Origin of the sequence: Arthrobacter sp. zg.Y820, assembly GCF_030125555.1 — a bacterium.
In the GTDB taxonomy this organism is placed as follows: Bacteria; Actinomycetota; Actinomycetes; order Actinomycetales; family Micrococcaceae; genus Arthrobacter_B.
In genome coordinates, this window is record NZ_JASKLX010000006.1 from 343,886 (window position 1) to 401,556 (window position 57,671).

The 57,671-nt window shown below is 66.0% G+C and carries 47 protein-coding genes (2 of these 47 running past the window's edge); 27 read left to right on the forward strand and 20 right to left on the reverse strand.

Translation table 11 applies throughout. The annotated features are described in order from the left end of the window. Positions 1-891, reverse strand: the 5' portion of a protein-coding gene (gene gad / locus QNN99_RS06810; protein ID WP_442860492.1) for a glutamate decarboxylase. 510 nt of this gene lie to the left of the window's left edge; the window shows 891 of its 1,401 coding nt (coding positions 1-891); it begins with the start codon at positions 889-891; the stop codon falls past the left edge of the window. A gap of 366 nt (positions 892-1,257) precedes the next feature. Here gad and QNN99_RS06815 point away from each other — a divergent pair, with 366 nt between their 5' ends. From QNN99_RS06815 to QNN99_RS06830, 4 genes are all read left to right on the forward strand, one after another. Beyond that, positions 1,258-1,668, forward strand: a complete 411-nt coding sequence (locus tag QNN99_RS06815) for an Hsp20/alpha crystallin family protein (RefSeq protein ID WP_229965680.1) — start codon at positions 1,258-1,260, stop codon at positions 1,666-1,668. A 36-nt stretch (positions 1,669-1,704) separates the two neighbouring features. Further along, the gene (locus QNN99_RS06820; RefSeq protein ID WP_229965681.1) at positions 1,705-3,735 is read left to right on the forward strand and encodes an MFS transporter; all 2,031 of its coding nucleotides are present in this window, start codon (positions 1,705-1,707) and stop codon (positions 3,733-3,735) included. A gap of 307 nt (positions 3,736-4,042) precedes the next feature. Next, positions 4,043-5,266, forward strand: coding sequence for an inorganic phosphate transporter (locus QNN99_RS06825; protein ID WP_284015811.1), 1,224 nt, complete (start codon positions 4,043-4,045; stop codon positions 5,264-5,266). Further along, positions 5,263-5,505 (forward strand): hypothetical protein, encoded by a 243-nt coding sequence (locus QNN99_RS06830; RefSeq protein ID WP_231712535.1) that lies wholly within the window; start codon positions 5,263-5,265, stop codon positions 5,503-5,505. The genes QNN99_RS06825 and QNN99_RS06830 overlap by 4 nt, the downstream gene beginning before the upstream one ends. 156 nt (positions 5,506-5,661) lie before the next feature. On the opposite strand, the gene QNN99_RS06835 is transcribed toward QNN99_RS06830, so the two are convergent. Continuing rightward, positions 5,662-6,741, reverse strand: a complete 1,080-nt coding sequence (locus tag QNN99_RS06835) for an alkene reductase (protein ID WP_269439162.1) — start codon at positions 6,739-6,741, stop codon at positions 5,662-5,664. 211 nt (positions 6,742-6,952) lie between these two features. On the opposite strand from QNN99_RS06835, the gene QNN99_RS06840 reads away from it, so the two are divergent. Further along, the gene (locus tag QNN99_RS06840; RefSeq protein ID WP_229965683.1) at positions 6,953-7,498 is read left to right on the forward strand and encodes a dihydrofolate reductase family protein; all 546 of its coding nucleotides are present in this window, start codon (positions 6,953-6,955) and stop codon (positions 7,496-7,498) included. A gap of 93 nt (positions 7,499-7,591) precedes the next feature. On the opposite strand, the gene QNN99_RS06845 is transcribed toward QNN99_RS06840, so the two are convergent. Next, a complete protein-coding gene (locus tag QNN99_RS06845) occupies positions 7,592-8,080 on the reverse strand; it encodes a hotdog fold thioesterase (protein ID WP_229965684.1) in 489 nt (162 codons plus the stop codon). 166 nt (positions 8,081-8,246) lie between these two features. Between QNN99_RS06845 and polA the strand changes: the two genes are divergently transcribed. The 3 genes from polA (at position 8,247) to rpsA (ending at position 13,927) form a co-directional block, all read left to right on the forward strand. Next, a complete protein-coding gene (gene polA, locus QNN99_RS06850) occupies positions 8,247-10,880 on the forward strand; it encodes a DNA polymerase I (RefSeq protein WP_229965796.1) in 2,634 nt (877 codons plus the stop codon). Between the two features lie 33 nt (positions 10,881-10,913). Beyond that, a complete protein-coding gene (locus QNN99_RS06855) occupies positions 10,914-12,224 on the forward strand; it encodes a GNAT family N-acetyltransferase (protein ID WP_229965685.1) in 1,311 nt (436 codons plus the stop codon). A 230-nt stretch (positions 12,225-12,454) separates the two neighbouring features. Beyond that, on the forward strand, positions 12,455-13,927 hold the full coding sequence (rpsA, locus tag QNN99_RS06860; RefSeq protein WP_229965686.1) for a 30S ribosomal protein S1: 1,473 nt from the start codon (positions 12,455-12,457) through the stop codon (positions 13,925-13,927). 138 nt (positions 13,928-14,065) lie between these two features. On the opposite strand, the gene QNN99_RS06865 is transcribed toward rpsA, so the two are convergent. The 7 genes from QNN99_RS06865 to QNN99_RS06895 form a co-directional block, all read right to left on the reverse strand. After that, entirely contained in the window at positions 14,066-15,172 is a 1,107-nt protein-coding gene (locus QNN99_RS06865; RefSeq protein WP_229965687.1) for a Gfo/Idh/MocA family protein, read from the reverse strand. 12 nt (positions 15,173-15,184) lie between these two features. Then, a complete protein-coding gene (locus QNN99_RS06870; RefSeq protein ID WP_231712691.1) occupies positions 15,185-16,159 on the reverse strand; it encodes a LacI family DNA-binding transcriptional regulator in 975 nt (324 codons plus the stop codon). Between the two features lie 103 nt (positions 16,160-16,262). Next, a complete protein-coding gene (locus QNN99_RS06875; RefSeq protein ID WP_229965689.1) occupies positions 16,263-17,690 on the reverse strand; it encodes a GH1 family beta-glucosidase in 1,428 nt (475 codons plus the stop codon). Then, positions 17,690-18,607 carry a carbohydrate ABC transporter permease gene (locus QNN99_RS06880; RefSeq protein ID WP_229965690.1) on the reverse strand — a complete coding sequence of 306 codons (918 nt, stop codon included), beginning with the start codon at positions 18,605-18,607 and terminating at the stop codon, positions 17,690-17,692. The genes QNN99_RS06875 and QNN99_RS06880 overlap by 1 nt, the downstream gene beginning before the upstream one ends. Beyond that, positions 18,604-19,587, reverse strand: a complete 984-nt coding sequence (locus QNN99_RS06885) for a carbohydrate ABC transporter permease (protein ID WP_229965691.1) — start codon at positions 19,585-19,587, stop codon at positions 18,604-18,606. Before QNN99_RS06885 ends, QNN99_RS06880 begins: the two co-directional genes overlap by 4 nt. A 64-nt stretch (positions 19,588-19,651) precedes the next feature. Further along, positions 19,652-20,965, reverse strand: coding sequence for an ABC transporter substrate-binding protein (locus QNN99_RS06890; RefSeq protein ID WP_229965692.1), 1,314 nt, complete (start codon positions 20,963-20,965; stop codon positions 19,652-19,654). Positions 20,966-21,359: 394 nt separating this feature from the next. Continuing rightward, positions 21,360-21,971: a hypothetical protein gene (locus QNN99_RS06895; protein WP_229965693.1), complete on the reverse strand. Its 612-nt coding sequence runs from the start codon at positions 21,969-21,971 to the stop codon at positions 21,360-21,362. Positions 21,972-22,063: 92 nt separating this feature from the next. On the opposite strand from QNN99_RS06895, the gene QNN99_RS06900 reads away from it, so the two are divergent. Next, positions 22,064-23,299: an MFS transporter gene (locus QNN99_RS06900; RefSeq protein ID WP_229965694.1), complete on the forward strand. Its 1,236-nt coding sequence runs from the start codon at positions 22,064-22,066 to the stop codon at positions 23,297-23,299. A gap of 32 nt (positions 23,300-23,331) precedes the next feature. Here QNN99_RS06900 and QNN99_RS06905 read toward each other — a convergent pair whose 3' ends face one another. From QNN99_RS06905 to QNN99_RS06915, 3 genes are all read right to left on the reverse strand, one after another. Beyond that, positions 23,332-23,967 (reverse strand): hypothetical protein, encoded by a 636-nt coding sequence (locus tag QNN99_RS06905; protein ID WP_229965695.1) that lies wholly within the window; start codon positions 23,965-23,967, stop codon positions 23,332-23,334. Positions 23,968-25,035: 1,068 nt separating this feature from the next. Continuing rightward, positions 25,036-26,151, reverse strand: coding sequence for a class I SAM-dependent methyltransferase (locus QNN99_RS06910; RefSeq protein WP_229965797.1), 1,116 nt, complete (start codon positions 26,149-26,151; stop codon positions 25,036-25,038). A gap of 85 nt (positions 26,152-26,236) precedes the next feature. Beyond that, on the reverse strand, positions 26,237-26,914 hold the full coding sequence (locus QNN99_RS06915; protein WP_229965696.1) for an IMPACT family protein: 678 nt from the start codon (positions 26,912-26,914) through the stop codon (positions 26,237-26,239). Between the two features lie 67 nt (positions 26,915-26,981). Between QNN99_RS06915 and coaE the strand changes: the two genes are divergently transcribed. The 3 genes from coaE to QNN99_RS06930 all read left to right on the forward strand — a co-directional run bounded on the left by coaE (position 26,982) and on the right by QNN99_RS06930 (position 31,199). Continuing rightward, positions 26,982-27,602, forward strand: a complete 621-nt coding sequence (gene coaE, locus QNN99_RS06920; RefSeq protein WP_229965697.1) for a dephospho-CoA kinase — start codon at positions 26,982-26,984, stop codon at positions 27,600-27,602. An 82-nt stretch (positions 27,603-27,684) separates the two neighbouring features. Next, on the forward strand, positions 27,685-29,775 hold the full coding sequence (gene uvrB, locus QNN99_RS06925) for an excinuclease ABC subunit UvrB (RefSeq protein ID WP_229965698.1): 2,091 nt from the start codon (positions 27,685-27,687) through the stop codon (positions 29,773-29,775). A 227-nt stretch (positions 29,776-30,002) separates the two neighbouring features. Next, entirely contained in the window at positions 30,003-31,199 is a 1,197-nt protein-coding gene (locus tag QNN99_RS06930) for a TerC family protein (RefSeq protein ID WP_229965699.1), read from the forward strand. Positions 31,200-31,304: 105 nt separating this feature from the next. On the opposite strand, the gene QNN99_RS06935 is transcribed toward QNN99_RS06930, so the two are convergent. Continuing rightward, positions 31,305-32,081 (reverse strand): SDR family NAD(P)-dependent oxidoreductase, encoded by a 777-nt coding sequence (locus QNN99_RS06935; RefSeq protein ID WP_229965700.1) that lies wholly within the window; start codon positions 32,079-32,081, stop codon positions 31,305-31,307. A 189-nt stretch (positions 32,082-32,270) separates the two neighbouring features. Here QNN99_RS06935 and QNN99_RS06940 point away from each other — a divergent pair, with 189 nt between their 5' ends. Further along, positions 32,271-32,840 carry a TetR family transcriptional regulator gene (locus QNN99_RS06940; protein WP_229965701.1) on the forward strand — a complete coding sequence of 190 codons (570 nt, stop codon included), beginning with the start codon at positions 32,271-32,273 and terminating at the stop codon, positions 32,838-32,840. On the opposite strand, the gene QNN99_RS06945 is transcribed toward QNN99_RS06940, so the two are convergent. The 4 genes from QNN99_RS06945 to QNN99_RS06960 all read right to left on the reverse strand — a co-directional run bounded on the left by QNN99_RS06945 (position 32,829) and on the right by QNN99_RS06960 (position 38,146). Next, complete coding sequence (locus tag QNN99_RS06945) at positions 32,829-34,178, reverse strand: alpha/beta fold hydrolase (protein ID WP_229965702.1); 1,350 nt, start codon at positions 34,176-34,178, stop codon at positions 32,829-32,831. The genes QNN99_RS06940 and QNN99_RS06945 overlap by 12 nt on opposite strands. Next, entirely contained in the window at positions 34,175-34,675 is a 501-nt protein-coding gene (locus tag QNN99_RS06950) for a GNAT family N-acetyltransferase (protein WP_229965703.1), read from the reverse strand. The genes QNN99_RS06945 and QNN99_RS06950 overlap by 4 nt, the downstream gene beginning before the upstream one ends. Before the next feature lie 10 nt (positions 34,676-34,685). Beyond that, positions 34,686-37,226 carry a DEAD/DEAH box helicase gene (locus QNN99_RS06955; RefSeq protein WP_229965704.1) on the reverse strand — a complete coding sequence of 847 codons (2,541 nt, stop codon included), beginning with the start codon at positions 37,224-37,226 and terminating at the stop codon, positions 34,686-34,688. Between the two features lie 83 nt (positions 37,227-37,309). Further along, on the reverse strand, positions 37,310-38,146 hold the full coding sequence (locus QNN99_RS06960; protein ID WP_229965705.1) for an SDR family NAD(P)-dependent oxidoreductase: 837 nt from the start codon (positions 38,144-38,146) through the stop codon (positions 37,310-37,312). A gap of 132 nt (positions 38,147-38,278) precedes the next feature. On the opposite strand from QNN99_RS06960, the gene QNN99_RS06965 reads away from it, so the two are divergent. Beyond that, a complete protein-coding gene (locus tag QNN99_RS06965; protein WP_229965706.1) occupies positions 38,279-39,058 on the forward strand; it encodes a trans-aconitate 2-methyltransferase in 780 nt (259 codons plus the stop codon). On the opposite strand, the gene QNN99_RS06970 is transcribed toward QNN99_RS06965, so the two are convergent. Then, positions 39,055-40,437, reverse strand: a complete 1,383-nt coding sequence (locus QNN99_RS06970) for an APC family permease (RefSeq protein ID WP_229965707.1) — start codon at positions 40,435-40,437, stop codon at positions 39,055-39,057. The two genes, QNN99_RS06965 and QNN99_RS06970, sit on opposite strands and share 4 nt — an antisense overlap. A gap of 88 nt (positions 40,438-40,525) precedes the next feature. Continuing rightward, complete coding sequence (locus QNN99_RS06975; protein WP_229965708.1) at positions 40,526-41,164, reverse strand: MBL fold metallo-hydrolase; 639 nt, start codon at positions 41,162-41,164, stop codon at positions 40,526-40,528. A 431-nt stretch (positions 41,165-41,595) separates the two neighbouring features. Here QNN99_RS06975 and QNN99_RS06980 point away from each other — a divergent pair, with 431 nt between their 5' ends. The 13 genes from QNN99_RS06980 to QNN99_RS07040 all read left to right on the forward strand — a co-directional run. After that, on the forward strand, positions 41,596-43,329 hold the full coding sequence (locus tag QNN99_RS06980; RefSeq protein WP_229965709.1) for an ABC transporter ATP-binding protein: 1,734 nt from the start codon (positions 41,596-41,598) through the stop codon (positions 43,327-43,329). After that, on the forward strand, positions 43,326-45,299 hold the full coding sequence (locus QNN99_RS06985; protein ID WP_229965710.1) for an ABC transporter ATP-binding protein: 1,974 nt from the start codon (positions 43,326-43,328) through the stop codon (positions 45,297-45,299). Before QNN99_RS06980 ends, QNN99_RS06985 begins: the two co-directional genes overlap by 4 nt. A gap of 142 nt (positions 45,300-45,441) precedes the next feature. Beyond that, on the forward strand, positions 45,442-45,819 hold the full coding sequence (locus QNN99_RS06990; RefSeq protein ID WP_229965711.1) for a GntR family transcriptional regulator: 378 nt from the start codon (positions 45,442-45,444) through the stop codon (positions 45,817-45,819). Between the two features lie 75 nt (positions 45,820-45,894). Further along, entirely contained in the window at positions 45,895-48,792 is a 2,898-nt protein-coding gene (gene uvrA, locus QNN99_RS06995) for an excinuclease ABC subunit UvrA (protein ID WP_229965798.1), read from the forward strand. 87 nt (positions 48,793-48,879) lie between these two features. Continuing rightward, entirely contained in the window at positions 48,880-49,593 is a 714-nt protein-coding gene (locus QNN99_RS07000; protein WP_229965712.1) for an HAD hydrolase-like protein, read from the forward strand. Beyond that, complete coding sequence (locus tag QNN99_RS07005) at positions 49,580-50,248, forward strand: lysophospholipid acyltransferase family protein (RefSeq protein WP_229965713.1); 669 nt, start codon at positions 49,580-49,582, stop codon at positions 50,246-50,248. The genes QNN99_RS07000 and QNN99_RS07005 overlap by 14 nt, the downstream gene beginning before the upstream one ends. Before the next feature lie 80 nt (positions 50,249-50,328). Beyond that, positions 50,329-52,344 (forward strand): excinuclease ABC subunit UvrC, encoded by a 2,016-nt coding sequence (gene uvrC / locus QNN99_RS07010; protein ID WP_229965714.1) that lies wholly within the window; start codon positions 50,329-50,331, stop codon positions 52,342-52,344. A gap of 119 nt (positions 52,345-52,463) precedes the next feature. After that, complete coding sequence (gene rapZ, locus QNN99_RS07015; protein WP_229965715.1) at positions 52,464-53,363, forward strand: RNase adapter RapZ; 900 nt, start codon at positions 52,464-52,466, stop codon at positions 53,361-53,363. Next, a complete protein-coding gene (locus QNN99_RS07020; RefSeq protein ID WP_229965716.1) occupies positions 53,364-54,392 on the forward strand; it encodes a gluconeogenesis factor YvcK family protein in 1,029 nt (342 codons plus the stop codon). Between the two features lie 10 nt (positions 54,393-54,402). Next, on the forward strand, positions 54,403-55,383 hold the full coding sequence (whiA, locus tag QNN99_RS07025; protein ID WP_229965717.1) for a DNA-binding protein WhiA: 981 nt from the start codon (positions 54,403-54,405) through the stop codon (positions 55,381-55,383). 116 nt (positions 55,384-55,499) lie between these two features. Then, positions 55,500-56,126 carry a superoxide dismutase gene (locus QNN99_RS07030; protein ID WP_229965718.1) on the forward strand — a complete coding sequence of 209 codons (627 nt, stop codon included), beginning with the start codon at positions 55,500-55,502 and terminating at the stop codon, positions 56,124-56,126. Between the two features lie 244 nt (positions 56,127-56,370). Then, positions 56,371-57,375 (forward strand): type I glyceraldehyde-3-phosphate dehydrogenase, encoded by a 1,005-nt coding sequence (gene gap, locus QNN99_RS07035; protein ID WP_229965719.1) that lies wholly within the window; start codon positions 56,371-56,373, stop codon positions 57,373-57,375. Between the two features lie 66 nt (positions 57,376-57,441). Beyond that, positions 57,442-57,671 carry the 5' end (the start) of a phosphoglycerate kinase gene (locus tag QNN99_RS07040; protein ID WP_229965720.1) on the forward strand. Its footprint extends 997 nt past the window's final position, so 230 of the gene's 1,227 nt are visible here — the first part of the coding sequence; it begins with the start codon at positions 57,442-57,444; its stop codon lies beyond the right edge, outside the window.

The following is a 57,671-nucleotide window of genomic DNA, read 5'->3' on the forward strand; positions in this document are numbered from 1 at the left end:
CCATTGGCGCTCGCGCCACACCACCCACCCCAGTCCGGGATACACCAGCCCGTATTTGTGCCCGGACGTGCTGATCGAGTGCACCCGGTCTATCGAAAAGTCCCACTCCAGCTCCGGCTGGATGAACGGAGCGATCATCCCGCCCGAGGCGGCGTCAACATGGATGTTGATGTCCAATCCGGTGGAGGCCTGGATCTCGTCGAGCTTCGCGGCGATCTGTTTCACCGGCTCGTACATGCCGGTGTAGGTGACGCCCATGATGGCCACCACGCCGATCGTGTTTTCGTCCACGTAGTTCTCCAACTCGAACCCGTCCAAGCACTTGTGCTCTTCACTGATGGGAACGAGCCGCACTTCGACGTCGAAATAGTTGCAGAACTTCTCCCAGCAGACCTGGACCGCCGAGCTCATGACCAGATTGGGTTTGTCCGTCGGTTTGCCGTCAGCCTTGCGGGCGTTCTGCCAGAGCCGTTTCAGCGCCAGGCCGCCGAGCATGCAGGCCTCCGACGAGCCGACCGTCGACGTGCCGATCGTTCCCTCGGGATCCGGAGCGTGCCACAGGTCCGCGAGGATCTTCCAGCAGTTTTGCTCGATCTGGGCGGTCTGCGGGTACTCGTCCTTGTCGATCATGTTCTTGTCGTACGTCTCGGCGTACAGCCTGTTGGCGTGGTCGTCCATCCAGGTGGTGACGAAGGTTGCCAGGTTCAGGCGGGCATTTCCATCCAGCATTGTTTCGTCGTGGACAATTTGATACGCCGTTTCCGGGATCATCGATCCGGCGGCAAGCTTGGTCTTGGGTGCGTCGGTTTCCTCGCCCGGTCGGGCGAAAAGCGGATTCACACTCAGGGAATCGGTGTTGGAGAAGTTACTGTCTGGATGCTGCGGCATGATTTTGACCTTTCATCGGCGGTGTCAAAAACCGACACCGGGCCGTTGGAAACGGGGGTCAGGGAGTCCCTCATGTGGCTGCGCGCACCCAAAACTATACGGGCGGCAAAACTGCGTTACTAGGCTCCGGGCGCCATACCGGGCTCAGGGACAAAAACCATGCCGGTTCCGGCAGCGCGGGCCGCCGGAGCGCCCCCAACCGTTGAGGCCGGGACGGTCTCCGCGTACTGTGTGAACGATCAACTGAGCGTGACCGAGAAACACAGCGTGACCGAGAAACACAGCGTGACCCACAAATGTGAGCCCCAAAGCCCGGCACCGCAGTGCCGCTGAGCACCTGAGCCGGGCCAATCCGCGAGGAGATACCCCATGGCTGGACTTGCGCGGCGTGACCGGTTCGAACTGCCCGAACCCGTCCGCAAATTCTTTGAAGGTGATTGGGATGTGCCGGCGTTCCCGGTGGAGGAGTACCGGGACGCAGGGTTCATGGTGGTGAAGGCCGAGCTGCCCAACATTGACCCTGATAAGGACCTGGACGTGTCAGTGAGCGACGGCATCCTCCGCATCAAGGGTGAGCGGCGCGAGGGCACCGAACACAAGGACAAGAACGGCTACCGCAGCGAGTTCCGCTACGGCTCCTTTACCCGCGACATTCCGCTGCCGGCGGGATCCAGCCAGGACAACGTCACAGCTTCCTACAACGACGGCGTCCTTGAAGTCCGGGTACCGGTGCCCGAGGTGGGGTCCTCCTCCACGAAGGTGCCGATCTCCCGGCGCTGACGGCCGAAGACCGATGGTCGAGGATTGAGGGCACGGATGACTGAGGCCGGCCCCATGACTGAGGGCACCGGCTCCGGCGCTGTGCGCCGCCGCCAATATCCGGACTGGGTGGTCATAGCCACCCTGGCGAGCGGCGGCGTCGTCGTTTCCCTGGAGAAAACCGCCGTGGTTCCGCTGCTGCCGGAGTATCCGCGGATCTTCGGCGCCAGCAGCGACGATGTCTCCTGGATGGTGACGATCACCCTGCTGAGCGCTGCTGTGGCCACCCCGATCGTCTCGCGGCTGGCGGACATGTTCGGGAAGCGGCGGATGCTGCTGATCGCCATGGTGATGATGGTGGCGGGTTCGTTTGCCGCGTCGATTGGCGGAACCTTCTTCTGGGCCCTGGTGGGCCGCGGACTGCAGGGCTTTGCCGGAGCGGTGATCCCGGTGGGCATCAGCATCCTGCGCGACGCGCTGCCGCAGCGAAAAATTGCCGGGGCAGTCTCGCTGATGAGCGCCAGCTTCGGCATAGGCAGCGCACTGGGGCTGCCCATGGCCGGACTGATCTATGAACGCCTGGGCTGGCGGGCCACCTTCTGGGGCGTCGGCGTTATCGGTGCCGCGCTGATCGCCGCCATCGTTGTGGTCGTCCCGGAATCCCGGGTGCGCGCGCCCGGCCGCTTCGACTATGAGGGTGCCCTGGTGCTCTCCGGAGCAATGACGGCGCTGCTGCTGGCAATCAGCAAGGGCGGGGTCTGGGGTTGGGGGAGTTATCCCATCCTGGGACTTTTCGCTGCTGCCGCCGTGCTCCTGGCAGTCTGGTTTCCCCTGGAACTGCGCAAGGGGGACCCGCTGGTGGACCTGCGCACCTCGGCCCTGCCACCCGTGCTGCTGACCAACGTCGCCGCCGTCCTGGTCGGCTTCTCGATGTATGCCAACATGCTCGTCACCACCCAGCAGCTCCAGCTGTCCCGGGAGACCGGGTTCGGCTTCGGGCTGAGCGTACTGGTCGCCGGGCTGACGATGATCCCCGCGGGCCTGGCCATGGTGGCGGCAGCGCCGGTGTCCGCCCGCCTCACCAATACCTTCGGCGCGAAAGTAACGCTGGTGGCCGGCTGCGCCGTGATGGCCGCCGGGTACCTGTCCCGGGTGCTGCTGGTGCACTCGGTCACGGGCATCATTCTTGGCGCGGTCATAGTTTCAGTGGGAACGGCAATGGCGATGGCGGCCATGCCGACCATCATCATGAGCAATGTGCCGCTCACCGACACTGCCGCGGCGAACGGGGTAAACACCCTGCTCCGCTCCGTCGGTACCTCGACCTGCAGCGCCGCCGTTGCCTCCATCCTGGCGTCCCTCACCATCCAGGTGGGGGGAGCGGTCTTCCCCGGCCTGGATGCCTTCCGCACCATCTTTGTCCTGGCCGGCTTTGCGGCCCTGGCAGCCACCGGCGTTTCCTGCCTCATTCCCCGCTCCAGGCGCAGGGAAGCAACGCATCCGCGGCTGCATGCGGCGCCAGGCGAGCCCCGGCCCGCCCCTGCGGACAGGAAGGGCGAGATCATGATCACCGGAACCATGCTCGCCGACGACGGCCGCACGCCCGTCCCGGGGGGCCTGGTCACGGTTCTGGACAGGGGCGGAGTGCCGGTGGACTGGGACCGGGGCGACGACGGCGGACGCTACGCCGTCGTACTCCCCGGAGACGGCCGCTACGTGCTGGTGGCAACGCAGCAGCAATGGCGCCCGGTTTCGGAGGCCGTCACGTTTTCCGGTGCACCCGGCAGCCATGACATCCGCTTTCCCGGGCGGCTTATGCTGACGGGACAGGTGCGGCACGGCCGGCGAGCGGTTGCCGGCGCCCTGGTGATCCTGGTCCAGCCCGCCGGGGAAAACCACGGTGCGGCGCGGTCGGATCGCCAGGGCAGATATGAGCTTCCGCTGCCCCGCCCCGGGACCTACATCCTCACGGTCGTGGAGCCCGACGGCGTCACCACCCACACCCGCCGCGTCATCCTGCCCGCCCCCAACACCGTGATAGACGTGGAACTCGGCGGCAAGCCGCCCCCCACGGGCCTGCGCATCTGAGGATCTGCCCCTCCGGGGATCAACGCATCAGCGGATCGACCGAGACCAAGCGCACACTCCTGCCTTTGGTGCCTGAATGGTTCAGCACATAGGATCAATCTGGCGCGAAATGGGTGCGCTTTCCGGCGGTTGATCCCCGGATCCCTCATCCCGCTGGTTTGGCGCTCCCTTTGTACAACTGTTCAACATTTCCGATGAACCGGAAGCACACTTGCTGCGCTGCCGTCTGCCGGCTTGAAGCCGCGGAGGCAGCTGCCCTGTGCGGACGGAACTCCTTTTTCCTTTTGTCTTTTAGTTAGGGTACGTGGTGGATCTCACCCTCATGGTGGCGCTGGTGATCGCGCTCGCATTATTCTTCGACTTCACCAACGGCTTTCACGACACAGCCAACGCAATGGCAACCCCCATTGCCACAGGTGCGATCAAGCCGAAGACGGCTGTTGCTCTGGCAGCAGTCCTGAACCTGGTGGGCGCTTTCCTGTCCACCGAAGTCGCAAAGACCATTTCCGGCGGAATCATCCGGGAGGGCGAAGGCGGCATCCAGATCACGCCGGTGATGATCTTCGCCGGCCTGCTCGGTGCCGTTATCTGGAACCTGATTACCTGGCTTCTCGGGCTGCCCAGCAGCTCCTCGCACGCACTGTTCGGCGGCCTGATCGGAGCCGCCATTGTCGGCGCCGGTTTCGGTTCCGTGGACTACTCGGTGCTGATGTCCAAGGTCATCCTGCCGGCCTTCATTGCGCCGGCCATCGCGCTGACCGTGGCATTGCTGGCGACCAAGCTGGCGTATGCCATCACCCGGCGGCACGATGCGGACTCCGGCGACAAGCTGCCCCGCAAGCGCGGCGGGTTCCGTTACGCGCAGATCTTCTCATCCTCCCTGGTGGCGCTGGCTCACGGCACCAACGATGCGCAGAAGACCATGGGCGTCATCACCCTGGTGCTGATCTCCGGCGGCTTCCAGACCGTGGGCTCCGGGCCGGTGTTCTGGGTTGTTGCAGCCTGCGCCGTCGCGATCGCTGCCGGCACGTACGCCGGCGGCTGGCGCATCATCCGGACCATGGGCACCGGCCTGACGGACGTCAAGCCGGCCCAGGGATTCGCGGCCGAGACCAGTACGGCCGCAGCCATCCTGACCTCGACGCACCTCGGCATGGCCCTGTCGACAACGCAGGTTGCCTCGGGTTCGGTAATCGGTTCCGGTTTGGGCCGCAAGGGCGCTGAGGTCCGCTGGAGCACGGCACGCCGGATCGCCGGCGGCTGGTTCCTGACCCTTCCCGCTGCGGGCATCATGGGCGCCGCGGCGGCCCTGCTCGCCAGCACCGGGCCGGTCGGCGTGGCCATTGACGGAGTCCTCGGCCTGGCGGTCATGCTCTTCATCTACTACCGGTCCCGCCAGAACCGGGTCGGTCACGACAACGCCGTGAGCGACATCGACAATGCCGGCGGCGCCGTCCGCATCAACAAGCGCAAGGCCCGGTCCCAGGGCATTGCATCTGCCCGCACCAAGGTCAAGGAAACGTCAAAATGAGCATCAACTGGGTTGCTTACCTCATCGTCGCCGGCATTACGCTGCTGGCCACGCTCGTCGTCGTCGGGCTGTATTCCACCGGCGTCCGGCTCTACGCGGTTGCCTCCGACCGCAACCCGGGTCCGGAAGCCACCGACCGGCTGATGCTGGTCAAAGTCGGCGCCTACGCCTGCTTCACGGTGTGCGCAGCAGCGGTGCTGTTCGGCATCTACCTGATTGTGCCCGCGCTCCACGGTTGAATCTCGCTCCACAGTTGAATCTGCAGAGCTGAATCCAGTCCTGCCCATCCCGCAGGACATCCAAAAGCCCGGCGACAAGCGGCCAGTAACGGCCGCCGTCGTCGGGCTTTTGCGTGCCTGTCGCCGGCCCGGAATGCCGGCGGCAAGCGGCGCGTGCTACGAAGCTTCGGCGTACTCCGCGTAGTCCGTGTAGCCGGCGGCACCGTGCGAGTAGAAGGTGGAAGGATCCGGGGTGTTCAGCGGCAGGTCTTCCTCCCAGCGGCGCACCAGGTCCGGATTGGCAATTACGGGGCGGCCGACGACGACGCCGTCGCCCAGGTTGTCTTCCATGATCGAAAGGGCTTCCTCACGCGTGGTGATGACACCGAAGCCCGAGTTCAGCAGCACCGGGCCGCCGAACTGGCTGCGCAGCTCCTGCACAAGGATGTCTGACGGGTCCCGGTGCAGGATGCTGAGGAACGCCGGCTTCAGCGGTGCGATTCCGGCCAGGAGGGCGGTGTATGTCGCCAGAACGTCGGCCGGATTGGTTTCCAGTACGCCCTGGATGTTGTTCTCCGGGGAGATGCGGATGCCGGTCCGGTCAGCGCCGATGGCGTCGGCCACTGCGCGGTACGCCTCGATCACGAAGCGCGCCCGGTTCTCGGGTGAGCCGCCGTAACCATCGGTGCGCTGGTTGGAGTCCGGGGAGAGGAACTCGTGCAGCAGGTAACCGTTGGCACTGTGCAGTTCAACGCCGTCGAACCCTGCCGTGATCGCCGCACGGGACGCGGCGACGAATTCGGCGATGATGTCCGGCAGTTCAGCCGTGGTGAGCGCGTGCGGGACCGGGTAGGCCTGCTTGCCCTCGTAGGTGTGGGTCAGGCCGTCGATCGCAATGGCGCTGGGGGCCACGACCCTGCGGCCGCCGTTGATGCCCTGATGGGTCACCCGGCCGGCATGCATCACCTGGGCGACGATTCGGCCGCCGGCAGCGTGGACCGCGTCGGTGACGTTCTTCCAGCCGGCGATCTGCTCTTCAGTGACCAGCCCGGGCTGCCAAGTGAATCCCTGTCCTTCGTAGGACGTGTAGGTGCCCTCGCTGACGATCAGGCCCATCGAGGCGCGCTGGCTGTAGTGTTCCGCCATCAGCGCGGTCGGGACGCCGTGGCGGCCGCTCCGTGTCCGGGTCAGCGGTGCCATGATCAGGCGGTTGGGCAGTTCAAGGCAGCCAACAGTGAGCGGGGAAAAGAGGTTCAAGGAGGAAGTTCTTTCTGTAGAGCGCGTCCGGTGCGTTCCTGCCGGCACCGGACGCAGGCGTTCATGCATCCACTTGGCCCAACCGGGTGAACGTCCTGAGTATTCCGCAGGCGCTGGGAGGGCGGGGGCGCCGGGGCGGATCTTGGGCATTACCGGGTGCCGGGTGGGACTGCCGGTGTTTTTCCCGCACTGCCGGGCTAGCATGAGCGGCATGGTCAGGACTGTCTACTATGTTGCAGCGTCGATGGACGGTTATATTGCCGACGCGGACAACTCGCAGGAATGGCACCGTGACTTCTCCGGTGCCGAAGGCCAGGACACGCACTTTCGGGAATTCCTCGACCGTGTTGGGGCGCTGGTGATGGGTGCTGGCACCTATGGTTCCTTCCAAGCAGCCGGTCCTGAATCGTGGGCGTTCGGCCGCACTCCGACATGGGTCTTCACCCACCACGAATTTCCCGGTATTGCCGGTGCCGACATTACCTTTGTGCGCGGCGACGTCGCCGAATTCCACCCGGATATTGTTGACGACGCCGGTGACAGGGACATCTGGGTGGTCGGCGGAGGGAATCTTGCCGGCCAACTCATGGATCAGGGGCTGGTGGACGAAATGGTCCTCACCGTGATTCCTGTCGCCCTGGGCAGCGGGCGGCCGCTGATGCCGGTAACGAAAGCCACGGAACCGGCGGCTCTTGTGGCATCCCATGCCCTGGGGCAGGGCCTGATGCAGCTGCACTATGACTTCGGCCGGCGGTGACTTGGGATGCCGGGGGACTTGGGCTGGCGGTGACTTCACCCTCAGCTGTAGAACGCTGGAGCCTCAGCCGCAGTCAGCCGCCCCGGCAGGAAGTCAGCGGACGTCGCGGATCATGTTGGTCATCCGGGCCGTGCTCAGCCGGCGTCCCTGCTCATCGGTCATGACAATCTCATGCGTCACCAGGGTCTGCCCGCGGTGGATGGCCGTGGCAGTTCCCGTCACTGTGCCGGAGGCAATGGAACGATGGTGGGTCGCGCCGATCTCAATTCCGAGGGCCTGCCGGGACGGTCCGGCATGGATGGCGGCACCAAAGGAGCCCAGCGTTTCGGCCAGCACCAGATGGGCTCCGCCGTGAAGGATGCCGGCTACCTGCTCGTTGCCCTCCACCGGCATCGTCGCCACAATGCGTTCCGCGGACATTTCGGTGAAACGGATGCCCAGCTTCACCACCAAGCGGCCGACGCCGTGGGAGCTCAGCCAGCTGTGCATCTCCGGCGGGATCCCCGCAGCATTCAATTCGTCGGTGTAGTCCGCAGTGGTCTCGGACTGGGCGCCGTTGCCCGGCGTGAAATTGTCGCTCATGCCAACTAGGCTTACATCTGTGAGTGAATCTACCAAACTGGCCGATATTCAAGCAGAAATCCCTGCCGAAACCGTACTCGAGGGGGCCGTGGAGCCGGCGCCCGAAGGTCTCGGAACCGCTACGGCGGGAGGACACAACCGGCTGCTGGTCATCGACGGCCATTCAATGGCGTTCCGCGCCTTCTACGCCCTTCCGGCCGAAAACTTCTCCACGGACACCGGCCAGCACACCAACGCCGTGTACGGATTCACCTCCATGCTGATCAACCTCATCAAGGAGGAGAAGCCAACCCATCTAGCGGTTGCCTTCGACCTTGACACCCCCACTTTCCGGTCCGAGGAGTACACGGAGTACAAGGGAGGGCGCAACAAGACCCCCGAGGAATTCCACGGGCAGATCGACCTCATCATCAAGGTGATGGAAGCCATGCGCATCCCCACGCTCTCCCTGGACGGTTACGAGGCCGACGACATCCTGGCGACGCTGGCCGAGAAGGCCTCAGCCCGGAACTGGGACGTCATGATCGTCTCCGGAGACCGGGACGCCTTCCAGCTTGTTGATGACCGGGTCACCGTCTTCTACCCCAAGAAGGGTGTCTCCGACCTGCCGCGCATGGACGCAGCGGCGGTCGAAGCGAAATACCTCGTGCCGCCGGACAAGTATTCGGACCTGGCCGCCCTGGTCGGAGAAACAGCCGACAACCTTCCCGGCGTCCCGGGCGTCGGACCCAAGACCGCCGCCAAGTGGATCAAGCAGTACGGCGGCCTCGAGGGCATCCTGGAGAACCTGGACAGCATCAAGGGCAAGGTCGGCGACTCGCTGCGCGCCAACATCGAGGACGTCAAGCGCAACCGCCGCCTGAACCGCCTGCTGCGGGACCTGGACCTGCCGGTGGACCTGGACGCCATGTCAGCGCGCCGTCCGGACCGCGAAGCCATCGAGGAACTCTTCGACGCCCTGCAGTTCAACGCGCTCCGCAAACGGCTGTTCGATGTTTACGGCGAGGAGGAGACGGCCTCCACCGGCAACGAGCTGACGCCGCCGGAACATGTCGTCATCACCGAGGCGGCAGCGCTGAAGGACTGGATCGCCTCCACCAACCAGGCCAAGACCGCCGTGCAGCTGGTCACCGAGGGCGCAGCGGCGGGGCGCGACGTCGTCGGGCTGGCCCTGGTGACCAACACCGTTGCCGCGTATGTGCCGCTGACCGAGATCGACGCCGAAACGGAGCAGGTGCTCGCCGGGTGGCTGGCGGACCTGGATGCCCCGAAGGTGGTGCATGACTTCAAGGAGGCGTACAAGGCGCTCGCCGCACGCGGCCTGCACCTGGCCGGCGAGGTGGACGACACCGCTGTGTCGGGCTACCTGATCCAGCCGGACCGGCGCAGCTACGACCTCCCGGACCTGAGCCAGCACCACCTGCGGATGTCGCTGGCACCCGCAGCCGCAGCCAGCAACCAGCTGCAGCTCCAGCTCGAGGAAGAAGACGTTGCCTCGCCCGCGGTGCTGGAGGCCTTCGCCGCCCTGCAGCTCAGCGACCACTTTGCCGGGCAGCTGGTCGAGCGAGGCGCCAACCAGCTCCTGGGCGGCCTCGAGCTGCCGCTGTCCGAGGTCCTGGCCGAAATGGAACTGGCCGGCATCGCGGTGGACACCAACAAGCTGGACCGGCTGCTTGACGACTTCAGCACCACCATCGCCAATGCCAGCAGCGAAGCCTTCAGCATCATCGGCAAGGAAATCAACCTCGGCTCGCCCAAGCAGCTGCAGGTGGTCCTCTTTGACGAACTGGGCCTGCCCAAGACCAAGAAAATCAAGACCGGCTACTCCACCGACGCAGACGCGCTCGCAGACCTGATCGTCAAGACCGGGGGACATCCCTTCCTCGCCCACCTGATGGCCTACCGTGACGCCACCAAGCTGCGGCAGACCGTGGAGGGCCTGCGCAAAGCAGTGTCCGACGACGGCCGCGTGCACACCACCTACGTCCAGACGGCCGCGGCCACCGGCCGGTTGTCCTCCACGAACCCCAACCTGCAGAACATCCCGATCCGTTCCGAAGAGGGCCGGCGCATCCGGGAAGTGTTCACCGTGGGCGAGGGCTACGAAACCCTGCTGACGGCCGACTACTCCCAGGTGGAAATGCGCATCATGGCGCACCTCTCCGGCGACGAAGGCCTCATCTCCGCGTTCCGGGCGGGCGAGGACCTGCACCGGTTCGTCGGCGCGCACATCTTCGGTGTTCCGCCAGAGGACGTCACCAGTGCCATGCGGTCCAAGGTCAAGGCCATGTCCTACGGCCTGGTCTATGGCCTGAGCTCCTTCGGCCTGTCCAAGCAGCTGGCCATTCCGGTGGACGAGGCCCGCACCCTGATGCGCGACTACTTCGACCGGTTCGGTGCGGTGCGCGACTACCTGCGCGGCGTCGTCGAGCAGGCCCGCAAGGACGGTTTCACCTCCACCATCGAAGGCCGCCGCCGCTACCTGCCGGACCTCTCCAGCGACAACCGGCAGCTGCGCGAAATGGCCGAGCGCGCGGCCCTGAACGCTCCGATCCAGGGTTCCGCCGCCGACATCATCAAAAAGGCGATGCTGGGCGTGGACGCCGAGCTGAAGGCGCAGGGCCTGAAATCCCGCATGCTGCTGCAGGTCCATGATGAACTGGTGCTCGAAGTCGCCTCCGGGGAACAGGACGCGGTGGAAAAGCTGGTGCGCGAACAGATGGCCTCCGCCGCTGACCTGTCGGTTCCCCTGGACGTCTCGGTCGGCATCGGCGTCAGCTGGCACGAGGCCGGCCACTAAGCGAGTATTCAGCCGCGCGAAACAGGGGGAAACATGCAGCAGGAAGCCGGCCTGCGGTCCGCATCGTTCGCGCCGGGATACGACGGCGCCGATCCCGCCGTCGATGCCCGGACCGCCAACTGGCTCGACGCCGTCAAGCTCGGGTTCCACGAGCAGCGCGCCGATCCGGCGCGCCTGCCGGCGCTGGTGGACGCCTATCAGCGGGACGGCCGCACGCTCACGGCTGTCTATGACGACCTGGCGCCCGAAGCCGCCTGGGATCCGGCCGTTCCGGTGGCCACCTACGCCACCATGGTCAACACCCTGAACGTGGGCGGCGGGCGGCTGGTTCCGGCCCACCTGGTCACCGCGGTGACGGTGCGCCCCACGCACCGGCGCCGCGGCATCCTGCGCCGGATGATCACCGCCGACCTCACCGGTGCCCGGAAAGCCGGGTTGGCGCTGGCGGCGCTGACGGCGTCGGAGGCAACCATCTACGGCCGCTTCGGTTTTGGCGCTGCCACCTCCACGGCGGAAACCAAGGTCGACACCCGGGGCGGCCTGGAGTTCACGGCACCGCCCAGCGGCAGCGTCGCAGTGGCGGACAGTGCCAAGCTGAAGGTCCTGGCACCGGAAATCTACCGGGCCCATCTTGCAGGCACCCTTGGGGCCCTGGGCCGCCAGCACGGCTACTGGATGCGGGCCTCCGGCACCTGGAGCGAGGAAGGCTCCGAACCGGACAAGGCCCTGCGCGGGGTCATCCGTTACAACACCGACGGCGTTCCCGACGGCTACGCCGCGTACAAGTCCCAGGGCTGGGGGACCGAACCGCACACGGTGAAGGTCACCGACCTGATTGCCGCGACGGACGAGGCATACCGCGAACTGTGGCGCTACCTCGGCTCCCTCGATCTGGTGGACCGCCTGACCTTCAACCATGCGCCGGTGGCCGATCCGCTGCCCTGGATGCTCGCTGACCGCCGCCGGTACCGGGTCGCCGGCGTTGATGACGTCCTGTGGCTGCGGATCCTAAACACCCAGGCTGCCCTGGAAGCGCGCCATTACTCGGGCAGCGGTGCCATCGTCCTCGCCGTAAAGGATTCGCTGGGCCTGGCCGGCGGCAGCTGGCATCTGCAGGCCGACGGCGGAACGGGGACCGCCGCTGCACTGGACGGAGGGCCGGCGCCGTCGGGCACTGCGGCCGTGGAAATCGACGTCGACGCCCTGGGATCCCTGTATCTGGGCGGTGTAAGCGCGCGGACACTGGCGGCTGCGGGGGGAATACGCGGCAGCCGGGACGCGTTGGAGATCCTTGACGCCCTGTTCTCTGCGGGTGCCGCACCCTACTGCAGTACCCATTTCTGACCGGGCTCCGGATTACTTCCCTCAAAGTGTCCCGGGTGCTTTGACCTGAGTTGCGCCCAGCCGCTAGACTGATCTGGCGCGTAATTGCGCGATGAGTAAGCAATTGATTATCCCATTTGTCCATCTCCGGACACACAAGCACTGTCTGAGGCAGGCCGCTACGGCTGCACTGAGTTCGGTGGGAGCGCTTCCGGAATACAAAACAACTTCCACATCGGAGTCCCAACTACATGACCATCACCACCACCGAGAAGTCCGGTACCCCGCAGGTCGCTATCAACGACATCGGTACTGCCGAGGACTTCCTCGCCGCCATTGACGCAACGATCAAGTACTTCAACGACGGCGATCTCGTCGAAGGTACCGTCGTCAAGGTTGACCGCGACGAGGTCCTGCTCGACATCGGTTACAAGACCGAGGGTGTCATCCCTTCCCGTGAGCTTTCCATCAAGCACGACGTTGATCCCGGAGACGTAGTTTCCGTCGGCGATCTGGTCGAAGCTTTGGTTCTCACCAAGGAAGACAAAGAAGGCCGCCTGATTCTCTCCAAGAAGCGCGCACAGTACGAGCGCGCCTGGGGCGACATCGAGAAGGTCAAGGAAGAAGACGGCGTCGTTACCGGTACCGTCATCGAGGTTGTCAAGGGTGGTCTCATCCTGGACATCGGCCTGCGCGGCTTCCTGCCGGCCTCCCTCGTCGAGATGCGTCGTGTCCGCGACCTGGCTCCGTACATCGGCCAGCAGATCGAAGCCAAGATCATCGAACTGGACAAGAACCGCAACAACGTTGTTCTGTCCCGCCGTGCCTGGCTCGAGCAGACGCAGTCCGAGGTTCGCTCCACGTTCCTCAACAAGCTGGAAAAGGGCCAGGTTCGCCCGGGCGTTGTTTCCTCCATCGTCAACTTCGGTGCATTCGTGGACCTTGGCGGCGTAGACGGTCTCGTCCACGTTTCCGAGCTCTCCTGGAAGCACATCGACCACCCCTCCGAGGTCGTTGAAGTTGGCCAGGAAGTCACCGTTGAGGTTCTGGAAGTTGACCTCGACCGCGAGCGTGTCTCCCTGTCGCTGAAGGCTACGCAGGAAGATCCGTGGCAGACCTTCGCCCGCACCCACGCCCTGGGCCAGGTTGTGCCGGGTAAGGTCACCAAGCTGGTTCCGTTCGGTGCGTTCGTTCGCGTCGAAGACGGCATCGAAGGCCTGGTCCACATCTCCGAGCTGGCAGTCCGCCACGTAGAGCTGGCCGAGCAGGTTGTCTCCGTTGGTGACGAACTGTTCGTCAAGGTCATCGACATCGACCTCGAGCGTCGCCGCATCTCCCTGTCGCTCAAGCAGGCCAACGAGGGCGTCGACCCCGAGGGCACCGAGTTCGACCCGGCTCTGTACGGCATGGCCGCAGAGTACGACGAAGCCGGCAACTACAAGTACCCGGAGGGCTTCGACCCCGAGTCCAACGAATGGCTCGAAGGCTACGAGACCCAGCGCGCCGCTTGGGAGCAGCAGTACGCTGACGCCCAGGCTCGTTGGGAGTCCCACAAGAAGCAGGTTGCACAGCACGCTTCTGAGGACATCGCAGCTGCTTCGGACACGTCCGAGTCCGCCTCCACGAGCTACTCCTCCGAGCCGGCCGTTGCTGAGACGGGTGCCGGCACGCTGGCTTCCGACGAAGCACTTGCCGCTCTGCGCGAGAAGCTCACGGGCAACTAATTTCCCCTGGTTGAACTAACCGGTTGAAATAGCTCAACAAAGCGGGCCCCCACTTCGGTGGGGGCCCGCTTTGTCGCATCCGCATCCTTCATACTTCGGCAGGAGACATCAGGGGCCCTTGCGTCCCCAACGCTGCCTTCAGGCGCGGGAATCGTTGGCGTAGCGCAGGCCCAGCTGGGTGCGCACGCCGTCAAGCAGTTCCAGGGTCCGCAGGGTGTCGGCCAGCGGCATGGTCGGGCTCTCCGTGAGGCCCTGCTGGATGCAGCGCGTCACCTCCCGCAGCTGATACGCGTAACCGGCACCAACGTGGTCGAAGGTCTCGACGCGCGCGCCGTCCGGGCCGTGCACGTGCAGCTCCTGCGGGTTGGGAATGTCGCCGCCGCCGGTGCGGAGCCAGCCGGCACTGCAGCTGATCGTGGCGCTTCCCGGCCCCGAAGCGGCAAGCGAGGACGTCAGCTGGGCGTGGCGTCCGTCGTCGTACCGCAGGGTCAGGGCGTTCTGGATGTCCACGCCGCTCCGGTTGAGGACGCCCGAGGCGGTGACGCCGTCGGGGAATCCCAGGGCTCCCATCGCCCAGGTCAGGGTGTAGACGGACAGGTCCAGCAGGGCTCCGCCGCCGGCGGCCGGATCCCACAGCCGGCTGGCAGGATCCTCCGGCGCGGGAAAGCCGAGATCCGCCTGCACCCATGCTGGAGTGCCGAGTTCGCCGGAAGCGAGGACGTCCCAGGCCCGGTTGGCGCTGGGCAGGAACCGGGTCCACAGCGCTTCCATCAGGAACAGGTTGCGTTCCCGGGCCAGCGTGACGAGCTCCGCCGCCTCCGCGGCGTTCACCGTGAACGGCTTCTCGCACAGGACGTGCTTGCCGTGCTCCAGGGCGCTCTTGGTGACCTCGTAGTGCTGGGCGTGCGGCGTGGCCACGTAGACGATGTCGACCGCCGGGTCGGCGAACATGGCCTCGAACCCGCTCGCGCCGTCCGTGCCGTCGGAATTCGTGCTGTCCGAATACGAGGCGGCGAATCCGAAGCGCTCGGCGAAGTCCGCCGCCTTCACGGCACTGCGTGAGCTGACCGCGTGCAGGACGGAGTCCTCGAGCAGGGCGATATCGGCAGTGACCGTGGCGGCAATGCCGCCGGTGGCCACCACCGCCCAGTGCAGGGGGCGGCCGGTCGCGGCCAGGGGAGGGGGTGCACCGGCGGCGGCGCCGGGCGGACGGACAAAGTGCCGGGGCGCGGTGGAAAGAGACATGCGGGGAGCTCCTTAGGCGGATTCTCGGACAACCAGGGACGTGGGCAGCCGGTGAACGCGTTCCGCCGGGCGGCCTTCGATCAGCTCAACCAGCAGCTCGGCCATTTTCTCGCCCAGGGCGGCGATCGGATGATGGATGGTGGTCAGCGCCGGGCTGAGGCTGGTGGCGTAGAAGTCGTCATCAAAGCCGACGACGGCGATGTCCTCCGGAATGCGCAGCCCGCGTTCCTTGATGGCCGAGTAGGCACCGGCGGCCATCTGGTCATTGGCGGCAAAGAGACCGTCCAGGGGTTTGCCGCGGTCCAGCAGCCGGCGCATGGCCGCGGCACCGGACGTCACGGTGAAGTCGCCGGTTTCCACCAGCGCATCATCGAGGCCGGCCTGCTGCAGGGCCGTGCGCCAGCCGGCGAGCCGGTCCACGCCCGGCGGCATGTCCTGCGGGCCGGCGATGGTGGCGATGTTTCGCCGGCCGGCCCGGATCAGGTGCGTTGTGGCGTCAAACGCTCCTTCCTCGTTGTCGACCTCCACAAAATAGCTGTCCGCCAGGCCCATCAGGGGGCGCCCGGCAAAGACCAGGGGCAGGGACGCGTTCAGATCCGACCAGGAGTGGTCGCCGCTGTGGTGGGACACCACGAGCACGCCGTCCACGTTGCCGCCCAGCAGGTAGCGGCGGGTCTTTTCCGGGTTCGCTTCCGACGAGGTGACCATGTTCAGCATGTACTCGGTGGTGTTCAGGTACCTGGCGACGCCTTCCACCACGGTGGCAAAAAACGGATCCGCGAAGACCTTGGAGGTGGATTCCGGAACCAGCAGCGTTACTGTGTTGGTCCGCCGGCTGGCCAGGGTCCGGGCCGCCCGGTTCGGCACGTAGTTCAGGGTCCGGACGGCCTTTTCCACGGAACTGGCCAGATGCGGGTCCACTGACGCCGCGCCGTTGACCACGCGGGAGACAGTGGCCCGGGACACGCCGGCCAGGGCCGCCACCATCTCAAGCGTGGGGGCGGGCCTGGCGGAGCCGGATTCGGTGCTCACTGTGTTCTTCCTGCGTGGTTGGACCGGGACTGCGGCTGGCTTTCCACTGTACCGTCACTCACACAGCGGGCGCCGCTGCACGGCTGGCTGCGATCAGCCGGCTGTACGCATGGCCGCTGTCCTTGACGGTCCGTTTCTGGGTGTCGTAGTCGACGCGGACAATCCCGAAACGCTTGCTGTAGCCCCAGGACCATTCGAAGTTGTCCAGCAGTGACCAGACGAAGTAGCCGCGGACATCAGCCCCGGCGTCGATGGCACGGCCGACGGCGTCGATGTGGTCGAGGATGAACTGCGTGCGCTCGGGATCGGGAACGCTCCCATCGGCGGCGACGACGTCGTTGTACGCGGCGCCGTTTTCGGTGATGTACAGCGGCGGCAGCGCCGGATACTCCTCGCCCAGGCGGACCAGCAGCTTGCGCAGGCCGTCGGGATTGACCTCCCAGTCCATGGCGGTGCGGGGGAGGCCCCGGCTCGGGAAAGCGATCTGGTCGGCGCCGATCCAGGGTGAGGCCGACGGGCGCCCCGACCCGCCGGAGTGGCCGTCCGCCCCGGAGGTGTCAGGATGGCCGCTGATCAGGTCGTCGTGGTAGTGGTTCACGCCCAGGAAGTCGATCGGCGCCGCGATGATTTCCAAGTCTCCGGGACGGATGACCTCGCCCAGCCCAAACGGTTCCAGGTCCGCCAGCGTGTCCTGCGGATAGGCGCCCCGGAGGATGGGGTCGAGGAAGATGCGGTTCTGCAGGGAATCGAAGAGGCGGGCAGCTTCCAGGTCCGCGGGATCGGCGGAATCCCGCGGAATGGAGTTGCTCAGGTTCAGGGTGATGCCGAGCTGCTGGGCTCCCCGGCTGCGCAGCTCGGTGACAGCCAGGCCGTGGGCCAGATGCTGGTGGTGAACGGCGGCAATGGCAGCCCGGGGTTCCTGCCGGCCGGGTGCGTGCACGCCGGAGCCGTATCCGAGCAGCGACGAGCAGAACGGTTCGTTGAACGTGGTCCAGTGCTGCACCCGGTCGCCCAGGGCGGAATAGACATCGTTGGCGTAGTCAACGAACCGGTGCGCGGTGTCGCGGTTGGCCCAGCCGCCGGCCTCTTCCAGGGCCTGCGGCAGGTCCCAGTGGTAGAGCGTCAGCCAGGGCAGGATGCCGGCTTCAAGGAGCTCATCCACCAGCCGCGAGTAGAAGTCCAGCCCCTTGGCGTTGGCGCTGCGGCCGCCGGGCCGGACCCGGGCCCAGCTCGTGGAGAAGCGGTAGGAGTCCAGCCCCAGCTCCTTCATCAGGGCCACGTCCGCCGGCATCCGGTGGTAGTGGTCCACTGCCGTTGCGGGGGTGTCGCCGTTGAGGATGTTGCCGGGAGTGCGCGCAAAGGCATCCCAGACCGATTCCTCCTTGCCGTCCTCCGCCGCCGCACCTTCGACCTGGGCGGCTGCGGTCGCCGATCCCCAGATAAAGCCGGCCGGCCAGTTGGTCTCCACCGAAGAATTGATAGTCATTAGCCCTTCACTGCTCCCTGCATAATTCCGGAAATAAGTTGTTTGCCTGCCACTACAAAGAGAATCAGCAGGGGAATGGTCGCCATGACGGCGCCGGTGAGGACCACCGAGTAGTCCACGTAGCGGTCCGACTGCAGCTGGCTCAGCGCCGTCTGCAGCGTGGGATTGCCCGTGCCGAGGACCAGCAGCGGCCACATAAAGTCGGTCCACGCCATCATGAACGTGAAGAGGCTCAGAATGGCCATCGCCGGCTTGGCGGCCGGGAGCGCCACATGCCAAAAGGTCCTGATCATGTTGGCGCCGTCCATGCGCGCCGATTCGATCAGTTCGTCGGGGATCACGTCCACCAGGTACTGGCGCATGAAGAAGACGCCGAAGGCCGTGACCAGGCTGGGCACGATCACCGCTCCGATTTCACCGGTCCAGCCAAGCTTCTGCATCACCATGAACAGCGGAATGATGCCGAGCTGGGTGGGGATGGCCATGGTGGCGATCACCGCGACCATCAGGACGCCGCGGCCCCTGAACGGAAGTTTGGCGAAGGCGTACCCGGCGAGCGTGGAAAAGACGACGACGGAAACGGTGATGGTGCCGGAAATGAGGAAGCTGTTGCCCAGTGCCTTCCAGAACGGCACGGTGTCGAACACCTCACCGACGTTGATCCAGAAGTTTCCGCCCGGCAACAGCGGGGGCCAGTTCGTGCCGAGGGCTTCGTTGGAACGGGAACCGACGACGGCGGACCACCACAGCGGGTAGGCCGAGCCGGCCAGGAAGGCCAGCAGGATGCCGTAGGCGAGGAAGCCGGGTCGGCGGTTGTTGCCGAAAAACCTGCCGGTCCGGCGGCCGCCGGCGGGCTTTCCGGAGCCTGACGTGATGCCCGTTCCGGGGACGGCTCGGGCTTTTTGCAGGACGCTCATCGCGTGCTCCTAACCCGGCGGGGCTTGGCATCCGCCGTGGCGATTTTTTTGGAGATCAGGAAGTTGACGACGCCAACCAGCACAATGATCAGGAACAGGATCCACGCGATGGCCGATGCTTTTCCGAAGTTCTGCCGCTGGAATGCCATCTCCCAGAGGTAGAGCACAGTGGTCTGGAACTGGCGCTGGCTGCCGCCCGCGGTTACCGAGTCGAAGAGCCGGGGCTCAGCGAAGATCTGCAGTCCGCCGATCGTGGAGGTGATGACCACGAAGATCATTGTCGGCCGGATGCTGGGCAGGGTGATGCTGAAGAACCGCCGGAACGGGCCGGCGCCGTCGATGGCGGCGGACTCGTAGATGTCGCGGGGAACCGCCTGCATGGCGGCCAGCAGGATCAGGGCGTTGTAGCCGGTCCAGCGCCAGTTGACCATCGTCGCGATGGCAAAGTGGCTGGGCAGGGTTTCGGTCTTCCAGAGGATCGGCTCGATTCCCAGGTTGCCGAGGATGTTGTTGATCAGCCCGTACTGCTCACCGAACATGCTGGTGAAGATCAGGGCCACTGCCACCGGGGTCACCACGTAGGGGAGGAGCACGCTCATGCGCCAGAAGGTCTTGGCCCGCAGGTTCTGGTCCAGGACGGCGGCCAGGAACAAGGCGACGGCGAGCTGGGGAATGGCGGAGAGCAGGAAAATGCTGAAGGTGTTGAAGAGTGAGTTCCAGAAGTACCGATCGGTCATCACGGCAGTGAAGTTCTGCAGCCCGATGAACTCACCCTGCCCCTTGAGCAGATGCCAGTCATGCAGGGAGACGTAGAAGGTGAAGAGCAGCGGGAAGAGCCCCACGACGGCGAACACAATGAAGAACGGGGAGATGTAGAGGTAGGGGGAAGCTTTGACGTCCCAGACGTTCAGGCGTTGCCGGAACGTTGGCTGGGGCTTGGCCGGCGGTGTCGCCTGCGGACGGTTAATTGTGGTGGTCATGGGGTTCTCGCGCTCCCTAAGGGGGGGTCCCCAGCCGCAGCTGGAGACCCCGCAGCGGTGGATGCTAGTTGTTGACAACCAGCTCGTCGAGGAGCTTGAGCGCTTCAGCCCAGGCCTCATCGGTGTCGGCGCTGCCGGTTTCCAGCAGGTCCAGGGCGGGGCCGAAGACATTCTCCTGGATGACGGAATCATCCGGACCCTTGAACTGTGCGACTACGCCCTCGGCGCGGGAAGCCAGGATGGCGCCGGTGGGCGCATCGTTGAAGTACTCGTTGGGCGTGGCGTCGGCCGCGAGCTTCTCCTGCGCCTCTACGGTGCTGGGGAAGTTGTTGGCCGCTGCGCTCTGCTTGACCTGCTGCTCCGGGGCGGTCAGCCAGGTTGCCAGTTTCGCGGCTTCCTCGGGGTGCTCGGACGTTTCGGGAACGGACAGGAAGGCTCCGCCCCAGTTGGACGCGCCGCCGGGGAAGACGTCGGCGAAGTCCCAGCCGCTGTCAGTGCCGCCGCCGGCTGATTCGATCGAGCCCTGAATGGTGCCGAGCATCCAGCCGGGGCAGACGAAGGTGGCGAAGGAGCCGTCAAGGAAGGCCTGGCCCTTGCCCCAGTCCCATTCGGTCTGGTTGCCGGAGAGTCCGTCGGAGGTGGCGGACGCGAGCTGCTCGAACTTTTCCTTCATGGCAGCGTTGCCTACGACGTTCAGTTCGCCGTCCTTGGTGTAGTAGCCCTCGTCCATCTGGTTCACCATGGAGTTCCAGACGAAGCCTGACTGGTCGTACCAGGCCTTGCCGGTCTTCTCGTGGTAGGCGCGGCCGGCTTCGAAGTAGGTGTCCCACGTGGCGTCGTCGCCGCCGAAGTACTCGGCCACGGCTTCCCGGTCGCTGGGCAGCCCGGCGGCTTCAAAAAGCTTGCCGTTGTAGCACAGGCCCTGCGGTCCGATGTCGGTTCCGTAGCCGATGACCCGGCCGTCGGCGTCGGTGCCCTGCTTGTACTTCCACTCCACCCAGTTGTCCTTGACGTCTGCCGCACCGTACTCGTTGAGGTCAACGAACTTGTCGGAGACCTCCATGATGGCGCCCAGCCAGCCTTCCTCAATGGCCACCACGTCACTGACGCCCGAGCCTGCACCCAGCTTGGTGAAGAGATCGGTGCGGGCGTTGCCGCCGGTGTCGATGTTGGTGGGCTCGATGTCGATGCCGGGATTGGCTTCTTCATACTCGGCGTACAGATCGTCGTAGCCGAAGGTTCCGAAGGTGGTCACCGTCAGCTTGACGGGATTGTCTTCGCTGGCGGCTTCCTGGTCGCCGCCGCCGCAGCCTACGGCGAGCAGGGCCACTACGGCGGCACCTGCCACAGCCGCTGCGGGATGTCGGAAATTCTTCACGGTCACTCCTTTGTGTGTGGATAGAGCAGTAAATATCCCGGGGCAGTGGACCGTGCCGTGTGGTTCTCGTGAGGCCTGATCGACGGAAGCGGGAAGCGAAGGGGAGGGGAAAGCTGGTACAGAGTCGTACGCTCCGTAGAACCTGACGGATATCGGGTCTGTGAGAGAGCGCTCTCTTGACGTTCCAATCACACTAGAAGTGATACGGGTCACTGTCAAGAGAGCGCTCTCTGAGTTTTTCCGGCGGGGCTGCGGGAGAGTGGCCAGGTCAACGCTGCGGCTGATTCCAGGGGGCGCCGTAAAAGGTCCTTCCGCGAACTATCAGCGGTGTGCTGGACCGAGGGATGCCGTCCCCGGTTCGCTGCGCGTGGCGGCGTCTGGGGTTCCCCTTGACCTAGAGTCCCGTCAGGGCTTCCTTCACGAGGGACAGGACTTCGGCGTCCAGGCCCCGGAGCGCGAAATCAGTGTCAGTGGTGGCGTAGGACGCGGCACCTTGCCAGTCTGACTTCACCGGTGCTCCGTCGATGCACCAGAATGTATTTCCTTCGTGTCCGTCGACCTCCAGGACAATCTTTACGGCGTCCCGCGGGCCACGGGGGGTCTGAATGGTTTCGTGTCCATGGCGGACGAAAGAGGCCGAAGCTGCCGTCGAAGGATTGTCTTCGTGGAACTGGTGGAACTCTCGTGTGGGAGCGGTGGTGGACAGAAAGTCCGTCAGCACCAGATGCGCGGCATAGCTGGGGATCGGGGTGCGGGTGTCTCGTTGTGGCCCCGGTTCCGCAGCCCGGACTTCGACGTTGGTGTTCTGGAGATGATCGACGTACCTGTAGGCGGTCCAGTTGAACACATTGGTGGTGAAGCGGGTTTCCTGAAACAAGTGGACGACAGGTCCGCCTTGGGTCCTGAAGGCAAGCGTTGTCTGAATCCGGTCTTCTGACACATGGCGGATTAGTGCGCCGATCTTGGCGCCACCTTCATGAAAGGAGTTGATTTCCGTTGTTGTCATGGATGCAAAGTAGCACCATCGGGGAGGATATGGATTACGAAGTGTTGACGGAAATGTTGAAGCTGTGAATCGGGTGGCCTCATATGAGATTTGTGCGGGAAAACCCCGGTTTTTCAGTGCTGTGGGCGATTAACTTCGCCTCCTCCATGGTGGGTTGGTCGATGGGAATTGCCCTCAGCGTCCATATCTATCGGCTGACCGGGTCAGCCCTGTGGACCGCCGTGTTCGCCGCCACTCCTGCGCTAGCAGGACTTGTATTTGGCCATGTAGCCGGAACGGTGGCGGATCGCTGGAATCCGCTTCGGGTGGTGCAACTCACCCTGGCGTTGCGGGTCGTCGTTTTGTTGGGGTTGTTCGTGGTTGCTGAAGCGCCGTTCAAATTGGCACTTCTGGTCTTCCTGCAAGCCGTCATCCAACAGATTTATCGACCGGCAGAACAGGTACTGATCGCTGATTTAGTGTCGGCTGATAACCTTCCTCAAGCCAACGGCCTCAATTCGTTTGCATCGAATGCCACTCGGCTTGTTGCTCCGGCGCTTGGTGGCTTCATTATGGTTCTCGTCGGGTTTAGCGGGACCGCGCTCGGCTTGACTGTCTTCATGACATGTTCGGCTATCTTGAGCCTTACACTGGGTCGCTGGTACCGTCCGAAGCCGCCGCGGGATGATAACGAAGGGTCCGACGGCACAGCGCCCAGTGGTATGCAGCCTGTCGGCACCTACCTAAAATTGTTGCGGCGGAATCCCCGGGTGAGGGGTTTAGTTCTTCTCCAAATCCTCGACGCCGTCAAAGAGGGGCCGCTCACCGCTCTGTTTCCCGTCTTAATGTTGGGGGTAGTGGGCGCCACGGCTAGTGAAATGGGACTGGCCAGCAGTGCGTTCGCCGTGTCGGCCGTCTTGGCAGGTCCGCTGATGGGAACAGCCATCAAGCGGGCTGGCTATCACCTGCCGGTTATCGCCGGAGCGGCCGTGGCTCAAAGCCTGATCGTCGTTCTGGTGATCTGGCCCTCCTTCCCGATGGCCCTCATTGTATTTTTTCTATCCGGACTGCCTTTCACGGTGTCCTGGGTGGGGAGCCAGACCTGGCTGTTGTTGACGGCGCCGTTAGCTATGAGAGGCCGCGTTATTGGTACGAGTGGAGCTATCTACTCGGGTGTTTTGTTAACCACAATGCTGGGCAGTGGTGCTCTGGCCGACATCGTGGGTGTCCAGTGGGCGATAGGGGCCGCCGCAGCTGTCGCCGTCCTTGGTCTCATTCCCGTCCACCTCCTGTTGCGGTCCGGGGTGAGCTCTATGGACGCCGGTGCCGTTCCGCAAACGCAGAATTGATTGTCATGCCACCGAGCTCGCGGCCTCATCTCTTACGCGACCAGGAAGAAGTAAAAGGAAAGATGGAGGGCGAGATTCAAATGAAGAGTTTTCAACGCCAGGCGTAGCGATGCGAGGACGAATCCGAGAGCGAGGATCGACAGGCTCGGTAGGACGTGAACGGGTGCGAAGCTTTGCGGAAGGAACACTGCGTGGCCGATCCAGAACATGACCGCACTGGCGACGAGCACACCCCATAATGGCATCCGTTCTCGCAGGTAGCTCTGCAACAGCCCGAAGGTGAGGTAGTTCTGCCAGAACACGGAGACAGTCATCCAGAACATGTACAACGCCACGGGAGCCTCCAGCTCGTAGCGAAACGGCACCGTCAAGGCCAGCGCGAGCGGCAGCGCGTACAGCCACCCCGACCGCGAGTGTGCAAAGAGGACCCGGTTGTACCGAGGATGCGCGAGGAGAAGGACGATGACAATGATGAGCGCCATATTCGTCTCGATAAGTATCGACACGTCAGCATCACTGGTGAAAAATTTGCCGGCACCATTGGCAAGAAGTCCTGGCGTGAGATACCAAAGGCCGAGCCATAGTGCAGCTGCCAGAACGAGCATCGTCCATGAAAGACGAGGGCGGGCGCTGGAGATCGTTGCACCCGTTTTTTGTGGCACAGTCACGACGGAAACCTGGAAGTCATGGGCCCACACTACCGACCTGGGAATTCTTGGCCAGCGCGTATGGATGTCAATCCGGTAAATCAGCCACAACCGGCCCGGCCGGTAATGCAGCCAGTTGTCCTGAATAGAATCAGGTCAATGAAAGGGCGGGATACGGATGAGAAACAGGATAATAAATCCACGATCTGACGGACAAAATCACTCGGGACGTCTCATCGTGAGTATCGGATGACACCCGCAACACCTGGGCCGCCCGGTGGCGTGCCGAGCCTGCGCCTGCTGTTTTCCCCCGAGAGCTACAACCTTGGTGAGACAACGCGCGGGATCGAGGTAGCTGCCGAGGCGAACTTGCGTGGCCATGAAACAAGATTCCACATCTACTCGCGGCGTTACCTCTCGACGATTGAAGATGGTGGACAACCGGTCCGCCTCACCCGGCCGATCATGTCGGACCGCGAAGCTGATCAGATCATGGCGCTCGACCAGGGGCGGGGGGATCCGGCATCCCTTCACCCGCGATCTGATTCGTCGACGGGTCCTGTCCGAGATCGCGGCGATCCGACAGTTCGGCGCTGACGCCGTCGTCGTAGGCTCTAACCCGACCATGTTCCTCGCTGCCCGGATTGCCGGTGTAACGCTTTTCTACATACGCCCTATTACCTCTCCACCACACATCTGTCCGTAGGTACTGCCACTGGTACGGGGAGGGCCCCGTGGGCCCTTCGAATGCTCGCCCGGGTCAGCACCTGGAAACCACGAGCATTCTCCCGGATAGCCCGCGAGTTCGGACTGGAGCTACCGCGCCGGACGGTCGATGCACTCTCCGCAGACGTGAACCCGATCGCCTCACTGTTTCCAACGTTACGGGAGGACCCCACTACACCGAGCCCAAGAACTCGGAGTGCGAATGCGCGGGCTCGATGGCCCTGCCCGCGCCGTCGACGCTATGGAGAGGCACTTGGAAACTCATGCGGAGGCCAGGAACGTCAGCACAGGTTAAGGCCGGTGAGTGCGGATGGCGGAACAGGATGTGCCGGCTCCTCCGGATTCGTCCGGCCCCAATAAACCTTACCGGCGCGTGCTGACCGTCACCGTGAACTTCGGGTTCCGGGCCACTTCCCGGGTGGGGCCCACCAGCCGGTTCAGCGCCGCCTTGTAGGTGAGGTGGCTGTTCCACACGGTCCACAGCTCACCTCCGGGCCGCAGCACGCGGCCGGCGTCGGCAAAGAGCTTCAGGGCAATTCCGGCGTGCACGCTGGCGCCGATGTGGAACGGCGGGTTCAGGACCACCAGGTCCTCCGAGCTGTCCGGCAGCCCGGCGAGGGCATCGTCGCGGCGCACCTCCACCCGGTCGGCCACGCCGTTGGCTTCGGCAGTGCGCGCTGCCGAAGCCACCGCCGCAGCCGACTGGTCCGTCGCCACCACGTGCAGGTTCGGGCGGCTCAGCGCCAGGTACGCGGCAATGGCGCCGGTGCCGCAGCCCAGATCAACGGCGCGTTCCGCCGGCCGGACTCCGGCCAGGTGCGGCAGGAGGAACCGGGTGCCGATATCCAGGGCCGGACCGGCAAAGGCAGCACCGTGGGCCCAGAGTTCCAGGGGCGCCGCCAGGCCGACGTCGTGCCGAGAGGACACCGGAAAGCGGGCCGCCGGGCGCTGCTCCGGCGGCAGGGGAGCGCGGACGGTCAGGATCCGCGACTTCTGCCGGGCCAGCCCGGCCGTCACGGAGGCGAAATAGCGTCCCAGCACGTCGTTCATGGCGGTGGACATGTGCTTGAGCCGGCCGCCGGCGTACACCACCACCTCGGGGGACGCGTGCGCGGCGATCAGCTCGGTAATCTCCTCCAGCGCGTCCAGCGACCGGGGCAGGCGCAGCAGCACCACGCGGGCGCCCGTCACGAGTCCCGGCTCCAGGCCATGGTGCGCAAAGGCGCCCTCCAGGCCCAGCTTCCGCGCATTCCGCTCCAGCGCCAGCTCGCCGCTCAGCGGGTCCTGGTGCACCCTCAGGCCCGACAGGCCGTGCCGGGCTGCCGCTGCCAGCGTCAGGGCACCGTAGGAATCCCCGATGACGACGACGGCGCCCGATGCCGCGGCGGACAGGTCATCCGCTGCAGTGTCGAGCAGCAGCCGGTCGGCGGCATCCCAGGCCTGGAGGTTGTCGGCCTCCACATCGGGCCTGCGGCTCAGCCGGGCGAAGTCGAAGCCGGCAGCGTCGAAGTCGGCAGCGTCGAGGCCGGCGCCGCCGGTGCCGGCATCGCTGCCGGTGGGGAAGTCAGTCAAGGTCGATCCATTTCGTTCCGAGGGGGACCGGGTCGGAGGCTCCGGCGGTCAGGGCGGCGAGCCGGGAGTGGAAGGCCGCCAGGGCGTCCGGGGTGTCGGGCAGCGCGACGCTAAGCTGCGCGCCCGCGGCCGAGTACTCGGTGCCCAGGACGCTCACTCCGGCCGAACGAAGGTCATTTTCCAACCGGCCGGCCGCGGAATGCCCGGCCGGAATGCCGTACAGCTGCATCCGACGGCGCCGGACCAGCGCAGCGCCGGCCACCGCTGAGGACACCGATTCCGAATAGGCGCGCACCAGGCCGCCGGCGCCGAGCAGGATGCCGCCGAAGTAGCGCACGGTGACCGCAGCGACATCGCTCAGGTCCGCGGCGCCGTCGAACGTCTCCCGTTTGGTCAGCGCTTCCAGCATGGGAATGCCGGCGGTGCCGGAGGGTTCGCCGTCGTCGCTGGAGCGCTGCACGCTCCGGTCCGGGCCCAGCACAAAGGCGCTGCAGTGATGGCGGGCGTCGTGGAATTCGCGGCGCAGCCCGGCGACCAGTGCCCGGGCCTGTTCTTCGGTTTCAACCCGCCGCAGGACGGTAATGAAGCGTGAACGCTTGATCTCCAGCTCGTGCCGGTGTTCGCCGGCAACGGTGGTGTAGCGCCCCGTTGTTCCGACCTGTTCATTCACCTGTCCAGTTTAGGCGCTGCCGCGGGACTGTCCGCTCCGGGCGCCGGCACACGGTAGCCTTGGGCGCATGCTGAGAGTAGGACTGACCGGCGGGATCGCCGCCGGAAAATCGCTGGCCGCCCGCACCCTGCAGGACCTGGGAGCGCTGGTGATCGATTCCGATGCCCTGGCCCGGGAAGTGGTGGAGCCGGGCACCGAGGGGCTCACCGCCGTCGTCGACGCCTTCGGGCCCGGAATGCTCGACGGCGAGGGCCGGCTGGATCGCCCGGCGCTGGCCGCCGTGGTGTTTTCCGACGCGGACAAGCGGGAAATCCTCAACGGAATCGTTCATCCGCGGGTCCGGGCGCGCGCGGCGGAACTGGAGCGGCAGGCCGCGCCGGAGACGATCGTGGTGCATGACATCCCGCTGCTGGTGGAAACCGGCCAGCACCGCAGCTTCGACTTCGTGCTCGTCATCGACGCGCCCGAGCAGGAGCGGATCCGCCGGATGGCTGCGGACCGCGGCATGAGCGAAGAGGCGGCCCGGGCGCGGATCGCCGCGCAGGCGGGCGCCGCCGAACGCGCCGCTGCGGCCGACGTCGTGCTCGTGAATGCGGGCAGGGCCGGGGAGCTGGTGGGCGCGGTGCGGGAACTGTGGCGCAGCCGGCTGGTCCCGCTGAACGAGGCCCTGCTGCGGACCGGAAAATGACGGCCGGCGCCGCTGTTCAGCCCTCAGCTAACCGGGCGCGCTGCGGACACGTCCTGACCGCAGCGCGGAGTAGCGTTTAAGCATGAGTCTTGCGCAGGACATCAAGAGAGTCGTCGCCCCCTTCGAAGTAATCAGCGATTACTCACCCGCGGGCGACCAGCCCACAGCCATCAAGGAACTCGCCGAACGCATCAACGCCGGCGAAAAGGACGTGGTCCTCCTCGGTGCCACCGGTACCGGTAAGAGTGCGACGGCGGCCTGGCTGGTGGAGCAGGTCCAGCGGCCCACGCTGGTGATGGTGCAGAACAAAACCCTCGCCGCACAGCTGGCCAACGAGTTCCGCGAGCTGCTGCCCAACAACGCGGTGGAGTACTTCGTTTCGTACTACGACTACTACCAGCCCGAGGCCTACGTTCCGCAGACCGACACCTTCATCGAAAAGGACTCCTCGGTCAACGAAGAGGTGGAGCGGCTGCGCCACTCAGCCACCAACGCGCTGCTGACGCGCCGCGACGTGATCGTGGTCGCCACCGTGTCCTGCATCTACGGTCTGGGTACCCCGGAAGAATACATCGAGGGCATGGTGACCCTGCGCCGGGGCCAGCAGATGAACCGTGACGACCTGTTGCGCAAGTTTGTGTCCATGCAGTACGCCCGCAACGACATGGACTTCCACCGCGGCACCTTCCGGGTCCGCGGCGACACCGTGGAGATCATCCCGATGTACGAGGAAAACGCGCTGCGGATCGAGTTCTTCGGCGACGAGGTCGAGAACATTTACACCCTGCATCCGCTCACCGGCGACGTGATCCGCGAGGAAGAGGAGATGTACGTCTTTCCGGCTTCGCACTACGTGGCCGGCGAGGACCGGATGCACCGGGCCATCCGCCAGATCGAGGATGAACTGCAGGTCCGGCTGGCAGAGCTGGAATCCCAGAACAAGCTGGTCGAGGCGCAGCGGTTGCGGATGCGCACCACCTACGACCTGGAAATGATGCAGCAGATGGGCTTCTGCAACGGCATCGAGAACTACTCCCGGCACATCGACGGCCGCGGCCCGGGCACCGCTCCGCACTGCCTGCTGGACTACTTCCCCGACGACTTCCTGCTGGTGGTTGACGAATCCCACGTCACCATTCCGCAGATCGGCGCCATGTACGAGGGGGACATGTCGCGCAAGCGCACCCTGGTGGACCACGGCTTCCGGCTGCCCTCGGCGATGGACAACCGGCCGCTGAAATGGGACGAGTTCCTGGAGCGGATCGGCCAGACCGTGTACATGTCCGCCACGCCGGGCAAGTACGAGCTGTCCAAATCGGACGGCTACGTGGAGCAGATCATCCGCCCCACCGGTCTCGTGGATCCGCAGGTGATCGTCAAGCCCAGCAAGGGCCAGATCGACGATCTGCTGGGGGAGATCCGGACCCGGACCGAGCGCAACGAACGCGTGCTGGTGACCACGCTGACCAAGCGGATGGCCGAGGACCTGACCGGCTACCTGCTGGAGCACGGCGTCAAGGTGGAATACCTGCACTCCGACGTCGATACGCTGCGCCGGGTGGAGCTGCTGCGCGAGCTGCGGATGGGCACCTTCGACGTGCTGGTGGGCATCAACCTGCTCCGCGAGGGCCTGGACCTGCCCGAGGTGTCGCTGGTGTCGATCCTCGACGCCGACAAGGAAGGCTTCCTGCGCTCCTCCACCTCGCTGATCCAGACCATCGGCCGTGCCGCCCGCAACGTCTCCGGCGAGGTGCACATGTACGCGGACCGGATCACCGACTCGATGGCAAAGGCCATCGACGAGACCAACCGGCGCCGCGCCATCCAGGTGGCGTACAACAAGGACCACGGCGTGGATCCGCAGCCGCTGCGCAAGAAGATTGCCGACATCACCGATTCCCTCGCCCGGGAAGACGCCGACACCAAGGCGCTGCTGGCCGAGGCGGCGGAGAAGAAGAACCGCAAGACCGCGGGCAAGGGCAAGGGCGGCATCCGCAAGGACGGCCTCGCCGCTGCTCCGGCGGAGGACCTGGCGGGACTCATTGCGTCGATGACGGAGCAGATGCACGCCGCCGCCGCCGAACTGCAGTTCGAACTGGCCGCCCGGCTGCGTGATGAAGTCGGTGACTTGAAGAAGGAACTGCGGCAGATGCAGAACGCCGGGCACGCGTAGGGGCTTTTCCTCCGCTAGAAGGGCTTTCTGTCCGGAAGGGCTTTCTCTCCGCGAGCGCGCGCTGCGATAGACTTCTTGGCAGCGCAGGGGAGTATCCGCCCGCGCTGTATCCGTCAGCACGCGGGGCATCGTCGTCCCGCCGGGTGCAGCGGGCAGCCGTTCGAACGTCGCGTTCGCGGATGCCGGAGAGACTTGCGTTCACTCCCGCGCCCGAAAGGTCCCCCTACATGCCCGAATTACCCGTGGTCTTTGAGGTCGGCACATTTGTCGTCCTCGGACTCGTCCTGCTTTTCGACCTGCTCCTTGTCGTTAAGCGTCCGCACGAGCCGTCAATGAAGGAAGCCGGCCTGTGGGTCGGCTTCTATGTCGGGCTTGCCCTGGCCTTCGCCGGTGCCATGTTCGTGTTCACCGGACCGGAGTACGGCAGCCAGTTTGTGGCCGGCTGGGTCACCGAATACAGCCTGAGCATCGACAACCTGTTTGTCTTCATCATCATCATGGCCCGCTTCTCGGTACCGCGTAAGTACCAGCAGGAAGTGCTGATGTTCGGCATCATCATCGCGCTGATCCTGCGCGGCATCTTCATCATCATCGGCGCCGCCGTGATCGAGAACTTCAGCTGGGTGTTCTTCATCTTCGGCGCCTTCCTGCTGTGGACTGCCTACAAGCAGGCCACTGACAACGGTGAAGACGAAGAAGAGGGCAGCGACAACAAGCTGATCGGCAAGCTGCGCCGCGTCCTGCCCATGACCGACAAGTTCGACCAGGGCAAAATCCGCACGGTGGTGGACGGCAAGAAGGTCTTCACCCCGATGCTGATCGTCTTCATCACCATCGGCGTTACCGACCTGATGTTCGCTGTGGACTCCATTCCGGCCATCTTCGGCCTGACCCAGAGCGCCTTCATCGTCTTCACCGCCAACATCTTCGCCCTGATGGGCCTGCGCCAGCTCTACTTCCTGCTGGGCGGCCTGATGGATCGCCTGATCTACCTCAAGCACGGCCTGTCGGTCATCCTGGCGTTCATCGGCGTGAAGCTGATCCTGCACGCCCTGCACGTCAACGAGCTGCCGTTCATCAACGGCGGCGAACATGTCGCCTGGGCTCCGGAGATCCCGACCTTCGTCTCCCTCGCCGTCATCCTCGGCACCATCGTGATCGCCACCGTTGCCTCGCTGCTCAGCCCGAAGGCCAAGGCCGTCCAGGCCGTGGCGTCGCTGGAAAACGCACTGAAGGTGTACCGGAACCTCGGGGAAGACGCCCCGCACGAGGAACGGGTGGAAGCCTACGACAAGGTCACCAAGTCCTACCAGGCAGCCACCACCGTTGCCAAGGACCGCGACGACGTGAAGCTTCCGGAAGTCACTGATGAGGCCCGGGCACACTTCCTGGCCAACGACCCAAGGTCACAGCGCGGGCAGTAATACCGAGCAATAGCAACACCAAGCAGCAACACCCGTAAACGAGAGCAGGTCCCCGGCAAATGCCGGGGACCTGCTCTCGTTAATACCTCGGTGGAGGCGGAAGCCTTAGATGGCGCTCCATCCGGCGTCGGACGCCAGGATCACACCGTTGACATTGGTGCCGTCCTTGCTGAGCAGGAACGTGATCGAGGCGGCGAGCTGCTCGGCGGTGGCCTGGCCGGGCACCATCGACATCAGCGGCTGGATGCGTGCGGCACCCATCTCGGATTCCCACTTGGCCTCGATGTTGGTGATGGTGGCACCGGGGGCCACGGCGTTCACGCGGATACCCTTCTGGCCGTACATCACGGCTGAGCTCTTGGTAAGCCCGACGACGGCGTGCTTGGACGCCGTGTAGGCGGCACCGGCGGCGGAGCCGCGCAGGCCGGCCTCGGAGGTGATGTTGACGACGGAGCCGGAGCCCTGCGCCAGCATCAGCGGCAGGACAGCGCGGCTCAGGCGCATCGTGGCCGTGACGTTGACCGCGAACACCAGGTCCCAGAGCTTGTCCTGGACCTCATGCACCGGTGCGAAGTTGTCCATGATGCCGGCAACGTTGGCCAAACCGTCAACGCGGTCACCGGCGGCCTCAACGATCTTGGCGACCGACTCTTCCTTGGTGATGTCACCGACAACCGGAACGATGTCCAGTGACGGGTTCTCGGACACGAGGGCGTCCAGGCGTTCGGAGCTCATGTCGGCGGCGATGACGCGGCCGCCTTCCTTGGCCACGCGCAGTGCGGTGGCGAGGCCGATGCCCGAACCGGCACCGGTCACAATAACGGTCTGGCCCGAGAAACGGCCTTCGGTGATGGATTCCTGCCAGGATGCTGCAGCGTTCAAAGGGTCCTCCAAAGAAGTAAATAACTGATCTTCCGATATTATGACACTTTGTGTCTTAATTGAAGCTGGGAGGCACCAATGGATGACGGCAAAACTTCGGAAACCCTAAACACGGAATCCGAAAAGTCGAAAATACGGGGCGGGCAGGGCAGCACCGCCGGAAGAGGCGTGCGCGCTGCAGGCCGCCCGGTGAGTATTGACCCGGACAGAATCGCCGCCGTCGCGCTGGAATTGTTTGCCGAGCACGGCTACGAAGGAGCGTCCATGGAGGACATCGCCCGGGCGGCGGGGATCGGACGCAAGAGCCTTTACCGGTACTTCTCCTCAAAGTCCGCCCTGGTCTGGGGCGGAACCGAACCGGTGCAGCAGGCCATCGCGGCCGGGCTGCGGACTGCGGCGGTGCCGGCGGAAGCCGCCGGCGGGAGCATCTCGGAACCCGGGATACGCGCGGCATTGATCATGGCTGTCGCCCAGGGAGCGAAGGTGCTGCCGGACCTGGCAGTGACGCGCGGCCGCCTGCGGCTGATCAGCAGCCACCCTGAGCTGGCCGCCGAGGCCTACCGCTATCTGGGACAGAAGGGATCTGCCCTGACGGCATATCTGGAGGCCGCGGGTTTGCCGGCTCCGCGTGCGGCACTGACCGCAGCGGCCATGGGCGCTGCCATGGTCACGGCGTGGATCCAGTGGGCCAACTCGGAGGAACCGGACCCGGCACCTTACCTGGCCGCAGCAGTGGACGTGGTGCGGTTAGGCGCCTGAGGCGGCCGCTGCCTCCGCTGCCTCCTGGTGCTCCGGCTCGCCCCGCACCATGGCCAGGAGCCGGTTAAAGATGCCCTCGCCGTCGTCGGCGATGCCGTCGTGGTGGAAGTCCGGGCTTTCCCAGACCCGCAGCCCGCGCACGGCAGCTGCCGTCTCCAGGGACAGGTCCCGGTCAACGTAAATGTCGTCGCTGTAAACGGCGGCTGCCACCGGGACCGTGTTCCGGGCCAGCTGCGCCGGATCGTACAGCGCGGGCCAGTCCTTCCTGGCGGCGAGCAATTCGGCGGTGTCCTTCAGCGGCACCAGTGCCGGATCCTCGTCGAAGTACCAGGGGTAGACCATCTCCCCGGTGTAGAGCGGTTCCTCCGCGTCGGGCCGGAACTCCGGAAAGTCTTCGAGAACCCGTTCCGCCGCCCAGTCCGTGGCCTTCCCCTGGCCGTAGATGGACTCATGGAGCAGTGCGTACAGCGGGTTGGCGGCGCGGCTGACCAGCCCGTGGACCGTTTCCAGGAAGGTGTCGGAGAGGCGGTCGCCGTCGGGCGTTGAAACGAACGCTTCCTCCAGCAAATGGTGCAGGCCGTCCATGCGGGTGTTCCCGCCCAGATAGGAGCCTGCCATCTGGAAGCGCTGCACGCTCAGCCGTTCCCCGGAGGGCAGGAACTCCGGGACGTCCTTCAGATGCCGGGCGATCCGGGTGGTAATGGTCCGGTCCTGCGGATACTTGGCGAAGTATTCGGCGTTGCGGGCGGCAACCCGCCGGAAGGTCGCGCGGTACACCCGGTCCGCCGGGCCGGTCAGCGGGGCCAGGCCGCCGGTGATGAGCGATTCGCGCAGCCCGTGCGGAGCGAAGGACAGGTAGGTCAGGGTGCAGAAGCCGCCGTAGCTCTGTCCGTAGGTGGTCCACGGGGCGGAGCCGAGGGCCTCCCGGATCAGTTCGGCATCGGCCACGATGGAGTCGGCCCGGAAATGCGCCAGGAACTCGGCCTGGGCGGCGGCATTCCCCCGCACAGCCAGGGTCTGCCGGGTGAGCGGCGTGGAGAGCCCGGTGCCGCGCTGGTCCAGCATCAGGAGGCGGAAGCGGGAGGAAGCGGCCTTGGTCCAGCCGCCGAACTGCAGCAGCCGCGGCCCCTTGCCGCCGGGACCGCCCTGCAGGTACAGCAGCCAGGGCAGCCGCTCCGCCTCGGCCTGCGGCAGCTCGGCGTCGGTGTATTCCCGGGCAAAGACGGTGATGGTTTCACCGTCCGGGTCCGCGTGGTCCAGCGGCACCGTGAAGCGGTGGTCGGTGACCCGCATGCCGCGGACCGTGCAGGACGCCGAGGCCGTGTGCGGCGCGCTCATGCGGAGGTGTCCGCGGCCGCTGTTCCGGAGGCGCCGAAGGTCTCCAGGGGACCGCCGGTCAGCCGGAAGGTGGTCCAGTCGTCCTGCGGGACGGCGCCCAGGGACTTGTAGAAGCGGATGGACGGCTCATTCCAGTTGAGGACGCACCATTCCACCCGGGCATAACCGCGCTCCACGGCGATCTCGGCCAGCGTGCGCAGCAGCGCCTTGCCGCAGCCCTTGCCCCGGGTCTCCGGCCTGACGTAGAGATCCTCCAGATAGATCCCGTGCGTGCCCTCCCAGGTGGAGTAGTTCAGGAACCAGAGCGCGAACCCCTGAACTGCCCCCTGCTCCACGGCGACGTGGGCGAAGATGGCCGGGTTGTCCCCGAACAGGTTCCGTTCCAGGGCCTCGGCGGTGTTTTTCACCGCGTGCGGCTCTTTCTCGTAAATCGCGAGGTCGTGAACGAGCTCGAGGATTACGGGGACGTCTTCTCTGCGGGCGGGGCGTATTTCCATGCTGCCCAGCCTAATCGAGGCGGCCGGCGTGGATCACCTTGATGACGGGGTAGCCGGCCTCGTCCGAGGCCGCCAGGTCGACCTCTGCGTTGATGCCCCAGTCCAGGTGGTTGGCCGGGTCCTTGAAGATCTGCCGGACCTCCCACTTTCCGGGCAGCTCCTTGATGATCAGCAGGTTCGGCCCGCGGCCGTCGGGGCCGTCATCGATGTCTTCGTGCTCGGCGAAGTAGGCATCCAGCACGTCGGCCCAGCGGTCGGCATCCCAGCCGGCGGCGCCGTCGAGCTCGCCCAGGGCGCGGTCGTCCTCATCGGCAAAGAGCTTCACCCGGGAGAACATTTCGTTGCGGACCATGACGCGGAAGGCGCGGACATTGGCGGTGAGCTTATCCGGCACCGGCGGCAGCACCGGTTCGTCGGTGGCGTCGGGATTGATGCCGTTGGTCAGTTCTTCCCATTCGTCCAGCAGCGAGGAGTCGGTCTGGCGGACCAATTCACCGAGCCATTCGATGATGTCCTCGAGGTCTTCCCGCAGCCGCTCCGGGGGAACCGTGTGCAGCAGGGCCTTGTAGGTGTCAGAGAGGTAGCGCAGCAGCACGCCCTCGGACCGGGCCAGCGAGTAGAACTGGACGTATTCGCCGAAGCTCATGGCCCGCTCGTACATGTCCCGGACAATTGACTTGGGGCTCAGCTCAAACTCGCCCAGCCAGGGGGCGCCGGAGCGGTACACCTCGAAGGACTGGTGCAGCAGCTCAGCCAGCGGCTGCGGATAGGTGACTTCTTCGAGCAGGGCCATCCGCTCGTCGTACTCGATGCCCTGGGATTTCATGGCCGCGATGGCCTCGCCGCGCGCCTTCTTCTCCTGCGCGGAGAGGACCTGTCGCGGCTTTTCCATGATCGCCTCGATCACCGACACCACGTCCAGGGCGTAGGAGGGGCTCTCCGGGTCCAGGATCTCCAGGGACGCCATCGCGAACGGAGACAGCGGCTGGTTCAGGGCGAAGTTCGGCTGCAGGTGCACCTTGAGGCGGACGGTCCGGCCGTCGACGTCGGGCTCGGGCAGGACTTCCACGATGCCCGCGGTCTTGAGCTCCCGGTAGATGCCCAGCGCCTTCTTCATCAGCGCCAGCTGCGAGGACCGGCTCTCATGGTTGTGGGTGAGCAGCTTCTTGGTTGCGGCGAACGGGTCGCCCGGACGCTCCAGCAGGTTCAGCAGCATGGAGTGGGTGATGTTGAAGCTGGAGGTCAGCGGCTCCGGGGTGCCGTCGACCAGCTTTTCGAAGGTGGGCTTGCCCCAGGACACAAAGCCGGCCTGCGGCTTCTTCTTCACCACCTGGCGCAGCTTCTTCTGGTCGTCGCCGAACTTCGCGTGGGCCTTGGCCATGGCCTTGACGTTTTCGATCACGTGTTCCGGTGCCTGCACGACGACGGTGCCCGCCGTGTCGTAGCCGGCGCGTCCGGCGCGTCCGGCGATCTGGTGGAACTCGCGGACCTTCAGCGGGCGGGTGCGGGTGCCGTCGTACTTGGACAGGGCGGTGATCAGCACGGTGCGGATCGGCACGTTGATGCCCACGCCCAGGGTGTCGGTGCCGCAGATGACCTTCAGCAGGCCGGCCTGGGCCAGCTGCTCCACGAGGCGGCGGTACTTGGGCAGCATGCCGGCGTGGTGCACGCCGATGCCGTGCCGGACCAGCCGGTTCAGGGTCTTGCCGAAGCCGGGGGCAAAGCGGAAGCCGGCGATCAGCTCGCCGATTTTATCCTTCTCCTCGCGGGTGCAGACGTTGATGCTCATCAGCGCCTGGGCCCGGTCGATGGCCTCGATCTGGGAAAAGTGCACCACGTAGACCGGCACCTGCTTGGTGGCCAGCAGCTCCTCGAGGGATTCCTGGACCGGGGTCTCCACGTAGTAGTAGTGCAGGGGGATGGGCCGTGACACCGAGGAGACGGTGACGGTGTCCCGGTTGGTGAGTTCGCTGAGCTCGTTGGCGATCCGGGTCATGTCGCCGAGGGTTGCGGACATCAGCAGGAACTGGGCCTGCGGCAGCTCCAGCAGTGGAACCTGCCAGGCCCAGCCGCGCTGCGGGTCGGAGTAGAAGTGGAACTCGTCCATGATGACGGTGCCCAGGTCCGCGTCGGCGCCTTCGCGCAGGGCGATGTTGGCCAGGATCTCCGCGGTGCAGCAGATGATCGGGGCGTCCTTGTTCACGGAGGAGTCGCCGGTGACCATGCCGACGTTCTCGGCGCCGAAGATCTCGCAGAGCGCGAAGAACTTTTCCGAGACCAGGGCCTTGATGGGCGCCGTGTAGTAGCTGCGCTCGTCGTGCGCCATGGCGTAGAAGTGCGCGGCGATGGCCACCATGGACTTGCCCGAGCCGGTGGGGGTGGCGAGGATGACGTTGTTGCCGGTCACCAGCTCCATCACCGCTTCATCCTGTGCCGGGTACAGCGACATGCCCCGGCTCTCGACCCATTCCAGGAAGGACGTGTACGTCTCATCGGGGTCGATGGTGCGGGTGTTGGCGGGGCCGGAAGGAAGCTGTTCAAGAAGTTTCATGTCCCTACCAGACTATCGGGCCGCGCCGGGCGCTCGGGACGGCACGTTTCCCGCCCTGTCTGTTCCGGATCCTTCACCGGTCCTCAGCGCGGGTTGCCGGGTGTGTCCGGGGGCGGCAGCTGTCCGTAGTCCTGCTGCCTGCGCCGGAGCACGGTTGCAACCTGCTCAGCGGCGTCCTCGCCGATGAGGAGCCGGAGGCGTCCGTCGTCGGGATGGTGCACATAGCGGATCACGGCGGCAGCCGCCTCGGACGGGCTGGTGCCGCCGCCGGTGGCTCCGGGCTCCACGGGCCAGGGAACCGCGGAGGTCCCGAACAGCGAGCGCCGGAGGTCGTCATAGGCAGCGACCGGTTTGCTGAACCGCATGCTGCCCGTGGCCCAGCCGGTGTCGAGGCCGCCGGGCTCAACGATGGTGACGCGGATTCCGAACGGCGCGACCTCAGCGGCGAGAGCCTCGCTGAAACCCTCGAGGCCCCATTTGCTGGCGTTGTAGAGGCCGAGGGTGGGCATGGCGCCCACGGCTCCGACGGTGGAGATCTGCACAATGTGCCCGGCCCCCTGTCTGCGCATTGTGCGCACCGCGGCTTGGGAGAGCCACAGCGCCCCGAGCAGGTTGGTGTCCAGTATGGCCCGGGCGTCCTCTTCGCCGACCTCTTCGACGGCTCCAACCAGACCGTAGCCGGCGTTGTTGATGAGAACATCCAGCCGCCCCGTCCGCCGGACGGCGTGCTCAACGGCGAAGTTGGCCTTGGTCCGGTCCCGCACATCGAGTCGCTGTACCAGCAGCCGGTCGTGGGGTTGGAGGGAATGGTCGCCCCGCACGGCAGCGACGACTGTGTGGCCGGCCGCAAGCGCCTGCTCGGCCAGCGCCAGGCCGAGGCCCCGGCCCGCTCCCGTGATGAACCACGTCTGCCTCACCATGTCTGCACCACCATGGACAGGATTCAACCACGGCCCGCGCCGCACCGGCACTGCCCGGCCCGGGCATGCGGGCATGACCCCGGATGAACGCGGCCAGCTGCACGCGCCGCTGACGCTGCTAGGCTCGGCGGCATGAAATGGGATCCCCGGAAATACACACAGTTCTCCTCGCACCGCGACCGCCCCTTTTTTGATCTCACTGCCCGCATCGCCGCCGACAACCCCCGACGGGTGGTCGACCTGGGCTGCGGGCCGGGAACCCTGACGGCGGCGCTCGCCGCCCGCTGGCCCGAAGCGCACGTCACCGGCGTCGATTCCTCCCAGGCGATGGTGGAGCAGGCCAGGGCAATGGAGCGCGCGCCGGGAAACCTGGACTTCGTGCAGGCCGGCATCGAGGAATGGGAGCCGCAGCCCGGTACCGACGTGGTGGTCTCCAATGCAGCCCTGCAGTGGGTGCCCGGCCATCAGGAGCTGATGCGCCGCTGGGCCAAGCGGCTCGACGGCGGCGCCTGGCTGGCGGTGCAGGTTCCGGGCAACTTCGGAGCACCCTCGCATGCCCTGATGCGTGACCTGGCGGCGAGCGCCCCGTGGTCGGCCCGGCTGGACGGAGTGCTGCGGCATGCCGATGCCGTGGACGAGCCGGACAACTATCTGGGCCTGCTGACCGAGGCCGGCTTCGAGGCCGACGTCTGGGAGACCACCTACTCGCAGGTCCTGCACGGCAGGGATCCGGTGTTGGAGTGGGTGCGCGGGACTGCACTGCGCCCGATCATGGACGCCCTGGATCCGGAGGCCTTCGCCCGGTTTGAAGCCGAATATGCGGCCCTGCTGCGCGCGGCATACCCGGAGCGCTCCTGGGGTACCGTTTTTCCGTTCCGCCGCATCTTCATGGTCGGGCAGAAAACGGCCTAAGGCCGCCCGGACGGATGCCGGCGGGCCGCCCGCATCAGCGGCGTGCTCAGGTTGTCGATCTGCCGGTTGGCGGAGGCCCGGGTTCCCCGGCCGCCGCGGTCGTAATGCCGGGTCAAGTACAGCACCCCGCCGACGGCGGTCAGCAGGACTCCGGTAAGCAGGGCGGCAGGGTCCAGTGAGGGCAGCTGGCTGGCGGCCGCCAGGACCGCAAGGACGGGAATTGCAGGACCCCACGGCAGCCTCGCACCCTCTCCCGGCCATTTCCGGAAACCGAGGACGGCCGCGGCAATGCTCACCACGATCATGGCAATGATGGCCGCCACGTTGGCGACGGACACGACGAAGGTGGTGTCGTTGAGCAGCACCAGCAGCACGGTGATTATTCCCAGCAACAGCACGCTCACATACGGGTGCCCCTTGCGGGTGTGCCGGCCCAGCGCCGGCGGCACATCGCCGCGCGCCACCATGCGCAGGATCACTTCGGAGGCGCCGAGCACATTGGCGTTGGCTCCGGACAGGGTGGAGAGGCAGGCTGCCAGGGCCACCAGCACTCCACCCCATGGGCCCATGACAATCTCGGCGGCCTGGGAGACGCCGGTTGCCGTGAACGTGGTGATTCCGCTGGCGATCATGGCCAGGACCGTGCCCAGGTAAATGGCTCCCGAGACCAGGATGGTGAGCAGGATGGCACGGGGAACCGTTTTGCGCGGGTTTTTGACCGAGCCGGCCATGTTGGTAATGACGTTGAACCCGGTGTAGGCAGTGAACAGCAGGGCGGCGGCAGAGAACACTCCGCCGGTTCCGTGGGGCAGCGGCCGGGCCAGGTCGTCCGGGCGCAGCTCGGTGAGGCCCCACACGGCAAAAAGCAGCAGCAGGGCCAGCTTGATCCCCACCACCCAGGTTTCCGCCCTCGCCACCACCGCCGTCGGGCCCAGATTCAGCAGCGTGACCAGCGCGGTGGCTGCCAGGGCCAGCACCAGTGTGCCGGCGGCCGGCAGGAAATAACCTCTCAGATACTCGCCGAAGGAGGTCACCAGGTACGCGATGATCGTGGCACCGTTGAGATAGAACGCCCACATCACGACGAACCGCCAGAGCGGACTCAGGATGGTGCCGATGGGCCCGTAGCCCGATTCGCCGTCTTCCGCCCGCGTGCACACCACAATGAATGACAGGGCGCACAGGGACATGACCAGGCCCGCAATGATGTAGCTCAGCACGGCCCCGGGGCCGGCCAGGTTTACGGCGGTGCCGGAGAGGGTGAAAACGCCGCCGCCCACCGTCGTGCCCACGCCGAAGGCCACGCAGGCCACAAGGCCGATCTGCGGTTTCTGCGGGGATGCCGGGGTGGACGACGACGAGGACGGTGATTTTGCCACGGCTGCACGCTCTCATCCGGTTCGGCGGTTCCTAGGAGCCTAGAGGCGCTGCGAGGAGCCGGTCAACGGAACAGGGCAATCGGGACCGCTACCAGCCGCGTTGCTTCCACTCCGGCAGGTGCGGGCGCTCGGCGCCGAGGGTGGTGCCGGCACCGTGTCCCGGGTGCACCACCGTGTCATCAGGAAGGTATTCGAACACACGTTCTAATACGTCGGCATAGAGGGAAGCGAAGCGCTCCGGATCCTTCTGGGTGTTGCCCAGCCCGCCGGGAAAGAGCGAATCCCCGGTAAACAGGTGCGCCGGACCGCTCGGATCGCGGTACAGCAGGGCCACGGATCCCGGGGTGTGCCCTCGAAGCTTGATGGCTTCCAGTTCGAAACCGTCGAAGCGGCCGATGTCTCCGTGTTCCAGCGGCACGTCGGTGCGCACCATGATGTCCGGAATGTCCTCGCTGCCGGCGGCGGTCCGGGCTCCGGTGGCCTGCACGGCGGCGGCAAGCGCCCGGACATGGTCCCAGTGGCTGTGCGTGGTGATGATCAGCTCCACCTTCGCGGGAACAGCGGCATCGGCGGCTGCTTCGTCCAGCAGCTCCCTGATCGCGGGCAAGTCATCGGCGGCATCAATGAGCACCTGCGCCCCGGTGTCCTTGGCGGTGATGACGTAGACATTGTTGTCCATGTCGCCCACGGACCGGCTGCGAATGGTGACGTTCTCCAAATCAATCATGGCGCCAGTCTAGTTCCGGCCCGCTCGCCGGCAACTGTGCGGGAGAGGGCGGGCTGCCCGCGCTGCCTGCTCCTCGTCCTGCGCTCGCGGCTTGCGCTCCCCGCTCGCCGGGGCTCGCTCCATCCACCTGCGCTCGCGGCTTGCCGGCCCGGCCGACCCTGGTCGCCCCAGGCCCTCCTGCCCTGCACTGGTTCCCACTGTTTGGGGCTGCTGAGACACCTGGGGTTCCAACAGCCCCATCAGGCAACAAAGACTGGGAACCAGTGCGGGAATCGCGGCCGCAATGCCTCGCGCGGTCTGGCCCTGCCTGCCGATTCCGCGCTCGCCGGCTGGCAGGCCCGCCCGGGCAGCCCATGGGTATTGCCTGCCCGGAGGCCGCGGCGTAGGTTCGGATGGTGCCGGGCATCCTCCCGGCAGTTCCAGGAGGAAACGTGCTCCTACGGCTCGTCCGGCAGAACCTGGCACCCTACAAGGGAGCCGTTGCCGCCGTCGTCATCCTGCAGTTCTTGTCCACCGCCGCCACGCTGTACCTGCCCACCCTGAACGCCGGCATCATCGACCGCGGCGTGGTCCGGGCCGACACCGGCGTGATCCTGGACATTGGCGGCTGGATGCTCGCCATTACTGCCGGCCAGGTCCTTTGCGCGGTTACGGCCACCTACTTCGCCGCCCGGGTGGCGATGAGCGTGGGCCGGAACATCCGCGATGACCTCTTCACGACGGTGGAGTCCTTCTCCTCGCGGGAAGTCGGAGTCTTCGGCGCCCCCTCGCTGATCACCCGCACCACCAACGACGTGCAGCAGGTGCAGATGGCCCTGCTGATGACGTTCACCGTCATGGTCTCGGCGCCGATCATGGGTGTGGGCGGGGTGGTGCTGGCGTTGAACCAGGATGTGCCGCTGTCGGGGGTCCTGCTGCTGATCCTGCCGGTCCTGTTCGCCGTGATCGGGCTGGTGCTGCGCCGGCTGATCCCGCTGTTCCGGCGGGCGCAGAAGCAGATCGACCGGGTGAACTCGGTGCTGCGTGAACAGATCATGGGGGTCGCCGTGATCCGTGCCTTTGTCCGGGAGCGCACGGAGGAGGCCCGGTTCGACGCCGCCAACCGCGACCTGACCGGAACCCAGCTGCGGACCGCGCAGTACATGGCGCTGCTGTTTCCGGCCGCCATGCTGGTGGCCAACCTGGCCTCCGTGGCCGTGGTGTGGTTCGGTGCCTACCGGATTGATGCCGGGCAGATGCAGATCGGCGCGCTCACCGCGTTCCTCGCCTACATCATGCAGATCCTGATGGCCGTGATGATGTCCATGTTCATGATCATGATGCTGCCCCGCGCCGCGGTCTGCGCCGAACGCATCTGCGAGGTCCTCGACACCGAGAGCACCGTGCACGACGCCGAGGGGGCGCCGCCGCTGGTGTACGACGGCGGCACCCTGGCGTTCGACGACGTCGGCTACACCTATCCCGGGGCGGAGGCGCCGGTGCTTTCCGGAATCAGCTTCACCGCGGAGTCGGGGCAGACCACGGCCATCATCGGATCCACCGGCGCCGGCAAATCCACACTGCTGAACCTGGTCCCCAGGCTGCTGGACGCCACCTCGGGGGGAATCAGCATTGACGGCCAGGACATCGAGGAAGTGACGCTGCATTCGCTGCGCAGCGGCATCGGCCTGGTGCCGCAGCGCGCGTACCTGTTTGCCGGCACCATCGGCTCCAATCTGCGCTTCGGCAAGCCGGAGGCCACCGACGCCGAGCTGTGGGAGGCCCTGGAGATTGCGCAGGCCGACGACTTTGTCCGCGCCGCCGAGGGGGCGCTGGAGCACCGGGTGGAGCAGGGAGGGGGCAACTTCTCCGGTGGACAGCGGCAGCGCCTGGCGATTGCCCGCGCCCTGGTCGTCCAGCCCTCGATCTACCTCTTCGACGACAGCTTTTCCGCCCTGGACTTTGCCACCGACGCCCGGCTGCGCGCCGCACTGAAGCAGCGCACCCGCAGCTCCACGGTGCTCATCGTCGCCCAGCGGGTCAACACCATCACCGATGCCGCGCGGATCGTGGTGCTGGAGGAAGGACGGGTCGCCGGGCAGGGCACACATGCGGAGCTGATGGCGGCCTCGCCCACCTACCGCGAAATTGTTGAATCCCAGCTCACGGCGGAGGAAGTGCAGTGAGCGGCCCCGGAAGGCTTGCACACGGCGGACCCCGTGCCGCGGGAGGTGCCGCTCCCGCCGCGAAGCCGCTGAACTTCCGGGCCAGTGTCCGGCGGATCGTGGCGCTGACTGCCCCGGACCGGCTGCGGGTGGCACTGGTGCTGGTGGCCGCCGTCGTCTCGGTGGCGCTCGCGGTCAGCGCACCGCGGATCCTGGGGGAAGCGACCAACGTCATTTTCGACGGCGTGATCGGAGCGGGGCTGCAGCCGGGGATCAGCAAGGAGGACCAGGTGCAGGCCCTGCGCAGTGCCGGACAGGACCAGCTCGCAACCATGCTGGCCGCGATGGACGTGGTGCCCGGTGCCGGGCTGGACTTCGGCCGGCTCGGAGTGCTGGTGCTGGGGGTGCTGGGGATCTACCTTGCCTCGTTCGCCTTCGGCTGGCTGCAGGCGCGGGTCACGGCGCGGGTGGTGCAGAACGCCATGTACCGGCTGCGCCGGGACGTGGACGGCAAGCTCTTCCGGCTGCCCATGTCCCACTTCCAGCGGGAATCCCGGGGGGACGTGCTGAGCCGGGTCACCAATGACATCGACAACCTGGCGCAGACGCTCTCCCAGACCCTGACCCAGATCATCACCTCGGTGCTGACCATCGTGGGGGTGCTGGGCATGATGCTCTGGCTGTCCCCGCTGCTGGCCCTGATCGCCGTGATCACTGTCCCCGTCTCCGCCGTCGTCACCGTCTTCATTGCCCGGCGCTCGCAGGCGCAGTTCATGCAGCAGTGGAAGTCCACGGGGGAGGTGAACGGCTACATCGAGGAAATGTTCAGCGCCCAGGACGTGGTGAAGGCCTTCGGGCAGCAGGAGCGGGTGGTGGAGGGGTTCCGGCCGGCCAACGACACCCTCTACCGCTCCTCCTTCAAGGCACAGTTCGTGTCCGGCATCATCATGCCCACCATGCAGTTCATCTCCAACCTCAACTATGTGGCGGTGGCAGTGGTCGGCGGGCTCCTGGTGGCCAACGGGCGCCTCTCCATCGGGGGAGTGCAGGCCTTCATCCAGTACAGCCGCCAGTTCTCCCAGCCGCTGGGGCAGCTCGGTTCGCTGATCAACATGCTGCAGTCCGGCGTCGCCTCAGCCGAACGTGTGTTCGAACTGCTTGATGACCGGGAGCAGCCCCCGGATCCCGCGGAGCCGCAGGTGCTGACAGCGGTCAAGGGACGCGTGGCCTTTGAGGACGTGGACTTCAGCTACTCCCCGGACGCACCGCTCATACGCGGCCTGTCCTTCATCGCGGAACCGGGGCAGACGGTGGCGATTGTCGGTCCCACGGGGGCGGGGAAGACCACGCTGGTGAACCTCCTGATGCGCTTTTACGACGCGGACGCCGGACGGATCACCATTGACGGGGTGGACACCGCCCGGATGCGGCGCGACGACGTGCGGAAACTGATCGGCATGGTGCTCCAGGACGCGTGGCTGTTCGAGGGGACCGTTCGGGAGAACCTTGCCTACGGCGCGCCGGACGCCACTGAGGAACAAATCGTGGAGGCAGCGCGGGCAACGCACGTGGACCACTTCGTGCGCTCGCTGCCGGATGGCTACGACACGGTCCTGGGGTACGACGGCGGAACGCTGAGCCAGGGGCAGCGGCAGCTGATCACGATCACCCGGGCCTGGCTGGCGGACCCGGCCATCCTGGTCCTGGATGAAGCGACCAGCTCGGTGGATACCCGGACGGAGATCTCCATCCGCCTGGCCATGAACGCACTGCGGGAGGCCCGGACCAGCTTTGTGATCGCCCACCGGCTCTCGACCATCCGGGATGCTGACGTCATCCTGGTGGTGCGGCACGGGGAGATCGTGGAGCAGGGGACCCATGAGGCGCTGCTGGCCGCCGAAGGGTTCTACTCCGAGCTGTACCGCTCCCAGTTCTCCGAGCCGGCGGCGGCAGCGGAAGGAACCGGCGACGGGCCGGCCCCCGGGCCGTGACCTGCCTGGCCGTGACCTGCCTCCCGGCGCAAAGAGCACCGGCATGGCAAAATGGAACTGCAGCATGCGCCCAGCGCGCAGCAACGCACCCGGCCGTTGAATCCCTCGGACGGTTCCAGCTCTCCAACCCGAAGGCGGTCCCATGAGTGACGACGTCCTGTCCTGGGTCCGCATCGACGCCGCAAGCACGGTTCCCCCGTTTGAGCAGTTGAGGGTTCAGATCCTTGATGCCGCCAATGAGGGGCGCCTTGCCGTGGGAACCCGCCTGCCTCCGGTCCGCGCGCTCGCCGCCCGGCTGGGCCTTGCCGTCAACACCGTGGCCCGGGCGTACCGCGAACTGGAACAGGCCGAAGTGGTCACCACGCGCTCGCGGGCAGGAACCGTCATCGCAGCCGCCGGAGACAACGGACGGCGGCGGGTGGCCGAGGCGGCACGGGTCTTTGCCGATTCCGTCCGCGCCAACGGCCTTGATCCGCAAGAGGCCGTGACCTACGTCGAGACGGCTCTTCGCCTGCGGTGAACACTGCGGCGTCGAATACATCTTCGAACCAACCGGTGAACTACAGTGGAATTTGTGTCTACAGCTACCTCTTTGATGGCCGATAGTGCCAACGAGCCGCACAGCGGCAACGATCTCTCCCGCCTCATCGTCAAGGGCGCACGGGAGCACAACCTCCGCAACGTGGATCTGGATCTGCCGCGCGACGCGATGATTGTCTTCACCGGACTTTCCGGATCCGGCAAGTCCTCCCTGGCCTTTGACACGATCTTCGCCGAGGGCCAGCGGCGGTACGTCGAGTCGCTCTCCTCCTACGCGCGGATGTTCCTCGGGCAGGTGGACAAGCCCGACGTCGACTTCATCGAGGGCTTGTCTCCGGCGGTGTCGATCGACCAGAAGTCCACCTCCAAGAACCCGCGCTCCACCGTCGGAACCATCACCGAGATCTACGACTACATGCGCCTGCTCTGGGCCCGTGTCGGCACCCCCTACTGCCCCATCTGCGGCGAGCCCGTGTCACGGCAGACACCGCAGCAGATTGTCGACCAGCTGCTCGAGCTGCCCGAAGGCACCCGGTTCCAGATCCTGGCTCCGGTGGTGCGCGGACGCAAGGGCGAGTTCGTGGACCTGTTCAAGGAGCTCGCCGCCAAGGGCTACTCGCGTGCAAAGGTCGACGGCGAGCAGATCCAGCTCTCCGATCCGCCCAAGCTGGGCAAGCAGTACAAACACACCATCGAGGTGGTGGTGGACCGGCTGGTGGCCAAGGACGGCATCCGGCAGCGCCTGACCGACTCGGTGGAGACCGCGCTGGGCCTGGCCGAGGGCCGGATCCTGGCGGACTTCGTGGACGTCGACGAGAAGAGCGAGGACCGGGTCCGGCCCTTCTCCGAGCACCTGGCGTGCCCGAACGAGCATCCGCTGGCGATCGATGAGATTGAACCCCGGTCCTTCTCCTTCAACAACCCCTTCGGCGCCTGCCCGGTCTGCACCGGCATCGGCAGCCGGCTGGAGGTTGACGAGGAGCTGGTGATCCCCAACCCCAACCTGAGCCTGGCCGCGGGAGCCGTGGCGCCCTGGGCGCTGGGCAACGCCACCCTGGAGTACTGGAACCGGCTGCTGGCCGGCCTGGCCAAGGACATGGGTTTCTCCATGGACGTGCCGTGGAAGAAGCTGCCGGCCAAGGCCCGCGAGGCCATCCTCAACGGCAAGGACCACAAGGTGGTGGTTCAGTACAAGAACCGCTTCGGCCGCGAACGCAAGTACAGCACCGGCTTCGAAGGCGTCATCTCCTACATCCACCGCAAGCACCTCGAGACCGAATCGGACAGCGCCCGTGACCGGTACGAGGAGTACATGCGGGAAATCCCCTGCCCCGAGTGCGGCGGAGCCCGGCTGAACCCGGCGTCGCTGTCGGTGCTGATCAACGGAAAGAACATTGCCCAGGTGGCCGCCCTGCCCCTGCGCGAGGCGGCCGAGTTCCTCGGCGGGCTGGAACTCACGACCCGCGAAGCGAAGATCGGCGACCAGGTCCTGAAGGAAATCCTGGCCCGCCTGACCTTCCTGCTCGACGTCGGGCTCGAGTACCTGAGCCTGGAGCGGGCAGCGGCCACCCTCTCCGGCGGCGAGGCGCAGCGCATCCGCCTGGCCACCCAGATCGGCTCCGGCCTGGTGGGCGTCCTCTACGTCCTCGACGAGCCCTCCATCGGACTGCACCAGAAGGACAACCGGCGCCTCATTGAGACCCTGGCCCGGCTGCGCAACCTCGGCAACACCCTGATCGTCGTGGAGCACGACGAAGACACCATCCACGAAGCCGACTGGGTGGTGGACATCGGACCGGGTGCGGGTGAGCGCGGCGGCGAAGTGGTGCACTCCGGCTCCCTGGCGGACCTGCTCACCAACGAGCGGTCCCTGACCGGCGCGTACCTGTCCGGCCGCCGGAAGATCGAGATCCCGGCCAAACGCCGCAAGGTGGACAAGTCCCGCCAGCTGAAGATCGTCGGGGCGCGGGAAAACAACCTGCGCAACATCGACGTGTCCATTCCGCTCGGTGTCTTCACCGCGGTGACGGGTGTCAGCGGATCCGGCAAGTCCACGCTGATCAACGACATCCTGTACAAGACGCTGGCCGCCAAGCTCAACGGCGCCAAGCACGTGTCCGGGCGGCACCTGCGCATTGACGGGCTGGAGAACCTGGACAAGGTCATCCACGTGGACCAGAGCCCGATCGGCCGCACCCCGCGCTCCAACCCGGCCACCTACACCGGCGTCTGGGACCACATCCGCAAGCTCTTCGCGGAGACCAACGAGTCCAAGGTCCGCGGCTACCTGCCCGGCCGCTTCTCCTTCAACGTCAAGGGTGGCCGCTGCGAAGCCTGCCACGGCGACGGCACGCTGAAGATTGAAATGAACTTCCTGCCGGACGTCTACGTGCCCTGCGAGGTCTGCCACGGCGGACGGTTCAACCGCGAAACCCTCGAGGTGCACTACAAGGGCAAGAACATTTCCGAGGTCCTGGGCATGTCCATCGAGGAGGCTGCGGAGTTCTTCGCCGCGTTCTCGCCGATTGCCCGGCACCTGAACACGCTCGTTGACGTCGGGCTGGGCTATGTCCGGCTCGGCCAGCCGGCCACCACCCTGTCCGGCGGCGAGGCGCAGCGCGTGAAGCTGGCGGCGGAACTGCAGAAGCGCTCCAACGGGCGCAGCGTGTACGTGCTCGACGAGCCGACCACCGGCCTGCATTTCGAGGATGTCCGCAAGCTGCTGCTGGTCCTGCAGGGACTGGTGGACAAGGGCAACACGGTGATCACCATCGAGCACAACCTTGACGTGATCAAGAGCGCCGACTGGATCATCGACATGGGTCCGGAAGGCGGAAACGGCGGCGGACAGGTGATTGCCACCGGAACACCGGAAAAGGTGGCGTCCTCCGAGGTCAGCCACACCGGCAGGTTCCTTGCCGAAATGTTCGACAAGCAAAAGGGCGCGGCGTAGATCTCTGCGTCGCCCGTACGGAAAAAGGTATTCCCCGCCGGGAATGCCTTTTTCCGTACCGGGCCGCAGGTGTGGGAAACTGTCCCGGTGAAAGAATCCCGGCTCTTAGTGCTCTTCGACCTTGACGGAACCCTGGTGGATCCGGCGGGCAGCATCACCGGCGGCATCAGCACCGCCCTCGCCGCCAGCGGCCTGCCCGTCCCTCCGGCGGCGGAACTCCAGCGAATGGTCGGACCTGCGCTTGTGACATCGCTGCGGGAAATCGCCGGCGTTCCGGAAGCCCGCGTTAATGAGGTCATCGCACACTACCGCGCCGGCTACCGGGACACCGGAATGGCGCAGAGCCGCCCCTACCCGGGCATCGAGGCAGCCGTCTCGCGGCTGCGCGCCGACGGCAGCGTCGTGGCCGTCGCCACCCAGAAGCCCGAACCGCTGGCGCAGGAACTGCTCCGCGTGCAGGGACTTTCGGAACTCTTCGACTCCGTGCACGGCTCACCCGCCGACGAGCAGGCCGCAGCGGCCCTCGACGGCAAGACCACCATCATCCGGGCTGCGCTGGACCGGCACGCCGGCACGTATGACCGCGCCGTCATGGTGGGGGACCGCCGGCACGACGTGGAGGGAGCAGCAGCCAACGGCCTGGACTGCATCGGCGTCAGCTGGGGCTTTGCCGGCGACGGCGAGCTGGCAGCGGCCGGTGCGGCCGCCGTCGTCGATTCGGCGGAGGAATTGCTGGCGGCGCTGCTGACGGAGCACAGCTTCCGTGTGCAGGAAAGGGCCTGCGCACATGAGCGTTTATGACCTGACCCGGGCCTCCACCCGCGGCCTGATCGCTTCCCTGTGCCGGCCCACCGTCATCGGCCTGGAGAATGTTCCGGCCAGCGGCGCGTTCATCGTGGCGGCGAACCACCTGTCGTTTCTGGACAGCGTGCTCACGCAGGCACTGATGCCGCGCCCCGTGGCCTTCTTCGCGAAGGCCGAGTACTTCACCGGCACCGGCGTCAAGGGCGCCGCGATGCGGACCTTTTTTGAGGGCGTGGGATCCATTCCCGTGGAACGGGACCAGCAGGCCGCGTCAGTGGCGGCGCTGCAAACCCTGCTGGACCGGCTTGAGCAGGGCAGCGGGATCGGCATCTACCCGGAGGGCACCCGGTCCCGGGACGGCCTGCTGTACCGCGGGCGGACCGGTGTGGGCTGGCTGGCGCTGACCTCCGGGGCGCCGGTGGTGCCAGTGGGGCTGATCGGCACCGAAAACCTGCAGCCGGCGGGCAAGAAATGGATCAAACCGCAGCATTTCACCATGAAGGTGGGCCGGCCGCTGTACTTCCAAAAGACCGGACCCAACCACGCCCTGCCCGCCCGGCGCCAGGCCACCGACCGCGTCATGGACGCCATTGCCGAGCTCTCCGGGCAGGAACGCTCCGGCAGCTACAACCAGAGCAAGCCCGAAGGGTAAGCCGGCAGCCGGTTCAGCGCCCCGCGAAAAGCCGCCCGGGACTGCGCAAAGGCGCCCGGCAGCAACCGTAGGATGGAAACGTGGCAGATCCAGCAACATACCGGCCGAAAACGGGGGAGATCCCCACCGCTCCAGGCGTTTACCGTTTCCGTGACGAGCACCGACGGGTCATCTACGTCGGCAAGGCCAAGAACCTCCGCTCCCGCCTGAACTCCTACTTCGCGAATCCGCGGGGCCTGCTGCCCAAGACGCGGGCCATGGTGCACACCGCCTCCAGCGTCGAATGGACTGTGGTGGGCACCGAGCTGGAAGCGCTGCAGCTGGAGTACACCTGGATCAAGGAATTCAACCCCCGGTTCAACATCATGTTCCGGGACGACAAGTCCTATCCGTACCTGGCCGTCACCATGGGGGAGAAGTATCCCCGGGCGCAGGTGATGCGCGGAGACCGGCGCAAGGACACCCGCTACTTCGGTCCGTTCTACCCCGCCAAGGCCATCCGCGAGACCCTCGACACCCTGCTGCGCGTCTTTCCCGTCCGCACCTGCAGTTCCGGTGTCTTCAAGCGTGCCGAGCGCACCGGCCGGCCCTGCCTGCTGGGCTACATCGACAAATGCGCGGCACCGTGCGTCGGGCGGATCAGCCCGGAGGACCACCGCCAGCTGGCCGCCGAACTCTGCGACTTCATGTCCGGCGAAGGCAAACGCTTCATCGGAACGCTGGAGAAGGAGATGCAGGCCGCCGTGGCCGAACTGGACTACGAGTCCGCCGCCCGGCTGCGCGACGACATCTCGGCCCTGCGCAAGGTCTTCGAACGCAACAACGTGGTGCTGAGCGAGGACACCGACGCCGACATCTTCGCACTCGAGGAAGACGAGCTTGAAGCCTCGGCCCAGGTGTTCCACGTTCGGGCCGGCAGGATCCGCGGCCAGCGCGGCTGGGTCGTGGAGAAGGTCGAGGATGCCGACACCTCGGACCTCGTGGAGCACCTGATCCAGCAGGTCTACGGGGAGTCAGCCTCCACCGACCGCATTCCCCGCCAGGTGCTGGTTCCGGAGCTGCCGGCCAACGCCGACGAGCTGGCGCTGTGGCTCTCCGGCCTGCGCGGGTCCCGGGTGGACATCCGTGTTCCGCAGCGCGGCGACAAGAAGGCCCTGATGGAGACGGTGGCCCGCAACGCCGCCGACGCCCTGCGTCTGCACAAAAGCCGCCGCGCCGGGGACATCACCACCCGCTCCGCCGCGCTGCAGGAACTGCAGGAAGCCCTGGACCTGCCGGTGGCCCTGCTGCGCATCGAGTGCTACGACATCTCCCACGTCTCCGGCACCAACGTGGTGGCCTCCATGGTGGTGGCCGAGGACGGGCTGCCGAAGAAGTCCGACTACCGCAAGTTCTCCATCACCGGCGACGCGGCCCGGGATGACACCTCGGCCATGTACGACGTCATCTCCCGCCGTTTCCGCAACTACCTCGCCGAAAACGCGGATCCGGCCGCCGACCCCGCAGCGGCCGAGGCGCTGGCCAAGCTGCCCGCGGAACGCACCGGCACCGATGTCCAGCCGCTGACGGACACGCTCACCGCCGCTCCCCGGGCCAAGTTCGCCTATCCGCCCAACCTGGTGGTGGTCGACGGCGGCCAGCCGCAGGTGGCGGCGGCCTCCCGGGCCCTGGCGGACCTGGGCATCACCGACATCTACGTGGTGGGCCTGGCCAAGCGGCTGGAGGAGGTGTGGGTCCCGGACAGCGACTTCCCGGTGATCCTGCCGCGTGCCTCCGAAGCCCTGTTCCTGCTCCAGCGCATCCGCGACGAAGCACACCGCTTCGCCATCACCTTCCACCGCCAGAAGCGGGCCAAATCCATGACCGCCTCCCTGCTGGACGAGATTTCCGGCCTCGGACCGGCCAAGCGTGCAGCGCTGCTCAAGGAGTTCGGGTCGGTCAAGAAGCTGCGCAGTGCCTCGGCGGAGGAGCTGCAGCGGGTGCCGGGCATCGGGCCGGCGCTGGCGGCGTCGGTCCACGCCCAGCTCGCGGAGAAGGGCGGCTCGGCCGGCGCCCCCGCGGTGAACATGGCCACCGGCGAAATCATGGAAACTTAGCTAGGCTGGATAATCGGCTTCCTTCCCTGGAGCAGGTGCGCTTCGGGCTCCAATGCAGCAGAAACCGGTACGGGGAGAGACCTGTGCCAAAAAAGAACCCTAAGGATGGGACGACGGACATGAACGAACAGGACGCGCTGACCCCGGTCAAGCCCGCCGAGTCGGAGCTGCTGGTGGTTACCGGCATGTCCGGCGCCGGACGCAGCACGGCCGCCAACGCCCTCGAGGACCACGGCTGGTACGTGGTGGAGAACCTGCCGCCGCTGATGCTGGGCACCCTGACCGAGCTGGTGTCCCGGATGCCGCATTCCATCCCCAAGCTGGCTGTGGTCATCGACGTCCGCAGCAAGGAACTGTTCAAGGACATCAGGGAGGCCCTCAGCGGCCTCCGTGCAGCCGGCGTCTCCTACCGGCTGCTGTTCCTGGACGCCGAGGATGAAACCCTCGTGCGCCGCTTTGAGCAGGGCAGGCGCCCCCACCCGCTGCAGGAGGACGGCAGCATCCTGGATGGCATCGCCGCCGAGCGGGATGTGGTCAAGGAACTGCGCGAATCATCCGACGTCGTCGTGGACACCTCCAAGCTGAACGTCCACGCCCTGGCCACCACCATCACCGAGCTCTTCACCGAATCCGGGCCGATCGTGCTGCGGCTGAACGTGATGAGCTTCGGGTTCAAGTACGGGCTGCCGGTGGATTCCAACTATGTGGCGGACGTCCGTTTCATCCCCAACCCGCACTGGGTTCCCCAGCTGCGCCCGCACACCGGCCTGGACGAAGACGTCCGCGACTACGTCCTGCAGGCCCAGGGCACCGCGGACTTCCTGGACCGGTACGTTGAAGCCCTGGTCCCGGTCATCGACGGCTATCGGCGGGAGAACAAGCACTACGCCACCATCGCCGTCGGCTGCACCGGCGGCAAGCACCGCTCAGTGGCGGTGACGGAGGAACTGGCCAAGCGCCTGGCGCAGCTGCCGCACGTGACGGTCAGCGCCCACCACCGCGACCTCGGGCGCGAGTAGATGACGTTCCTGACCGGGCCGCTGCCGATGATTCCGCAGGCCGGCGCGGCCCGGGACGCCGGCGGCAAGGACGGTTCCCCGGCAGTGGTGGCCCTGGGCGGCGGCCACGGACTGTCCGCGTCACTGTCGGCGCTGCGGCTGCTGACCACCGACCTGACGGCGGTGGTCACGGTGGCCGACGACGGCGGGTCCTCCGGCCGGTTGCGCCACGAGCTTGACGTGCTGCCGCCCGGCGACCTCCGGATGGCCCTGGCTGCCCTCTGCGACGACACCGACTGGGGGCGGACCTGGCGCGACGTCATGCAGCACCGGTTCCAGTCCCGGCCGGGGGTCAAGGGCTCCCTGGACAACCATGCCCTCGGGAACCTGCTCATCGTGACGTTGTGGGAGCTGCTGGGCGATCCCGTCGCCGGCCTGCAGTGGGCCGGCGCGCTGCTCGGCGCCCGCGGCCAGGTCCTGCCCATGTCCACGCAGCCGCTGACCATCGAGGGCGACGTGCTGCGGCGCACGGCCTCCGGCGAGTATCTGGAACTGGTGACCGGACAGGCCCGGCTGGCGACGGCCGGAGCCCGGGGCAAGGTCACCGGCGTCCGGCTGACTCCTGCTGATGCGGTGGCCTGCCCCGAAGCGGTCACGGCCATCGAGCGGGCGGACTGGGTCATCCTTGGCCCGGGGTCCTGGTACACGTCGGTGCTGCCGCACCTGATGCTGCCGGAACTGCGGAGCGCACTCTGCCGGACGAAGGCCAAACGCTGCCTGACCATGAACCTGAGCAACGAAACGAAGGAAACCGCCGGCATGTCGGCACTTGACCATCTGGCCGAGGTGCAGCGCTATGCGCCCGGGTTCCGGGTGGACGCCGTGCTGGTGGATCCGGCCGTCATTGAGGATCCGGAGGCCTTCGGCGAGGCGGTGGCCAAGATGGGTGGGCGGCCCGTTTTCGGTAAGGTGGGGGCAGCGACCGGCCGGCCGATCCATGATCCGTTGCGCCTGGCCACCGCGTACCACGATATGTTTGGGGAGAACTAGGAGTGTATTTGTGGCATTGACCGCAGCAGTAAAAGAGGAACTTTCACGCCTTGATGTGAAAAAGTCCTCCGTCCGCAAAGCGGAAGTATCGGCCTTGCTGCGATTTGCCGGAGGACTGCACATCATTTCCGGGCGCATTGTTATTGAAGCCGAAGTGGATCTCGCTTCCACGGCGAGGCGGCTGCGTGCCGCGATAGCCGAGGTGTACGGCCACGCCTCCGACATCATTGTGGTGTCCGGAGGAGGCCTGCGAAGGGGCAGCCGCTACGTGGTGCGCGTCGTCAAGGACGGCGAATCACTCGCCCGCCAGACCGGACTCCTGGATGCCCGCGGCCGTCCGGTCCGCGGGCTGCCCTCAGTGGTGGTCAACGGCTCCGCCGCCGACGCCGAAGCCGTGTGGCGCGGTGCCTTCCTCGCCCATGGATCGCTGACGGAGCCGGGCCGCTCCTCCTCGCTGGAGGTGACCTGCCCGGGCCCCGAAGCCGCCCTGGCCCTGGTGGGCTCGGCCCGCCGGATCGGCATTGCCGCCAAGGCCCGCGAGGTGCGCGGAATCGACCGCGTGGTCATCCGCGACGGCGACACCATCGCCGCCCTGCTCACCCGCATGGGCGCCCACGATGCCCTGATGGTCTGGGAAGAGCGCCGCATGCGCAAGGAAGTCCGGGCCACCGCCAACCGGCTCGCCAACTTCGACGACGCCAACCTCCGCCGCTCGGCGCAGGCAGCGGTTGCCGCCGGAGCCCGGGTGGACCGTGCGCTGGACATCCTCGGCGACGACGTGCCCGAGCACCTGCGGTACGCGGGGGAGCTGCGCGTGGCCCACAAGCAGGCCAGCCTCGACGAGCTGGGACACCTGGCCGAACCGCCCATGACCAAGGACGCCATCGCCGGACGCATCCGCCGGCTCCTGGCCATGGCCGACAAGCGGGCCGCCGAGCTGGGCATCCCCGGAACCGAGGCCAATGTGACTCCTGAGATGCTTGACGAGTAGCGTTAAAGCATAAGATGGCCTAAGCATGCTGCCTTTTGGCGGCACCGAAAGTTTCCGGGTGGAAACGCCGTCCGGATAACCGAGCCGATCTATTTCCGACTCATCAGGAGGATTTTGTGAACGAATACACTCTGCCGGAACTGCCGTACGATTACGCGGCACTGGAGCCGAACATCTCCGCCCGCATCATGGAACTGCATCACGACAAGCACCACGCCACCTACGTGGCCGGCGCCAACACGGCACTGGCACAGATGGCCGAAGCCCGCGAGAAGGGTGACTTCGCAACCATTCCGAAGCTGTCCAAGGATCTGGCCTTCCACGTCGGCGGCCACGTCAACCACAGCATCTTCTGGAACAACCTCTCACCGGAAGGCGGCGACAAGCCGGTTGGCGAGCTCGCTGCCGCCATCGATGACTTCTTCGGTTCCTTCGACGCCTTCCGCGGCCAGTTCACCGCTGCCGCGATGTCGCTGCAGGGATCCGGCTGGGCACTGCTGGCCTACGAGCCGCTGGGCAAGAACCTCGTGATCGAGCAGCTCTTCGACCAGCAGGGCAACGTTCCCGTCGGAACCATTCCGCTGCTGATGCTGGACATGTGGGAGCACGCCTTCTACCTGGACTACGTCAACGTGAAGGCCGACTACGTCAAGGCCTTCTGGAACATCGTCAACTGGGCCGATGTGGCCACCCGCTTCGAGGCCGCCCGCACCGGCGCCCAGGGACTGATTCTCCCGGCATAATCGCGTCTGCGGCCTACAAATCCGGCCCTCCACCGGTACACGGGACAGGGCCGGCGCGTAAGATGAGTTCGAGGGTTCCCGCCCGGGCTGAGAAGCCCGGCGGGGCCTCCCGGCCCGGCCGGCAGAGTGTTTGCCGGCAGGCCCGGGATCAGTTTTCCGGTTCCTCCAATCCCGTCAGACCAGTGGCCTGCGCAGACACAAGGTCACGTTTCTTCGGTACACCCGCAATCAAGGAGACAGAAAAGTGACTACTCGTGTTGGAATCAACGGCTTCGGACGCATTGGACGAAACTACTTCCGCGCAGCACTGGAGCAGAACGCCGACCTCGACATTGTGGCCGTCAACGACCTGACCAGCCCCGAAACCCTGGCCCACCTCCTGAAGTACGACTCCGTGACCGGCCGCATCGGCGCTGACGTGGAAGTACGCAACGGGGACCTGGTTGTCGGCGGGAAGACCATCAAGGTCCTCGCCGAGCGGGACCCTGCCAACCTCCCCTGGAAGGACCTTGGCGTTGACGTCGTCATTGAGTCCACCGGGTTCTTCACCAAGGCAGAGGACGCCAAGAAGCACCTCGACGCCGGGGCCAAGAAGGTCCTGATCTCCGCTCCGGGCAAGGGTGCTGACCGCACCATCGTCATGGGCGTCAACGACGGCGACTACAACGCGGAGACCGACAACATCGTCTCCAACGCCTCCTGCACCACCAACTGCCTGGGCCCGCTGGCGAAGGTCATTCACGAGGCGTTCGGAATCGAGCGCGGCCTCATGACCACCGTTCACGCTTACACCGCTGACCAGAACCTCCAGGACGGCCCCCACCGCGACCTGCGCCGAGCCCGCGCGGCGGCGCTGAACATCGTGCCCACGTCCACCGGCGCCGCCAAGGCCATCGGCCTGGTCCTGCCGGAACTGGACGGCAAGCTGGACGGTTTCGCCCTCCGCGTGCCGGTGCCCACCGGTTCGGTCACCGACCTCACCGTCACGCTCAGCCGGGAAGCCTCCGTCGAGGAAATCAACGCCGTGTACAAGGCGGCATCCGACGGTCCGCTGAACGGCATCCTGCGCTACACGGATGAACCGATCGTGTCCTCGGACATTGTCACCGATCCGGCGTCGTGCATTTTCGACTCGGGACTGACCCGCGTGATGGGCAACGAGGTGAAGGTGGTCGGCTGGTACGACAACGAGTGGGGCTACTCCTGCCGCCTGGTGGACCTGACCAAACTGGTGGCGTCCAGCCTCTAGCCACGTCCCGTCCACAACCGATCCACAGCCCCACCCCCAATGCCCGCAAGGGACGTAAAGGTAGACATGACAGTCAAGACTCTCGAGGAACTGATCAGCGACGGCGTCAATGATCGGTATGTGCTGGTCCGCTCGGACCTGAATGTGCCGCTGGACAACGGCCGGGTGGCCGACGACGGACGCATCCGTGCGTCCATCCCGACCATCGGGAAACTGGTGGAGCACGGAGCCAAGGTGATCGTCATGGCGCACCTGGGGCGGCCGAAGGGCGCGCCGGAGGAGAAGTACTCGCTGAA

Coding starts and splice junctions, on each gene's coding strand:
- QNN99_RS06815 (WP_229965680.1), top strand. CDS start 1,258: ATGGCTGGACTTGCGCGGCGTGACCGGTTCGAACTGCCCGAACCCGTC.
- QNN99_RS06820 (WP_229965681.1), top strand. CDS start 1,705: ATGACTGAGGCCGGCCCCATGACTGAGGGCACCGGCTCCGGCGCTGTG.
- QNN99_RS06830 (WP_231712535.1), top strand. CDS start 5,263: ATGAGCATCAACTGGGTTGCTTACCTCATCGTCGCCGGCATTACGCTG.
- QNN99_RS06840 (WP_229965683.1), top strand. CDS start 6,953: ATGGTCAGGACTGTCTACTATGTTGCAGCGTCGATGGACGGTTATATT.
- QNN99_RS06845 (WP_229965684.1), bottom strand. CDS start 8,080: ATGAGCGACAATTTCACGCCGGGCAACGGCGCCCAGTCCGAGACCACT.
- polA (WP_229965796.1), top strand. CDS start 8,247: ATGGCGTTCCGCGCCTTCTACGCCCTTCCGGCCGAAAACTTCTCCACG.
- QNN99_RS06855 (WP_229965685.1), top strand. CDS start 10,914: ATGCAGCAGGAAGCCGGCCTGCGGTCCGCATCGTTCGCGCCGGGATAC.
- rpsA (WP_229965686.1), top strand. CDS start 12,455: ATGACCATCACCACCACCGAGAAGTCCGGTACCCCGCAGGTCGCTATC.
- QNN99_RS06865 (WP_229965687.1), bottom strand. CDS start 15,172: ATGTCTCTTTCCACCGCGCCCCGGCACTTTGTCCGTCCGCCCGGCGCC.
- QNN99_RS06870 (WP_231712691.1), bottom strand. CDS start 16,159: ATGGTGGCGGCCCTGGCCGGCGTGTCCCGGGCCACTGTCTCCCGCGTG.
- QNN99_RS06875 (WP_229965689.1), bottom strand. CDS start 17,690: ATGACTATCAATTCTTCGGTGGAGACCAACTGGCCGGCCGGCTTTATC.
- QNN99_RS06880 (WP_229965690.1), bottom strand. CDS start 18,607: ATGAGCGTCCTGCAAAAAGCCCGAGCCGTCCCCGGAACGGGCATCACG.
- QNN99_RS06885 (WP_229965691.1), bottom strand. CDS start 19,587: ATGACCACCACAATTAACCGTCCGCAGGCGACACCGCCGGCCAAGCCC.
- QNN99_RS06895 (WP_229965693.1), bottom strand. CDS start 21,971: ATGACAACAACGGAAATCAACTCCTTTCATGAAGGTGGCGCCAAGATC.
- coaE (WP_229965697.1), top strand. CDS start 26,982: ATGCTGAGAGTAGGACTGACCGGCGGGATCGCCGCCGGAAAATCGCTG.
- uvrB (WP_229965698.1), top strand. CDS start 27,685: ATGAGTCTTGCGCAGGACATCAAGAGAGTCGTCGCCCCCTTCGAAGTA.
- QNN99_RS06930 (WP_229965699.1), top strand. CDS start 30,003: ATGCCCGAATTACCCGTGGTCTTTGAGGTCGGCACATTTGTCGTCCTC.
- QNN99_RS06945 (WP_229965702.1), bottom strand. CDS start 34,178: ATGAGCGCGCCGCACACGGCCTCGGCGTCCTGCACGGTCCGCGGCATG.
- QNN99_RS06950 (WP_229965703.1), bottom strand. CDS start 34,675: ATGGAAATACGCCCCGCCCGCAGAGAAGACGTCCCCGTAATCCTCGAG.
- QNN99_RS06955 (WP_229965704.1), bottom strand. CDS start 37,226: ATGAAACTTCTTGAACAGCTTCCTTCCGGCCCCGCCAACACCCGCACC.
- QNN99_RS06960 (WP_229965705.1), bottom strand. CDS start 38,146: ATGGTGAGGCAGACGTGGTTCATCACGGGAGCGGGCCGGGGCCTCGGC.
- QNN99_RS06965 (WP_229965706.1), top strand. CDS start 38,279: ATGAAATGGGATCCCCGGAAATACACACAGTTCTCCTCGCACCGCGAC.
- QNN99_RS06975 (WP_229965708.1), bottom strand. CDS start 41,164: ATGATTGATTTGGAGAACGTCACCATTCGCAGCCGGTCCGTGGGCGAC.
- QNN99_RS06990 (WP_229965711.1), top strand. CDS start 45,442: ATGAGTGACGACGTCCTGTCCTGGGTCCGCATCGACGCCGCAAGCACG.
- uvrA (WP_229965798.1), top strand. CDS start 45,895: ATGGCCGATAGTGCCAACGAGCCGCACAGCGGCAACGATCTCTCCCGC.
- QNN99_RS07005 (WP_229965713.1), top strand. CDS start 49,580: ATGAGCGTTTATGACCTGACCCGGGCCTCCACCCGCGGCCTGATCGCT.
- rapZ (WP_229965715.1), top strand. CDS start 52,464: ATGAACGAACAGGACGCGCTGACCCCGGTCAAGCCCGCCGAGTCGGAG.
- QNN99_RS07020 (WP_229965716.1), top strand. CDS start 53,364: ATGACGTTCCTGACCGGGCCGCTGCCGATGATTCCGCAGGCCGGCGCG.